Source organism: Kitasatospora sp. NPDC091335, from assembly GCF_044757205.1.
Lineage (GTDB): Bacteria > Actinomycetota > Actinomycetes > Streptomycetales > Streptomycetaceae > Kitasatospora.
On sequence record NZ_JBIVUM010000008.1, the window covers coordinates 172,425 to 227,343 of the forward strand.

At 74.4% G+C, this 54,919-nt stretch carries 53 protein-coding genes and 3 pseudogenes (2 of these 56 only partly in view); 29 read left to right on the plus strand and 27 right to left on the minus strand.

Annotation, left to right across the window (positions count from 1 at the left end; genetic code table 11):
• Positions 1-856: the 5' portion of an alpha/beta hydrolase family protein gene (locus ACIQOW_RS19085; protein ID WP_401086283.1), read on the minus strand. The gene continues 410 nt to the left of window position 1, outside the view; 856 of the gene's 1,266 nt are visible here — the first part of the coding sequence; the start codon lies at positions 854-856; the stop codon falls past the left edge of the window.
• 262 nt (positions 857-1,118) lie between these two features.
• On the opposite strand from ACIQOW_RS19085, the gene ACIQOW_RS19090 reads away from it, so the two are divergent.
• From ACIQOW_RS19090 to ACIQOW_RS19100, 3 genes and pseudogenes are all read left to right on the plus strand, one after another.
• Complete coding sequence (locus tag ACIQOW_RS19090) at positions 1,119-2,297, plus strand: sensor histidine kinase (protein WP_401086286.1); 1,179 nt, start codon at positions 1,119-1,121, stop codon at positions 2,295-2,297.
• Positions 2,294-2,965 carry a response regulator gene (locus ACIQOW_RS19095; protein WP_401086289.1) on the plus strand — a complete coding sequence of 224 codons (672 nt, stop codon included), beginning with the start codon at positions 2,294-2,296 and terminating at the stop codon, positions 2,963-2,965. Before ACIQOW_RS19090 ends, ACIQOW_RS19095 begins: the two co-directional genes overlap by 4 nt.
• A gap of 350 nt (positions 2,966-3,315) precedes the next feature.
• Positions 3,316-3,492, plus strand: a pseudogene (locus tag ACIQOW_RS19100) (NUDIX domain-containing protein); the annotation flags it as partial.
• Between the two features lie 56 nt (positions 3,493-3,548).
• Here ACIQOW_RS19100 and ACIQOW_RS19105 read toward each other — a convergent pair.
• Together ACIQOW_RS19105 and ACIQOW_RS19110 are read right to left on the minus strand one after the other, a co-directional pair.
• Positions 3,549-3,644, minus strand: a pseudogene (locus ACIQOW_RS19105) (DUF202 domain-containing protein); the annotation flags it as partial.
• 185 nt (positions 3,645-3,829) lie between these two features.
• A pseudogene (locus tag ACIQOW_RS19110) lies at positions 3,830-4,428 on the minus strand (IS5 family transposase); the annotation flags it as partial.
• 84 nt (positions 4,429-4,512) lie between these two features.
• Here ACIQOW_RS19110 and ACIQOW_RS19115 point away from each other — a divergent pair.
• A complete protein-coding gene (locus ACIQOW_RS19115) occupies positions 4,513-5,157 on the plus strand; it encodes a TetR/AcrR family transcriptional regulator (RefSeq protein ID WP_401086292.1) in 645 nt (214 codons plus the stop codon).
• A gap of 254 nt (positions 5,158-5,411) precedes the next feature.
• On the opposite strand, the gene ACIQOW_RS19120 is transcribed toward ACIQOW_RS19115, so the two are convergent.
• The 4 genes from ACIQOW_RS19120 to ACIQOW_RS19135 all read right to left on the minus strand — a co-directional run bounded on the left by ACIQOW_RS19120 (position 5,412) and on the right by ACIQOW_RS19135 (position 13,710).
• Entirely contained in the window at positions 5,412-7,571 is a 2,160-nt protein-coding gene (locus ACIQOW_RS19120) for a glycoside hydrolase domain-containing protein (protein ID WP_401086295.1), read from the minus strand.
• A gap of 490 nt (positions 7,572-8,061) precedes the next feature.
• On the minus strand, positions 8,062-9,090 hold the full coding sequence (locus tag ACIQOW_RS19125; protein ID WP_401086298.1) for a hypothetical protein: 1,029 nt from the start codon (positions 9,088-9,090) through the stop codon (positions 8,062-8,064).
• Positions 9,091-9,285: 195 nt separating this feature from the next.
• Positions 9,286-10,191 (minus strand): hypothetical protein, encoded by a 906-nt coding sequence (locus tag ACIQOW_RS19130; protein ID WP_401086301.1) that lies wholly within the window; start codon positions 10,189-10,191, stop codon positions 9,286-9,288.
• Positions 10,192-10,470: 279 nt separating this feature from the next.
• Entirely contained in the window at positions 10,471-13,710 is a 3,240-nt protein-coding gene (locus tag ACIQOW_RS19135; RefSeq protein ID WP_401086304.1) for a SpaA isopeptide-forming pilin-related protein, read from the minus strand.
• 281 nt (positions 13,711-13,991) lie between these two features.
• Here ACIQOW_RS19135 and ACIQOW_RS19140 point away from each other — a divergent pair, with 281 nt between their 5' ends.
• Positions 13,992-14,261 (plus strand): hypothetical protein, encoded by a 270-nt coding sequence (locus ACIQOW_RS19140; RefSeq protein ID WP_401086307.1) that lies wholly within the window; start codon positions 13,992-13,994, stop codon positions 14,259-14,261.
• Positions 14,262-14,287: 26 nt separating this feature from the next.
• On the opposite strand, the gene ACIQOW_RS19145 is transcribed toward ACIQOW_RS19140, so the two are convergent.
• Positions 14,288-15,853: a PTS transporter subunit EIIC gene (locus ACIQOW_RS19145; RefSeq protein WP_401086310.1), complete on the minus strand. Its 1,566-nt coding sequence runs from the start codon at positions 15,851-15,853 to the stop codon at positions 14,288-14,290.
• A gap of 31 nt (positions 15,854-15,884) precedes the next feature.
• On the minus strand, positions 15,885-16,484 hold the full coding sequence (locus ACIQOW_RS19150) for a MarR family winged helix-turn-helix transcriptional regulator (protein WP_401086313.1): 600 nt from the start codon (positions 16,482-16,484) through the stop codon (positions 15,885-15,887).
• A 186-nt stretch (positions 16,485-16,670) separates the two neighbouring features.
• Here ACIQOW_RS19150 and ACIQOW_RS19155 point away from each other — a divergent pair, with 186 nt between their 5' ends.
• From ACIQOW_RS19155 to ACIQOW_RS19175, 5 genes are all read left to right on the plus strand, one after another.
• Positions 16,671-17,870: a cytochrome P450 gene (locus ACIQOW_RS19155; RefSeq protein ID WP_401086317.1), complete on the plus strand. Its 1,200-nt coding sequence runs from the start codon at positions 16,671-16,673 to the stop codon at positions 17,868-17,870.
• An 89-nt stretch (positions 17,871-17,959) separates the two neighbouring features.
• A complete protein-coding gene (locus ACIQOW_RS19160; RefSeq protein WP_401086320.1) occupies positions 17,960-18,157 on the plus strand; it encodes a ferredoxin in 198 nt (65 codons plus the stop codon).
• Positions 18,154-19,353 carry an NAD(P)/FAD-dependent oxidoreductase gene (locus ACIQOW_RS19165; protein ID WP_401086323.1) on the plus strand — a complete coding sequence of 400 codons (1,200 nt, stop codon included), beginning with the start codon at positions 18,154-18,156 and terminating at the stop codon, positions 19,351-19,353. The genes ACIQOW_RS19160 and ACIQOW_RS19165 overlap by 4 nt, the downstream gene beginning before the upstream one ends.
• Before the next feature lie 246 nt (positions 19,354-19,599).
• Entirely contained in the window at positions 19,600-21,498 is a 1,899-nt protein-coding gene (locus tag ACIQOW_RS19170) for an MFS transporter (protein WP_401086326.1), read from the plus strand.
• The gene (locus tag ACIQOW_RS19175; RefSeq protein WP_401086329.1) at positions 21,495-21,944 is read left to right on the plus strand and encodes a MarR family winged helix-turn-helix transcriptional regulator; all 450 of its coding nucleotides are present in this window, start codon (positions 21,495-21,497) and stop codon (positions 21,942-21,944) included. Before ACIQOW_RS19170 ends, ACIQOW_RS19175 begins: the two co-directional genes overlap by 4 nt.
• 31 nt (positions 21,945-21,975) lie before the next feature.
• On the opposite strand, the gene ACIQOW_RS19180 is transcribed toward ACIQOW_RS19175, so the two are convergent.
• Entirely contained in the window at positions 21,976-23,178 is a 1,203-nt protein-coding gene (locus ACIQOW_RS19180; protein ID WP_401086332.1) for an enoyl-[acyl-carrier-protein] reductase FabV, read from the minus strand.
• Between the two features lie 329 nt (positions 23,179-23,507).
• Between ACIQOW_RS19180 and ACIQOW_RS19185 the strand changes: the two genes are divergently transcribed.
• Complete coding sequence (locus ACIQOW_RS19185) at positions 23,508-25,217, plus strand: cytochrome bc complex cytochrome b subunit (RefSeq protein ID WP_401086335.1); 1,710 nt, start codon at positions 23,508-23,510, stop codon at positions 25,215-25,217.
• On the opposite strand, the gene ACIQOW_RS19190 is transcribed toward ACIQOW_RS19185, so the two are convergent.
• The 3 genes from ACIQOW_RS19190 to ACIQOW_RS19200 form a co-directional block, all read right to left on the minus strand.
• Positions 25,183-25,578, minus strand: coding sequence for a cytochrome c oxidase subunit 4 (locus ACIQOW_RS19190; protein ID WP_188298057.1), 396 nt, complete (start codon positions 25,576-25,578; stop codon positions 25,183-25,185). The genes ACIQOW_RS19185 and ACIQOW_RS19190 overlap by 35 nt on opposite strands.
• Positions 25,575-27,290 carry a cytochrome c oxidase subunit I gene (gene ctaD / locus ACIQOW_RS19195; protein ID WP_401086340.1) on the minus strand — a complete coding sequence of 572 codons (1,716 nt, stop codon included), beginning with the start codon at positions 27,288-27,290 and terminating at the stop codon, positions 25,575-25,577. The genes ACIQOW_RS19190 and ctaD overlap by 4 nt, the downstream gene beginning before the upstream one ends.
• A 197-nt stretch (positions 27,291-27,487) precedes the next feature.
• Positions 27,488-28,129, minus strand: a complete 642-nt coding sequence (locus tag ACIQOW_RS19200; protein ID WP_401086343.1) for an L-threonylcarbamoyladenylate synthase — start codon at positions 28,127-28,129, stop codon at positions 27,488-27,490.
• 255 nt (positions 28,130-28,384) lie between these two features.
• Between ACIQOW_RS19200 and ACIQOW_RS19205 the strand changes: the two genes are divergently transcribed.
• A complete protein-coding gene (locus ACIQOW_RS19205; protein WP_401086345.1) occupies positions 28,385-28,726 on the plus strand; it encodes a hypothetical protein in 342 nt (113 codons plus the stop codon).
• Between the two features lie 85 nt (positions 28,727-28,811).
• Here ACIQOW_RS19205 and ACIQOW_RS19210 read toward each other — a convergent pair whose 3' ends face one another.
• Together ACIQOW_RS19210 and ACIQOW_RS19215 are read right to left on the minus strand one after the other, a co-directional pair.
• Positions 28,812-28,967 carry a DUF6131 family protein gene (locus ACIQOW_RS19210; protein WP_401086348.1) on the minus strand — a complete coding sequence of 52 codons (156 nt, stop codon included), beginning with the start codon at positions 28,965-28,967 and terminating at the stop codon, positions 28,812-28,814.
• A 170-nt stretch (positions 28,968-29,137) separates the two neighbouring features.
• Complete coding sequence (locus ACIQOW_RS19215) at positions 29,138-30,661, minus strand: threonine/serine exporter ThrE family protein (RefSeq protein WP_401086351.1); 1,524 nt, start codon at positions 30,659-30,661, stop codon at positions 29,138-29,140.
• 298 nt (positions 30,662-30,959) lie between these two features.
• Between ACIQOW_RS19215 and ACIQOW_RS19220 the strand changes: the two genes are divergently transcribed.
• Positions 30,960-31,283: a plasmid stabilization protein gene (locus tag ACIQOW_RS19220; RefSeq protein ID WP_401086354.1), complete on the plus strand. Its 324-nt coding sequence runs from the start codon at positions 30,960-30,962 to the stop codon at positions 31,281-31,283.
• Positions 31,284-31,524: 241 nt separating this feature from the next.
• Here ACIQOW_RS19220 and ACIQOW_RS19225 read toward each other — a convergent pair whose 3' ends face one another.
• Entirely contained in the window at positions 31,525-32,187 is a 663-nt protein-coding gene (locus ACIQOW_RS19225; protein WP_401086356.1) for a TetR/AcrR family transcriptional regulator, read from the minus strand.
• A 173-nt stretch (positions 32,188-32,360) separates the two neighbouring features.
• On the opposite strand from ACIQOW_RS19225, the gene ACIQOW_RS19230 reads away from it, so the two are divergent.
• From ACIQOW_RS19230 to ACIQOW_RS19240, 3 genes are all read left to right on the plus strand, one after another.
• Positions 32,361-33,005 carry an SRPBCC family protein gene (locus tag ACIQOW_RS19230; protein WP_401086359.1) on the plus strand — a complete coding sequence of 215 codons (645 nt, stop codon included), beginning with the start codon at positions 32,361-32,363 and terminating at the stop codon, positions 33,003-33,005.
• Positions 33,006-33,157: 152 nt separating this feature from the next.
• Positions 33,158-33,331 carry a CsbD family protein gene (locus ACIQOW_RS19235; RefSeq protein ID WP_188301116.1) on the plus strand — a complete coding sequence of 58 codons (174 nt, stop codon included), beginning with the start codon at positions 33,158-33,160 and terminating at the stop codon, positions 33,329-33,331.
• Between the two features lie 76 nt (positions 33,332-33,407).
• Positions 33,408-33,599 carry a hypothetical protein gene (locus ACIQOW_RS19240; RefSeq protein ID WP_401086363.1) on the plus strand — a complete coding sequence of 64 codons (192 nt, stop codon included), beginning with the start codon at positions 33,408-33,410 and terminating at the stop codon, positions 33,597-33,599.
• 90 nt (positions 33,600-33,689) lie between these two features.
• Here ACIQOW_RS19240 and ACIQOW_RS19245 read toward each other — a convergent pair whose 3' ends face one another.
• Positions 33,690-35,108: an FAD-dependent monooxygenase gene (locus ACIQOW_RS19245; RefSeq protein WP_401086366.1), complete on the minus strand. Its 1,419-nt coding sequence runs from the start codon at positions 35,106-35,108 to the stop codon at positions 33,690-33,692.
• A gap of 70 nt (positions 35,109-35,178) precedes the next feature.
• On the opposite strand from ACIQOW_RS19245, the gene ACIQOW_RS19250 reads away from it, so the two are divergent.
• Positions 35,179-35,829, plus strand: a complete 651-nt coding sequence (locus ACIQOW_RS19250) for a TetR/AcrR family transcriptional regulator C-terminal domain-containing protein (protein WP_401086369.1) — start codon at positions 35,179-35,181, stop codon at positions 35,827-35,829.
• Between the two features lie 202 nt (positions 35,830-36,031).
• On the opposite strand, the gene ACIQOW_RS19255 is transcribed toward ACIQOW_RS19250, so the two are convergent.
• The 4 genes from ACIQOW_RS19255 to ACIQOW_RS19270 all read right to left on the minus strand — a co-directional run bounded on the left by ACIQOW_RS19255 (position 36,032) and on the right by ACIQOW_RS19270 (position 38,890).
• On the minus strand, positions 36,032-37,240 hold the full coding sequence (locus ACIQOW_RS19255) for a cytochrome P450 (RefSeq protein ID WP_401086372.1): 1,209 nt from the start codon (positions 37,238-37,240) through the stop codon (positions 36,032-36,034).
• Positions 37,241-37,330: 90 nt separating this feature from the next.
• Entirely contained in the window at positions 37,331-37,549 is a 219-nt protein-coding gene (locus tag ACIQOW_RS19260; RefSeq protein WP_401086374.1) for a ferredoxin, read from the minus strand.
• 218 nt (positions 37,550-37,767) lie between these two features.
• Positions 37,768-37,950 carry a hypothetical protein gene (locus ACIQOW_RS19265; RefSeq protein ID WP_401086376.1) on the minus strand — a complete coding sequence of 61 codons (183 nt, stop codon included), beginning with the start codon at positions 37,948-37,950 and terminating at the stop codon, positions 37,768-37,770.
• A 103-nt stretch (positions 37,951-38,053) separates the two neighbouring features.
• Positions 38,054-38,890, minus strand: coding sequence for a helix-turn-helix transcriptional regulator (locus tag ACIQOW_RS19270; protein ID WP_401086379.1), 837 nt, complete (start codon positions 38,888-38,890; stop codon positions 38,054-38,056).
• 127 nt (positions 38,891-39,017) lie between these two features.
• Between ACIQOW_RS19270 and ACIQOW_RS19275 the strand changes: the two genes are divergently transcribed.
• On the plus strand, positions 39,018-40,082 hold the full coding sequence (locus ACIQOW_RS19275; RefSeq protein ID WP_401086382.1) for an aldo/keto reductase: 1,065 nt from the start codon (positions 39,018-39,020) through the stop codon (positions 40,080-40,082).
• A 91-nt stretch (positions 40,083-40,173) separates the two neighbouring features.
• Here the strand turns inward: ACIQOW_RS19275 and ACIQOW_RS19280 are convergent, their stop codons facing one another.
• On the minus strand, positions 40,174-42,165 hold the full coding sequence (locus ACIQOW_RS19280) for a LamG-like jellyroll fold domain-containing protein (RefSeq protein WP_401086385.1): 1,992 nt from the start codon (positions 42,163-42,165) through the stop codon (positions 40,174-40,176).
• A 249-nt stretch (positions 42,166-42,414) separates the two neighbouring features.
• Here ACIQOW_RS19280 and ACIQOW_RS19285 point away from each other — a divergent pair, with 249 nt between their 5' ends.
• The 3 genes from ACIQOW_RS19285 to ACIQOW_RS19295 all read left to right on the plus strand — a co-directional run bounded on the left by ACIQOW_RS19285 (position 42,415) and on the right by ACIQOW_RS19295 (position 43,861).
• Complete coding sequence (locus ACIQOW_RS19285) at positions 42,415-42,867, plus strand: hypothetical protein (protein ID WP_401086388.1); 453 nt, start codon at positions 42,415-42,417, stop codon at positions 42,865-42,867.
• A 215-nt stretch (positions 42,868-43,082) separates the two neighbouring features.
• Complete coding sequence (locus ACIQOW_RS19290) at positions 43,083-43,406, plus strand: DUF6343 family protein (protein ID WP_401086390.1); 324 nt, start codon at positions 43,083-43,085, stop codon at positions 43,404-43,406.
• Between the two features lie 230 nt (positions 43,407-43,636).
• Positions 43,637-43,861, plus strand: coding sequence for a hypothetical protein (locus ACIQOW_RS19295; protein WP_401050492.1), 225 nt, complete (start codon positions 43,637-43,639; stop codon positions 43,859-43,861).
• Positions 43,862-43,942: 81 nt separating this feature from the next.
• On the opposite strand, the gene ACIQOW_RS19300 is transcribed toward ACIQOW_RS19295, so the two are convergent.
• A complete protein-coding gene (locus ACIQOW_RS19300; protein ID WP_401086393.1) occupies positions 43,943-44,179 on the minus strand; it encodes a DUF6296 family protein in 237 nt (78 codons plus the stop codon).
• A 337-nt stretch (positions 44,180-44,516) separates the two neighbouring features.
• Here ACIQOW_RS19300 and ACIQOW_RS19305 point away from each other — a divergent pair, with 337 nt between their 5' ends.
• From ACIQOW_RS19305 to ACIQOW_RS19315, 3 genes are all read left to right on the plus strand, one after another.
• Positions 44,517-45,659, plus strand: a complete 1,143-nt coding sequence (locus tag ACIQOW_RS19305; RefSeq protein WP_401086396.1) for an AI-2E family transporter — start codon at positions 44,517-44,519, stop codon at positions 45,657-45,659.
• Between the two features lie 167 nt (positions 45,660-45,826).
• Entirely contained in the window at positions 45,827-46,162 is a 336-nt protein-coding gene (locus tag ACIQOW_RS19310) for a GNAT family N-acetyltransferase (RefSeq protein ID WP_401086399.1), read from the plus strand.
• A 159-nt stretch (positions 46,163-46,321) separates the two neighbouring features.
• On the plus strand, positions 46,322-47,107 hold the full coding sequence (locus ACIQOW_RS19315; protein WP_401086402.1) for a sigma 54 modulation/S30EA ribosomal C-terminal domain-containing protein: 786 nt from the start codon (positions 46,322-46,324) through the stop codon (positions 47,105-47,107).
• A 93-nt stretch (positions 47,108-47,200) separates the two neighbouring features.
• Here ACIQOW_RS19315 and lpdA read toward each other — a convergent pair whose 3' ends face one another.
• Together lpdA and ACIQOW_RS19325 are read right to left on the minus strand one after the other, a co-directional pair.
• Positions 47,201-48,607 carry a dihydrolipoyl dehydrogenase gene (lpdA, locus tag ACIQOW_RS19320; protein ID WP_401086405.1) on the minus strand — a complete coding sequence of 469 codons (1,407 nt, stop codon included), beginning with the start codon at positions 48,605-48,607 and terminating at the stop codon, positions 47,201-47,203.
• A 265-nt stretch (positions 48,608-48,872) separates the two neighbouring features.
• Positions 48,873-50,501: a M20/M25/M40 family metallo-hydrolase gene (locus ACIQOW_RS19325; RefSeq protein WP_401086407.1), complete on the minus strand. Its 1,629-nt coding sequence runs from the start codon at positions 50,499-50,501 to the stop codon at positions 48,873-48,875.
• Between the two features lie 152 nt (positions 50,502-50,653).
• Here ACIQOW_RS19325 and ACIQOW_RS19330 point away from each other — a divergent pair, with 152 nt between their 5' ends.
• A complete protein-coding gene (locus ACIQOW_RS19330) occupies positions 50,654-50,836 on the plus strand; it encodes an antitoxin (RefSeq protein WP_188301905.1) in 183 nt (60 codons plus the stop codon).
• Between the two features lie 101 nt (positions 50,837-50,937).
• On the opposite strand, the gene ACIQOW_RS19335 is transcribed toward ACIQOW_RS19330, so the two are convergent.
• Positions 50,938-51,147 (minus strand): hypothetical protein, encoded by a 210-nt coding sequence (locus ACIQOW_RS19335; RefSeq protein WP_401086411.1) that lies wholly within the window; start codon positions 51,145-51,147, stop codon positions 50,938-50,940.
• 73 nt (positions 51,148-51,220) lie between these two features.
• Here ACIQOW_RS19335 and ACIQOW_RS19340 point away from each other — a divergent pair, with 73 nt between their 5' ends.
• The gene (locus ACIQOW_RS19340) at positions 51,221-51,811 is read left to right on the plus strand and encodes a TetR/AcrR family transcriptional regulator (RefSeq protein WP_401086414.1); all 591 of its coding nucleotides are present in this window, start codon (positions 51,221-51,223) and stop codon (positions 51,809-51,811) included.
• Entirely contained in the window at positions 51,808-53,211 is a 1,404-nt protein-coding gene (locus ACIQOW_RS19345; RefSeq protein ID WP_401086417.1) for an MFS transporter, read from the plus strand. The genes ACIQOW_RS19340 and ACIQOW_RS19345 overlap by 4 nt, the downstream gene beginning before the upstream one ends.
• A gap of 91 nt (positions 53,212-53,302) precedes the next feature.
• Here ACIQOW_RS19345 and ACIQOW_RS19350 read toward each other — a convergent pair whose 3' ends face one another.
• Positions 53,303-53,830: a DinB family protein gene (locus ACIQOW_RS19350; protein WP_401086420.1), complete on the minus strand. Its 528-nt coding sequence runs from the start codon at positions 53,828-53,830 to the stop codon at positions 53,303-53,305.
• 212 nt (positions 53,831-54,042) lie between these two features.
• Here ACIQOW_RS19350 and ACIQOW_RS19355 point away from each other — a divergent pair, with 212 nt between their 5' ends.
• Together ACIQOW_RS19355 and ACIQOW_RS19360 are read left to right on the plus strand one after the other, a co-directional pair.
• Positions 54,043-54,645 carry a PadR family transcriptional regulator gene (locus tag ACIQOW_RS19355; RefSeq protein ID WP_401086423.1) on the plus strand — a complete coding sequence of 201 codons (603 nt, stop codon included), beginning with the start codon at positions 54,043-54,045 and terminating at the stop codon, positions 54,643-54,645.
• A gap of 181 nt (positions 54,646-54,826) precedes the next feature.
• On the plus strand, positions 54,827-54,919 hold the start of the coding sequence (locus ACIQOW_RS19360) for a class I SAM-dependent methyltransferase (RefSeq protein ID WP_401086426.1). It continues 786 nt past the right edge of the window; 93 of the gene's 879 nt are visible here — the first part of the coding sequence; its start codon is at positions 54,827-54,829; the stop codon falls past the right edge of the window.

Here is a 54,919-nt window from a genome sequence, read left to right on the forward strand (position 1 = left end):
CGTCGTGGGCGAGCTCGGCGGCGACGGAGCCGCCGAGGGACTGCCCCAGCACGCCGGTCCTGGCCGGGTCGGCGGCTTCGGCGAGCCCGTCCGGGAGTGGGCCGGTGCCGCTGTCGGGGCGGTCCCCGCGGGCGAGCCGGTCGAGTGCGCCGAGGACGAAGCGGGCGTCGGCGAGGCGGGCCCGTGAGTGCCCGGCGAGGAGGGCGGCGATGACCTCCGGGGTGAGGTCGTCGGGAAGCGGGAGGGCGCGTTCGACCCGGCCGCCGGGGAACTCGACCTGTTCGGCCTCGTACGTGGAGTCGAGGGCGACGACGAGGTGGCCGCGGCTCGCCAGTTCCTCGGCCAGGGTGGTGCCGAGGGCGCGCGAGCCGCCGTCGCCGGAGGAGAACAGCACCACGGGCAGCCGGCCGGCGCGGCGGGCGACGGGCGCGCCGGTGCGGGCGTGGGTCCTGATCCCCCGCCAGTCGGCGGCACCGGCGGGGACACCGAGGGCCGGTGCGGAGTGCGCGTCCCAGTCGGCCGCCGCGGCCGGGGACAGCCAGGGGGCCGTCGGATGCCCGGCGCCGGGTTCCGCCGGGTACCAGAGGCCGGCCATGAGCTCCCGGTAGGGCTTGGCGGGCAGGAGGGGGTCGGGGCGGCTGTCGTCGACCAGGTGCAGCGCGACGGTGCCCACGGGCCAGGGCCCGGTGGGCGCGGGCAGGCGCAGTGGGACGGGGGCGCCGGGGGCGTGCGCGGGGCCGTGTCCCCCGGCCGGGGTGGCGGGGCGGCTTTCCGCGGCGAAGGCGGGGGCGGCGGCCACGGTGGCGAGCGCGGCGGCGCCGAGCGTGCCGAGCAGGGCGCGGCGGGTCGGGGGCATGGGCGGGCTCCTCGGGCAGTGCGGATACGGGGTCGCCACCAGGATTCCGCCGCCGGGGGTGCGGGGCGCCCTGCCGGGGGACGATCCCGCAGGTGGGCGCGGGTCGCCCCGGGGCGCGTCCGCTCCTCCGCGCGGAGGAGCCCCCGGTGTTCCGGGGTCTCCCCCGGTCTCCGCCGCTGGGCGGACGCCTCAGCGGGCGCGGGGGCCCTACCGTGGGGCTCCGGCGAGGACGCCGGACGACGCGGACGCGAGGACGGACACGATGGCCGAGACCGGCGCGGTACGGACGGGCCCGCCGGGCGCCCTCGCCTGGCTGCCGGGGCGGGTGCCGCCCCTGGTGGCGGACGCCGCGCTCGCGGCGGCCCTGTTCCTGGTGACGCTCGGGCCGGGGCGGGTGGCGGACGGTACGGGCTTCGCGTTGCAGACCGCTCTGGTGCTGCCGTTGGTGTGGCGGCGGCGGGCGCCCCGGGCCGCGTTCGTGGTGATCGCCGCCGCGGCGCTCGCGCAGTGGCTGCTGGGTGTTCAGCTGCCGGCCGACGCGGCGTTGCTGGTCGCCCTCGGGACGGTGACCGCGCGGGCGCCGTACCGGTCGGCGTGGGCGGCGGCTCTGGTGGCGGTGGCCGGGACGGTGCCGGCGGCGGCGCGCTGGGCGCCCGAGGGCCGGTTCCTCGCCTCGGCCGCCGCGATGACGGCGGCGGTTGCCGCGAGCGCGCTGCTCGGGGCCAACGCCCGGATCCGGCGGGCCGCGCGGGCGGAGCGGCTGGTGCGGCTGGAACGGGACCGCGACGAGCGGGAGCGTCGGGCGGTGGAGGAGGAACGCGCCCGGATCGCGCGGGAGTTGCACGACAGCGTGACGCACGGCCTGTCGGTGGTGGTGGCGCTGGCGGACGCGCTCGGGCACGCGCGGCCGGCCGACGCCTCCGCTGTGACGGCCCGGATCGCGGAGACCGGGCGGCAGGCGCTGACCGACATGCGGCGGGCGCTGGGCCTGCTCCAGGACGCCGGTCCCGACGCGGGGCCCGGGGACGACCGGCGCTCGCCACCGGGGATCGGGCAGCTCGGGGCGCTGTGCGAACGGACGGAGGCGGCAGGCCTCGTGACCCGGCTGCGGGTGGACGGCGAGGCCGCCGGGGTGCCGGCCGCGGCGCAGCTGACGGTGCACCGGCTCGTCCAGGAGTCGCTGGCCAACGCGCTGCGCCACGCGCCGGAGGGGGCGCGCGCCGAGGTGCGGGTGTCCTGCGCGCCGGGGGCGGTCACGGTCGAGGTGACCGACGACGGGCGGGCCGCAGGGACCGGGCGACCGGGATCCGCCGGGTCCGGGCGGGGTCTCGCGGGGATGCGGGAGCGCGCCGCGGCCTTCGGCGGGGTGTTGGAGGCGGGCCCGCGGCCGGGCGGCGGCTGGCGGGTCTTCGTACGGCTGGATCCCGGGGGCGCGCCGTGAGCGTCCGGGTGCTGCTGGTGGACGACGAGGAGCTGCTGCGGCTGGCGTTCGGCATGATCCTGCGCGCCGAGCCGGACATGGAGCCGGTCGGGGAGGCGGCCGACGGGGCGGCGGCGGTGGAGCTGGCGCGGCGGCTGCGGCCGGACGTGGTGCTGATGGACGTGCGGATGCCCGGCACCGACGGCATCGAGGCGACCCGGCGGCTGCTGCGCGAGGTGCCCGGGACGCGGGTGCTGGTGCTCACCACCTTCGACCTGGACGCGTACGCCTTCGACGCGCTGCGGGCCGGGGCATCCGGCTTCCTGCTGAAGAACAGCCGGCCGGAGGAGCTGCTGGGGGCGATCCGCGACGTGGCCCGGGGGGGCGCCGTGGTCTCCCCCCGGGTGACCCGGCGGCTGCTGGACCGCTTCGCGCACCGGCTCCCCGCCGCCGGGGGCGACGGTGGCGGGGGCGACGCGGAGCGGCTGCGCGCGCTGACCGCGCGCGAGCGGGAGGTCCTGCTGGGCACCGCCCGCGGCCTGACCAACACGGAACTCGCCGCCGCCCTCGGTCTCGCGGAGCCCACGGTGAAGAAGCATCTCGGCCGGGTCATGGCCAAGCTGGATCTGCGGGACCGGGTACAGGCGGTGATCTTCGCGTACGAGTGCGGGCTGGTCGGACCGGGGTAGGCGCGGGCGGCCGCCGGGCGGGGGCCGGCGGCTCGGGCGAGGTCGACGGCGGTCCAGGAGATGGCGACGGCGTCGTTCTCGTCGAAGCGGCTGGAGAGCGGGCAGTCGAAGGGGCCGCCCGCGAACCCGATGGCTCGTGCCGGGAATCCCCTCCGACCTGGAAGGCGGTTCGACGCGGTGTCCGGGATCGCCGGGCAGGGAGGTCCCCCGACCGGGGGAACTCCTCGGGCAGCGTCCGCGAGGAGTCGGCCGGCCGGGTGACCGCCCACCGGCGACGATCACCACGGGGCTGGTGGAACTCTTCAACGGACCGTTCTCCCCCCGCTGTTGGGAGGCGGTACGGTGCGCGGATGCATACACGTGTGACGGGCATCGCCGTGCGGCGCGGCCGGATGCTGCTGGACCAGGACACCGAGGGGCCTCGGAGGTGGTCCCTGCCCGGCGGGAAGGTCGAGGGCGGCGAGACCCTGGCCGGGGCGCTGCGCCGGGAGATGCTGGAGGAGACCGGACTCGACATCGAGGTCAGCCCCCTGCTGTACGTCTGCGACGTCACGGCCGGGGCCCGGTGGGCGAGAGCGCCGCGCAGCGCCAGGACGGCCGTGACCAGCGCCGAGAGTGCGGTGCGGCGGCCTGCGAGGGTGGTGCGTTCGGGCTGGAGCCCGGGATCGCCCGGGGTCATGCCGCCCGCACGATCAGCAGAAGCAGGCCGAGGCCGGTCAGCGCGGCACCCGTGGCCAGCACCGGCAGCAGCCGGCTCGGCGGCAACGGCCGCCGGTGGCGCATCGCCCGCTGGACCGAACGCCACCGGAAGTAGGCCGTCGTGCACAGCAGAGCCCCCACCACCGCCAGCCCGGCACCGAGCACCTTGTCCGCCACGACCCGGTCGGGCCTGGTCCTCGGACGCCCGGGTCCCACGCGCGGGACACTGATGGCATCGAGGACGGCGGGCAACATCGTGCAGTCGGCCGTGTTGCCGGAACTCAGCACGATCGACAGCGGCAGGCCCCGACCGTCGACCGCCAGATGGATCTTGGTTGTCAGCCCGCCCCGGGACCTGCCGAGCGCCTCGCGGCGCGCAACTGCTGCCGGATCATCCGATTCGTCCTCGGGCTGATCCCCTTTTTGCGGGCACCGGCCGCGTGCTGGTGGGCCCTCGCGGCGGTGGAGTCGATCGAGACCGTCCACTCCACGGTCCCCACCGAGTCGTTGCGGACCTGAACCTCCTGCAGAAGCGCGGCCCACGTGCCGTCCTTCTCCCATTGGGCGAAGCGCCGGTAGACGGTCTGCCACGGCCCGTACCGTTCGGGCAGGTCACGCCACGGGGCACCCGTGCGCAACCGCCACAGAACCCCGTTCACCACCTGGCGGTGATCCCGCCAAGGACGCCCAGCACCGTCCCGCTGCGGCAGCAACGGCTCAATCCGAGCCCACGCAGCATCCATTATCTCTCCTCGACCCACCACAAGATCAATTATGAAACACGGCCAGGCCCCGCACGGGGGCAAGACCCCGGGAGCAGATCGCGGTGAACGGAGACAGCCCGACCCATGGACCAGAAGCCGGACGTGAACGACACCGGCCGACCGCGGCGACGGCGCCGCAGCCGGCAGGAGACCGAGGCCGACCTGCTCGACGCGGCGCGCCGGCTGTTGCGGCGCGACGGCGTGCTCACGGGCGTGAACCTGCGGGAGATCGCGACCGAGGCGGGGGTCAACCACGGGCAGATCTACCAGTACTACGGCAGCCGCCAGGCCCTGCTGCGCGCCTCGGTGGCCGACCTGGTGGACCGTCAGGTGGCCGAACGGGAGGCCGGGTTCTGGGACCTGCCGTTCGCCGAGCGCCGGGCCGAGATGTTCCGGCACCGGATCGCCGAGCCCGAGGTCGTCCGGCTGGAGGCCCTGCTCGCCCTCGACGGCGACGAGGGCGTCAACCCGCTGCCCCGGTTCGCCCAGACCCGCCGCAGCCTGGAGCGCGACCGCCGCGAGGGCGCGCTGCCGCCCGACAGCGACCCGGTGGCGGCCCACGTCATGGCCGCCGCCACCCTGGTCGGCTACGTGATCTTCCGCGAGGCGTACGCCCGTGGCACCGGCATCCCGCTCGACGAACTCGACGAGCGCGCTGAACGCGCCTACGCCCGGATGGTCGCCGGCCTCACCGGCGACTCCCCCTCGGAGGCGCGGAACGGCGGATGACGGGACGGCGGATGACGGGACGGCGGATGACGGGGCGCGGATGACGGGGCGCGGATGACGGGGCGCGGATGACGGGGCGCGGATGACGGGCGGATGCCGGGGCGGGAGCTCACCGCCGCGGGTCGGTCGCACGAGGGCCCCGGGCGGTAGCCGGCGCCCCCTGCCTCCCGCCGGAACGACGGCAAACGCCCCCGCCCCCCGCAAGTACCGGGGACGGGGGCGCCTGGTGCCGGGGCGTGCCGGGGCGTGCCCGGTCAGCTCCGGGTGGCCACGAGCTGGCTGGAACCGTCCGGCAGGCCCGCGATGGCGGCGCGCTGGGCCGGGAAGGTGCTCACGCCCGCCGGGCCCTGGACGGCGGTGAAGCCGGACCAGTTGCCGGTGCCGAAGCGGGTCTCGTGGTAGAGGTTGCCGTCGTTGCCGATCACCGCCACCTGGGACGAACCGTCCGGCAGGCCGGCGATGCCGACCGTCCGCGCGGCCATGGTCGGCGTACCGACGCCGGGGAGCGCGGCGAAGCCGCTCCAACTGCCGTTGGCGAAACGGGTCTTGTGGTAGACGTTGCCGTCGTTGCCGATCGCCAGCAGCTGGGTGGAGCCGTCCGGCAGGCCCGCGATGGCCACCCGGCCGGCCGCCATGGTCGGCGTGCCGACGCCGGGGAGCGCGGCGAAACCGCTCCAACTGCCGTTGGCGAAACGGGTCTTGTGGTAGACGTTGCCGTCGTTGCCGATCGCCAGCAGCTGGGTGGACCCGTCCGGCAGGCCCGCGATGGCGACGTCCCCGGCCGCCATGGTCGGGGTGCCGACCCCGGGAAGCGGAGCGAAACCGCTCCAACTGCCGTCGGCGAAACGGGTCTCGTGGTAGATGTTGCCGTCGCTGCCGATCGCCACCACCTGCGAGGAGCCGTCCGGCAGGCCCGCGATGCCGGCCCGGCGGGCCTGCGTGGTCGGCATGCCGTCAGTGGGGAGCGCGGCGAAACCGCTCCAGCCGCCGTTCGCGGCCCGGACCCCGTGGTAGAGCCGGCCGTCCAGGCCGATGCCCAGTTCCTGCGAGGAGCCTCCCGCCAGTCCGGCGATCGCGGCCTCCGAGCCGCGGAACAGGCCCGCCCCGCCCGTCAGCGGGCCGAAACCGGGCCAGGCGCCCGTGCTCTGGCGCACGCCCAGGAAGAACGCGGAGGACTGGGGCCGCGGGATCCCGGTGAGCTGGATGTCGAGGTAGTCCTGGTCTATGCCTATCGAGAAGCCGCCCCAGGTCTCCGGGTTCTGCGGCGAGGCGTACTGGTGGGCGCGCTGGTGGGCTGACCAGTAGCCGGCCGGTATCGCCGGGTCCGCGGTGTCCTCGCGGCCGTTCCAGTTGGCGCTGAAGACGGCGTCGGGCATGGTGTAGGCGCCGTTGCCGACGTTGGCGGCCAGGTCCTTCATGCCGGACGAGGAACTGCTGTAGACGCCGGAGTTGTAACCCCAGGCGTGCAGTTCGTTGGTCCACGCGGTCAGGAAGGCGAGCACCGCGCCCGAGTACTGCGGGGCGTAGTCCTCCATGTCGTAGTAGAGGACCGCGCCGGGACCGAAGCCGAGGGCCCTGGCCTGGCTCACCGCGTCGTCGGCGGCGCCGGCGCCCTCGGTGGCGGGCGAGACGATCGACGAGGCCTGCACGCCGACGTACAGCGGCATGAAGGCCCAGCCCGCGGCCTGCTGCTGCTGGACCCAGGAGGCCGTCAGGTTCGGTTGGGCACAGGCCCGCTTGGCGCCGCCGATGTAGACGCCGACCGCCCGGTACGGGGAGGAGGTCATCCACGCGTTCATCGCCGCGCCGGAGGGCGCCGTGCAGGCGTCGAACCCCTTGCCGGTGTGGTTCGTCGCCGACACGGGTATCGACGCCGCAGCGGCCCGGCCGGACGGCGCTGCCGCGGCGGCGGTGGACCGCGGCGCGACGGCCGTCCCGGCACCGGCGGGCGCCGGCTCCGGCAGGTGCGCCGGCGCGGGGGTGAGCCCGGCGCCGGTGACGATCCGCCGCACCAGCGGCTGGTCCGTGTCGTACGTCCCGGTCACCGCGACGACGCCGTCGTTCGCCCGGATCACGTGCGCGACGGGGCTGGAACCCTCCTGGTCCGGTGCGGCGCCGGCGGCGGGCTCGACCAGCAGGGCCTCGGTGCGGCCGACCAGCCGCGGCGGACAGACCTGCTGCTCGCCCGGGTGACCGAGGTACACCGCGTGCCGGTCGAAACGGACACAGGTCTTCGGGTCCGCGGTCAGATCCACCACCGGCCAGGCCGCGGGCACGTGGAAGACGCGGCCCTGGTACGTCACCGCCTTGGTGTCCGGACTTCCGGCGGGAGCGGCCGCGGCGGAGCCGGTGGCGGCGGCAACCGCCGTGAGCACGGCCGTCGCGACGGCCGCGGCGCTCCGGAGCGCTGTCATACGGGTCTTCACCCAGATCTCTCCTGACATGACGGAAGGCCGCGCGCCGAGGAGTCGGCCGCGCGGCGTCGGCGGCCACCCTATCCACGCCCGCCGCGCGGCGGGCCGGCCGGCAGCGGGCGTCGTGCCGCAGGGGCCGGCGAACGAGGCGGACCGCTGCCCGTGACCCGTCGTCAGGTCCGGCCCCCGGGCCCGGGGCCGCGTTCCTCAGCGGCGGAACAGGCCCCGCCGCTTCGCCGGCGCGACGGGCCGCACCGTCGTCACCGGGTGCGGCGTGTCGAGCAGGGCCACGACGACGTGGAGGAAGGGGCGGGCCTCGGCGGTCGTCCCGGTCCGGTGCAGGCGGTGGCGGTCCGGGCAGGTCCGGTTGCCATGAACCGGACACTGTCCGGTTCCCCCTGTCCCCACGGCGCCCCGGCGAAACCCTGACCGCTTCCCCTGCCGCCTGGGGCGGGGGCCGGCCACCGGGGCGGGCCGCCCGCCCGCCGGATCAGCCGTCGATCGGCGTCAGTCCGGGGTAGACGTCCTGCCAGCGATAGCGACGGCAGTGGAAGTGCCAGTAGACGAAGGCCGTCATGTAGCGTTCGAGGTGCGGGCGTTGCTCGTCGGTGGCGAGGCCGAGCACACGGCGGTAGGCGGCGAGACCGCTGTCGAGGCTCCGGCGGTAGGCGGCGAGGTAGGGGATGTTCTCGCTCACCGCGCGGCGGTGGATCCGGCTGGCGGTGAAGTCCTCACCGTGCACGGCCTCCTTGTAGAAGGACAGGACGTCGTTGACGTCGTTGAGGAAGGCGACGCAGGAGCTCAGCGCCGCCGTCCAGAAGGCCCGGTGGCGGGTGGCGCTCAGACAGGGGTCTGTGAACTGGAGCGAGGTGAACCAGAACTGGGAGAACCCGTTGAAGACGCGGACGAAGTCGCTGTCGACCTCGTCGGACGCCTCCGGTGTGAACTCCGACTCCATCAGGACGCCGGTGATCGCGTTGTAGAAGAAGGTCCTGAAGACGGCGAGGAAGGTCGGATCGCAGTGCCGCGCGACCTCACCGAACATGTGCCGGATGTACCGCGCGTTCGGCGAGGACGCGCCCGGCTCGGGCAGCATGCCGGCCCGCAGGATGACCTCGGCCTCCGCCCGGTCGTGGCAGCACACGTCGTCGGTGTTGGTGGTGAACACCCAGATGCGGTCGAGGGCGAGCGCGAGGGCGTCGTCGGCGACGGGCACCATGAGGGCGCGCATCAGCGTGATGTGGTCCGTGGTGGCCGGGGGGACCGTGACACCGAACGCCGCGAACTCGGCGGTGAGCAACCGGGCGTCGGCGCGGGCCTGGGCGAGGTCGACGGGCGGATCGAAGGGTTCGGTGAAGGCGATCATCCCGTCGACCAGGCCCGAGTCCAGGACGCCGGCGACCATGCCGCGGTGCCGGGGATCGGGAACGGCGTCGAGGCCGCTGCGCGCGGTGTAGTGGAGGGTGTCCAGGCCAGGCGGTCGAGGGTGTCTGATCGTCAGGCGGTCCGTCGGGTCCATGCCGCATCCCTCCGTACGTCGTCTCCGGCCGGCGGCGGTACGCACCTGCACGGCCGCGCCGATCCTCACACGGCCGCCGCGCCCGCCGCCCGCTGACACGGCGTTCCGAACTCGACCGGGTGTACGCCGCCCACGGGAGTTGACGAAAGTGGGACGCGTGGGGCGCGTGGACCCCCGTCGCGCGCGGCGGCGGGCTCACCCGTCTCGCAGCAGGGCGTGCAGCGGGCGGTCGACCGCCTGGGCGGCGGGCCGGGTGAGGTGCAGGGCCGTGTGGAAGAGACCCTCGGTCTCCTTGCCGCGGGGATCGTCGCCGGCCGCCGACACGGCCGCGACGGCGTACGCCTGCTCGTCGGGGCCGGTGAAGCGGCGCTGCGGATAGGTGCGGGCGGTGTCCCTCTCCGTGGTCAGGCCCAGCGCGGCCAGTCCGTCGGAGACGTTCCGGTAGGAGCCCGTCCGCAGGACGAAGGCCGCCACCCATGGCGGCTGCTGCCTGCCCTCCAGCAGCGGACGGAAGGTCCGGGCGGACAGGAAGCTCGCCCCGCCGGTCAGGGTGATCAGCCGGGTGCCGCGGGTGGCCCGGTGCAACTCCCGGCTGGGCGGGGCGGTTTCCAGGTTCTCGACGAACCCGGCATCGAGCAGACCGGCGGCGCGACCGTAGCCGACCGCCAGCGCGGAGATGTCGAGGCCGATGACGGGTACGGCGTCCGGACGACGGCGCGCCGCGTAGAACTCCCGGTCCGAGGCGATCAGTTCGGCGGTCGTCAGGCGGGCCACCCCCGGTGAGGTGTAGCGGTCGTGCAACTCCTCCATCGTCACGTTGTGGTTGAGCAGCGCCGCGTTGATGCCGTACGAGCAGCAGACGTCCAGGACCGTGGCCGGCGGCTCGTCGCCCCGGCCGTCGGCCGGGCGCGGGGGAGCCTCGGGAAGGCCGACGGGAGCCAGGAGCCCGCGGAAGACGCGCTGGGCGTGATGGGGTGTCTGGTACTCCAGCGCCCCCAGGACCTCGAAGTACGACCGAGGGTCCGGCCGGCCGTAGATGTCGTCGAAGCCGGTCATCCGCGTGGCCGTACCCGGTGTGTGCTCGTTCCCAGCCGCGGTCATCGGGGCGCCTCCTCGTTCGGGTGAGACAGGCTTAGCGCACCGGGCGGCCTGCCGGAAAGGGCGCCGATCCGGACACGGGCGGGCCCCCTCGGTTCGGCAGGGGGCTGACCGGGCGGGCTCCCACCGTGCTTGTCATCCCGTTGCCCTGAATCCGCCGCAGGCCCGTCCCGGACCGGACCGGGACGCCCTCCCGGCCGCACAGACGGCTGACCCCCACCGACGGCGTCCACCGTCGGTGAGGGTCGTGCCCTCACGGGCTCACGGGCCGGAGCTGGTCGGTCAGGCGCGCTCCTCGTCCGAGTCCGTCGCGGGTGTGCCGTGTCCGTGCGGATGCGGCTCGTGGTGCCCAGGCTCGTGGTGCCCAGGCTCGTGGTGCCCAGGCTCGTGTCCCGGCTCGTGCCCGGGCTCGTGTCCCGGTTCCCACGGGTGCTCGTCCGGCGGGCAGGGGGTGGGCGGGCAGGGCGGCGGTGGGCACTTGCTGTCCTTGACCGTGATCGCCACGCACCGGCAGTCGTCGGTCAACTCGACCGTGCTCACCGCGGGTTGCGGCAGGCTGTAGCCCTCGGGTGCGGAGACCTCCTGCCAGTAGTAGGTGCCCAGCGGCAGGTCGCTCGCCGAACAGACACCCGACGCCGGGGTCACACACGGAGCGCCCACCGCGGTGTCCGGGTTCGTCCCGGAGGTCTGAAGCCCGGGCACGCCGTTGGTCTCGTGCCACAGCTGGAACGTCGCCCCCGCCAGGGGGCGTCCGGTCTCGGCGTCGACCTTGGTGACCGAGGTGGACCCGGTCCCGGTAGCGGTCTTGGTGTCCCTGACCGTCACCTGGACGTCCGGCGCGTTGGTGTCGAGGACGACCGTGGTCACCGTCTGCCCCGGCAGGTCGTAGCCGGGCGGGGCCGCGACCTCCTGCCAGTAGTAGGTACCCAACGGCAGGTCCGCCGCCGAACACACACCCGACGCCGGGGTCACACACGGGGCCCCCACGGTGGTGTCCGGGTTGATCCCGATGGTCTGAAGCCCGGGAACGCCGTTGCTCTCGTGCCACAACTGGAACGTCGCCCCCGCCAACGGCAGCGACGTCGCGGAGTCCACCTTCGTCACACTGGTCGACCCGGTCACGACAGCGGTCTTGGTGTCCCTGACCGTCACCTGGACGTTCTGCCCGTTGGTGTCGAGGACGACCGTGGTCACCGTCTGCCCCGGCAGGTCGTAGCCGGGCGGGGCCGCGACCTCCTGCCAGTAGTAGGTACCCAACGGCAGGTCCGCCGCCGAACACACACCCGACGCCGGGGTCACACACGGGGCCCCCACGGTGGTGTCCGGGTTGATCCCGATGGTCTGAAGGCCCGTGACCCCGTTGGTCTCGTGCCACAGCTGGAAGGTCCCGCCCGCCAGCGCCAGCCCCGTCGCGGAGTCGACCTTGTGGACGGTGGTGGACGCGGTCGGCGCGACGGTCCTGGTGTCGGCGACGGTGACCGCGACGTTCTGCCCGTCCAGGGCGAGCACGACCTGGGTCACGGTGTTCGCCGGCAGGTCGTACCCGGGCGGAGCCGCCGTCTCCTGCCAGTAGTACGTGCCCAACGGCAGCTCATTCGCCGAACAGACACCCGACACCGGCGTCACACACGGAGACCCGACGGCAGTGTCCGGGTTCGCACCCGAGGTCTGAAGCCCAGCGACCCCGTTGGTCTCGTGCCACAGCTGGAACGTCGCCCCCGCCAACGGCAGCGACGTGACGGAGTCCACCTTCGTCACACTGGTCGAGGCGGTCGGCGCGACGGTCGCGGTGTCGCCGACCGTCACCGGGACGGTCTGCCCGTCCGTGGCCAGCACGACCTGGGTCACGTTGTTCGCGGGCAGGTCGTACCCGGGCGGCGCCACGGTCTCCTGCCAGTAGTAGGTGCCCAGCGGCAGGTCGCTCGCCGAGCAGACACCCGACGCCGGGGTCACACACGGCGCGCCCACCGCGGTGTCCGGGGTCGCACCCGTGGCCTGCAACCCGGGAACGCCGTTGGTCTCCTCCCACAGCTGGAACGTCGCCCCCGCCAGCGGCAGCGAGGTCGCGGAGTCCACCTTCGTCACGGAGGTGGACCCGGTCGGAAGGGCCGTCAGCGTGTCCCGGACCGTGACCGGGACGGTCTGCCCCGCGGTGTCGAGGACCACCGTCGTCACCGCGGGCTGCGGCAGGTCGTACCCGGGCGGAGCCGCTGTCTCCTCCCAGTAGTACGTCCCCAGCGGCAGGTCGCTCGCCGAGCAGACACCCGACGCCGGGGTCACACACGGCGCGCCCACGGCGGTGTCCGGGGTCGCACCCGAGGTCTGCAAGCCCGCGACCCCGTTGGTCTCGTGCCACAGCTGGAACGTCGCCCCCGGCAACGGCAGCGAGCTCACGAAGTCGACCTTCGTCACACTGGTCGAGGCGGTGGGGGCCGGAGCGCCGCACTCCGGGAGGTCGCCGTTGAAGGGGTAGGCGTGGAACTCGGTGCCGGTCATGCCGCCGCCGGAGTTCTGGAGCAGCGAGCCGGTGGTGAAGAACCGTCCGTTCAGGCCGGGCAGGCTCATCGTCGCGTTGCTGGCCGGGTTGCCGACCAGCACGCTGCCCTGGAACTGCCCGGATCCCTTCAGGGTGACGGTCGTCGCGGTCGGGAAGTTCCACAGCAGGCGCTCGCGCAGCTGGTTCAGGGGGTCGGTGTCCACCAGGCTGCCGCTGAAGGTGTTGATGGTGCGGGCGCCGCCCGTGAGGTTGACGAGCACCGTCGCGTTCGCGGGGATGCCCGCGAACGTGATGCCCTGGGCGCCGCCGCCGTTCCCCACCAGGTCGAAGTCGACGTCGAAGACCTGGAGGGTGGAGGTGCCGTCGCCGGTGAACAGGGTCTCGAACCCCAGGTTGACGGCGGTTCCGGTGGGAGGACGGGGTGTGCCGACCCCGGCGTAGCACTCGCTCGCCGTCTGCAGCTGCCCGCGCAGCGGCGTGTAGGCGGCCACGGCCTGCGGGTCCTGGACGGTCGTGCCGGTGATGGTGCCGGTGGCCGTGCCCGCGTAGCGGACGACGCCGCCCTCGGCCAGGAGCGTCTGCCCCGGGGCCACGGTGACGTTGCCGCCGGCGGTGAGGAAGTCGGCCCCGTCCGGCGGGGGGACCCGTGAGCCGACCCCGACGATGCCGATGTTGTACACGGAGCTGCCGCCGGCGGCCTTGTTCACGTCGAAGTTGCCGAGGGTCACCACGTGCCCCTCGGCCTCGGCGGCCGACTCCCTGGCGAGGAAGTCGCCGCCGACGAAGATGTTCACGCCCTCGTCGCGGCCGGCGAAGGGGCCGTTGTTGATCGGCGGGAAGGTCGCCGGGCAGTCCGCGCCCAGGCAGGGCCCGAGGCCTCCCGGGAGGCCGGCCGCGGAGGCGGCCGTCGGTGCGATGAGCGACATGCCGAAGGGGACGAGCGCCAGGGCCAGGGCGGAACCCACCGCCCTGCCGAGTCGGCGTCTCCAGGTGACGGCGGTCGCCGGATTCTGACTGGGCTTCACCTCAGTCCTTTCATCATATGAATGCGGCACAGCCCTCGGAGTGTGCGCAGCCTGAGCGCCGGGCAGCGGTGACACGCGGGCGGTTTCGCCTGAACGCCGCGCCAGGTGCACCCGATCGGACGCACCGGCCGACGGCGGACGCGGCCGCCGGCTGGGTCTGCCGGCCCCGGATTGGGGCCCTCCGGCCCTGATGTCCCGTCAGTGGCGTTCCCATCCTGGACTCGTCGGGGCCCGTACCGCCGCCTCGTCCGAACGACACCACGAGTCCCCGGAGGACCCGCATGTTCTGCTTCCAGTGCGAACAGACCGACCGCACCGGCGCCACCCCCGGCTGCGCCGGTCCGATCGGCAACTGCGGCAAGGATTCCCCCACTTCGGACCTCCAGGACCTCCCGGACCTGCTGGCCGCCGCCCTGCCCGGCCTCGGCGGCGGCACACCGGACCTGTATGTCTGCGGACCGCCGCCGCTGGTCGACGCCGTCCTGCGCGCCGCCGCACGGGGCGGGGTGCCGCCGGAGCAGGTGCACCGGGAGCGCTTCCTGGCGACCTGACCCGCCCCGCCCCCGACCGGCCCCGATCAGCCCGGGCCGTCGCCGATCCCCTCGGCGGCGGCCCGCCGCCGTTCCGGGCTCCCCTCCGCGGCCGCGTCGGCGGCGGCTGCCGCGTACTCGGCGAGGGTCTCGCGGGTGAAGCCGAAGAACCAGGTGGCCAGGAAGCCCGCGAGGTAGCCCGTCAGCAGTCCGCCGCCGTAGACCGCGGCGCTCGCGAGGAGTCCGTGCGATCCCGCCAGCAGCGGGAAGAGCGCCCAGCCCGAGGGGCCGATGGCGGTGGAGCCGACGGCGCCGCCGAGCTGCCCGGCCGCCCCGACGAAGGCGCCGCCGGCCGCGCCGCCGACGCAGGCCGTGACGAAGGGGCGCCCCAGCGGCAGGGTGACGCCGTAGACGAGCGGCTCGCCGACGCCGAGCAGTCCCGCCGGGAGGGCGGACCTGATGGTGGCCCGGATGGAGGCGTTGTGGCGCAGCCTCAGGTAGACGGCCACGGCGCAGCCGACCTGCCCGGCGCCGGCCATGGCGAGGATCGGCAGCAGCACGGTGGAACCCTGCTGCTGGATCAGGGTGGTGTGGATCGGGATCAGGGCCTGGTGCAGGCCGAGCATGACCAGTGTCAGGAAGAGGCCCCCGAGCACGAGTCCGGCGAGCAGGCCGCCGTGGTCGAGCAGCCAGGTGGCGGCGTGGCCGATGCCGGTGGAGATCTCTCCGGCGACGAACATCAGGCCGAACAGTGCGGCGAGCCCGCCGAGCAGCACGGTGACCGTGGGGGTGACCAGCACGTCCAGGGCGGCGGGCACCAGCCGGCGGGTCCAGCGCTCCAGCCGGACGGCCAGCAGCGCGGCGCCGAGCGCGCCGACCACGCCGCCCTGCCCGGGCGTGAGGTGGTGGCCGAAGGCCTCCACCTTGGCGACCCCCGCGTAGACGATCACACTGGCCACGGCCCCGCCCAGGACGGGTGTGCCGCCGAACTCCTTCGCGGTGTTGTAGCCGACGAACACGGCGATCAGGGACATGAATCCGGAGGAGACCGGCCCCAGCGCGGTGACCAGCGCCGGGGCCCAGCCGAGGTTGGCGAGGGCGCCGGAGAGGCCGGCGACGATCCCGCAGCCGATCAGCGCGGGGATCAGCGGGACGAAGATGTCGGCGATCCGGCGCAGCGCCAGTTTCACCGGGGTCGCGTTGCGCGCCCGGGCCCGCGCCCGGATCCGTTCGCCGCGCCCGGCGAGGTCCCCGGCGGTGGGGGCGGCCCCCGGTTCGGCCCGTGCGCCGGCCCCGGGCTCTCCCCCGACCCCGGCCCCTGCCCCTGCCCCTGCCCCTGCCCCTGCCCCTGCCCCTGCAGTGTCCAGGAGCCGGCGCAGCTGCCCGGTGACCCCGGCGACGGCGGCGGGGCCGAGGACGATCTGGTAGGTGTCGTCCTCGACCGTGCCCAGGACGGCCGGCAGCGCGCGGAGCGCCTCGGTGTCGGCCAGGGCGCGGTCCGCCAGGCCCAGCCGCAGCCGGGTCATGCAGTGGGCGACCGAGCGGATGTTGGCGGCGCCACCGACCAGCGGGAGGATCGCCTCGGCCACGGCGCGGTTCTTCTCGTCCGACATGCCGGGTGACGTACCCGGGTGCTCCCCGGGCTCAACCGCCCTCGTGCGCGCCGGCGCCGAGCCCGGCCACCGCCTTCGGGGGGCGGGCGGGCCCGTCCGCCGCGTCCGGCAGCGGGGCGTCCTCGGCGCGCATGGTGGTGCGCACCCGGTGCACGTAACGGTCGATCAGGTGGCGCAGCACGCTGACGGTGGCGGCGACGTCGTGCTCGGGGACGCCGTCCAGCGCACTGGAGAGCCCGGCGATGTTGGCCTGTTTCAGGCGGTCGAGCAGGTCCCGTCCGTCGGGGGTGATGGCCACCCGGCGGGCCCGCCGGTCCAGCGCGTCCTGGGTGCGTTCCACCAGTTGCTGGCCCTGGAGGCGGTCGATCTGCCGGGTGACGTGGGAGGGCTTGACCATCAGCCGGTCGGCCAGGTCGCTCACCCGGCTGGCGCCAGCGCCCTCGGCGAGCGCGCGCAGCAGGTAGACGTCCGAGCGTGCGGCCGTGATGCCGGCTCTGGCGGTGCGGCGCTCGTGCTCCTGCGAACGTGTCAGCAGGTAGGCCAGCGCTGCCAGGACGGCCTCCAGGCCGTCCAGTTCGGAGGCGGCGGTGCGGTCGTCATCGGGTTCTTCGGCTTCTTCGGCGTCCGACATGGAGGAACTGTAGCGATCCGGTTCGGACGGCGGCCCCGACGGGGAGCCGCGACCGGATTTCGGACAGATTCGGCCGACGCCCGGAACGCCCTTCCGTCACCACGGAACGCGAGCTAGCGTGACGGTCAGTTAGTTGCTTTGGGCACGTAAATACGCCCGGTTCAACTCCGAGAAGGGGATTCACCGATGGCCACCGCCGAGAAGACCCCACGCTTCACCCACCCCGCCGCCCGCGACACCTGCCCGTTCGACCCGCCGGCCGCCTACCAGGAGGCCCGGCAGGAGGAGCCGGTCAGCCGCGTCAGCCTGTGGGACGGCTCCACCAGCTGGCTGGTCACCCGCCACGAGGACGTCAAGGCGGTCCTCTCCGACGCCCGGTTCAGCTCCGACTCCACCCGGCCCGGCTTCCCCTTCCCCAGCGCGGGCGCCCGGCAGCTGAACACCGGCCGGCCCACCATCATCCGGATGGACGACCCCGACCACGCCCACTTCCGCCGGATGCTGACCGGCGAGTTCATGATCAAGAAGGTCGAGGCGCTGCGCCCCGAGATCCAGCGGATCGCCGACGACCTGCTGGACAAGATGACCGACGGACGCTCCGGCGCCGACCTGGTCCGCGAGTTCGCCCTGCCGCTGCCGTCCCTGGTGATCTGCCTGCTGCTCGGCGTCCCCTACGAGGACCACGACTTCTTCCAGGACTGCAGCCGCGTCCTGCTGCGCCGCTCCTCCGCCGTCGAGGACGTCGCCGCGGCCCAGACCAAGCTGGTCGACTACCTGGTCGAGCTCACCGAGTCCAAGCGCACCCGGCCCGACGACGGCATCCTCAGCCGCCTGGTCGAGCGCGGCGAGCTGAGCACCGAGGAGATCGGCGGCATGGGCCGGCTGCTGCTGGTCGCCGGGCACGAGACCACCGCGAACATGACCGCGCTCTCCGTGCTCGCCCTGCTGCGCAACCCCGAGCAGCTCGACCACCTGCGCGCCCACCCCGAGTCCGTTCCCGGAGCGGTCGAGGAGCTGCTGCGCTACCTGAGCATCGTGCACTCCGGCCTGACCAGGGTCGCCACCGAGGACGTCGACCTGGGCGGCGTGCGCGTCTCGGCGGGCGACGGCGTGATCTGCATGGTCAGCGCCGCCAACCGGGACGAGCAGGAGTTCCCCGCGGGCGACGAGCTCGACCTGACCCGCGACGCCCGCCGCCACCTGGCCTTCGGCTTCGGCGTCCACCAGTGCCTCGGACAGCCGCTGGCCCGGCTGGAGTTGCAGATCGCGCTGACCACCATCCTGCGCCGGCTGCCCGGACTGCGCCTGACCGTGCCGTTCGAGGAGGTCCGCTTCCGCGGCGAGATGCTCGTCTACGGCGTCCACGAGCTGCCCGTCGCCTGGTGACCGTGCTCCCCGGAGCCGCGCCGGCCACACCAAACCACCATCCCCGCAACGGAGTTCGATCCGACCGGGGCCGTCCCGAAGGGAAGACCATGCTCGTCCGGATCGACCAGGAGAAGTGCTGCGGCGCCGGGAGCTGCGTGCTCGCCGCCCCCGACGTCTTCGACCAGCGCGACGAGGACGGCATCGTCGTCCTGCTCGACGCCGAACCGCCCGCTGGCCTCCACCAGGCCGTCCGGGACGCCGCCGCGGTCTGCCCGGCCGCCGCCATCCTGCTGGAGCAGGTGTGACCGCTGTGCGGGACGTGGCCGTGGTCGGCGCGGGCGCGGCCGGGCTGCACGCCGCCGAGGCGCTGCGCCGGTCCGGCTACGACGGCCGGCTCACCCTGATCGGGGCCGAGCAGGAGCCGCCGTACGACCGGCCGCCGCTGTCCAAGCACCTGCTCGGCGGGGAGTGGCAGCCCGACCGCCTCGCGCTGCGCGCCCCCCGGGCACTGGACGAACTCCGGCTCGACCTGCGCCTGGGAGTCACGGCCGAGCACCTGGACCGCGGGGAGCGGACCGTGCGGCTGTCCGACGGCCACCGGGTGCGCTGCGACGCCGTCATCGTGGCCACCGGGGTCCGCCCGCGCCGGCTCCCCGGCGCCGACGCACCGCTGGCCGGGGCCCACGTGCTGCGCACCCTCGCCGACGCCCTCGCCCTGCGCGAGGAACTGCGGGCGGGCGTACGGCTGTTGGTGGTCGGCGGCGGACTGCTCGGCGCCGAGGCGGCGGCCACCGCCGTCGGACTCGGCGCCGAGGTGACCTGGCTGGCCTCCACCGCCACACCGCTGGCCGCCGTGCTGGGCACCGAGACCGCCGCGCTGCTGGCCGGCCTGCACCGCGAGCACGGGGTGCGGATCCACCGGGGCGTGGCCGCGGCGCTGCTCGAACGGCGCGGCCGGGCCGCTGGCGTCCGGCTGGCCGACGGCGGCGAACTGACGGCCGACGCCGTGCTGATGGCTGTCGGGTCCGAGCCCGCCACCGAGTGGCTGGCCGGCAGCGGCGTCCCGCTGGACGACGGCGTGGTCTGCGACGCCTACTGCGCCGCCGGCCCCGGCGTCTGGGCGGCCGGCGACGCCGCCTCCTGGCCCGACCCGCGCACCGGCCGCCGGCGCCGCCTCGAACAGCGCACCAACGCCACCGAGCAGGCGACGCACGCCGCCCGGAACCTGCTGGCAGGACCGGACGGCGCCCGGCAGGCCTACCAGCCGGTCCCGTACCTGTGGACCGACCAGTACGGGCTGCGGGTCCAGGTGTTCGGCCGGCCCGGCGGCGCCGAGCGGTTCGAGGTCGTCGACGGCAGCCTCGACGAGCACCGCTTCGCCGCCGTCTGCGTCCGGGACGGCCTGGTCACCGGCGCGGTGGGGATCGCCGCCGCCCGGGCCCTGCGCGGGCTGCGCGCCCATGTGGCCGCGCACGGCCCGTGGCCGCCCGAGGCGGCCTGAGGACCGGGCCGGTCCCGCCCACCGCTCACCGACCGCCCGCCGCTCCCGCCCGCCAACCGGGCGAGGCGGCGGGCGGACCGGCCCCCCGGCACTGACCGGCCGCGCCCCCGCACTCCCCCGTACCTCCCCCACCCCTTCGGCGCCCTACCGGCCGACCGGCTCCCGCCCTATCGTTAGGTGACGGAAGCTATCGAAATCCCACTCCGACCCGCCGGCCCAGGCCCGGCCGGCCCGCAGGAGGCAGCGGTGGCGACACGACTCTCCGGCGGCGGCAGGACCGGGCGGCCGCGCCCGGCCCGTACCGCTGTGGACGCGGACCACCCCCGGTACAAGTGGGTGGCGCTGTCCAACACCACGCTCGGCACCCTGATCGCCACCATCAACGCCTCGATCGTCCTGATCTCGCTGCCCGCGATCTTCAACGGCATCGGCCTGGACCCGCTCCGGCCCGGCAACGTCAGCTACCTGCTGTGGATGCTGATGGGCTACATGCTGGTCACCGCCGTGCTGGTGGTCACGCTCGGCAGGCTGGGCGACATCCACGGCCGGGTCCGGATCTACAACGCCGGCTTCCTGATCTTCACCCTCACCTCGGTGGCCCTCTCCCTCGACCCGCTGCACGGCGGTCCTGGAGCGCTGTGGCTGATCGGCTGGCGGGTGGTGCAGGCGGTCGGCGGCTCGATGCTGATGGCCAACTCGGCGGCGATCATCACCGACGCCTTCCCGGCCAGCCGGCGCGGCACGGCCCTGGGCGTCAACGTCGTCGCGGGCATCGCCGGATCGTTCATCGGGCTGGTCCTGGGCGGGCTGCTCGCCGAGTGGAACTGGCGGTCGATCTTCTGGGTCAACGTGCCGATCGGGCTGCTCGGCACGGTCTGGGCCTACCGGTCGCTGCGCGACACCGGGGTGCGCAAGCCCGCCCGGATCGACTGGTGGGGCAACCTCACCTTCGGCGTCGGCCTGACCGCCCTGCTGGCCGCGATCACCTACGGCATCCAGCCGTACGGCGGCCACACCATGGGCTGGACCAGCCCGTGGGTGCTGGCCGGGCTGTTCGGCGGAGTGGCGCTGCTGGCCGTCTTCTGCCTGGTCGAGTCCCGCACCGCCGAGCCGATGTTCCCGCTCTCGCTCTTCCGCGACCCGGTCTTCGCGGGGGGCAACGCGGCCACCCTGCTGGGCTCGATCGCCCGCGGCGGACTCCAGTTCATGCTGATCATCTGGCTCCAGGGCATCTGGCTGCCGCTGCACGGCTACGACTACGCCGACACCCCGCTGTGGGCCGGCATCTACCTCGTCCCGCTGACCGTCGGGTTCCTGGCCGCCGGACCGGTCGCCGGCTACCTCTCGGACCGCGCCGGGGCCCGGCTCTTCGCCGCCGGCGGGCTGGTGGTGATGGCGTTCTCCTTCGCCGGGCTGCTCCTGCTGCCCACCGACTTCGGCTACCCGTGGTTCGCCGTCCTGGTCTTCCTCAACGGCCTGGGCGGCGGCCTGTTCGCCGCCCCCAACACCTCGCTGATCATGTCGAGCGTGCCGGCCGCCGCGCGCGGCGCCGCCTCCGGCATGCGGGCGACCTTCCAGAACGCCGGCATGGTGCTGTCGATCGGCGTCTTCTTCTCCCTGATGGTGGCCGGGCTGGCCGGCTCGCTGCCGCACACCCTCACCGCCGGGCTCACCGCCCAGGGCGTGCCCGCCGCCGACGCCCACGCCATCGCCTCGCTGCCGCCGGTCGGCACCCTGTTCGCCGCCTTCCTCGGCTACAACCCGATCCAGCAGCTGCTCGGCCCGCAGGTGCTCGACCGGCTGCCGGCGGACAACGTCCGGGTCCTGACCGGCCGGGAGTTCTTCCCGCAGCTGATCTCCGGGCCCTTCCACGACGGGCTGGTGGTGGTGTTCTGGCTGGCGATCGCGATGTCCCTGGTCGCGGCGGCCGCCTCGCTGGTCAGCGAGCGGCCGGGGCGCGCCGCCCCGCGCGCGGCCGCTGCACGCGCCGGCACCCCGGTGGCCGTACCGCCCGCCGACGAGCCGAGGGCCGGCGAGCGGGAGGCCGCCGGACAGCAACCCACCCGCCCGCCCGCCGAACGACCGGACAAGCGACCGGCCGAGCCCCCGACCATCCGGCCGCGCCCCGAGGAGCCCGGGCCGTGAGCGCCGACGGCGGCGGGCTCTCCGCCGAGGCCGTGGTCAGGCTCCGCCTGGCGATCGGCCGGCTCAACCGCCAGCTGGTCCGCGCCTCCGGGGACCAGGACCTCACCGCCGCCCAGCTCTCCGCCCTGGCCAGGGTGGAGCAGCACGGCCCGCTGCGGCTCGGTGAACTCGCCGCCCGCGAGGGCGTGGCGGTGCCGTCCCTGGTCCGCACGGTCGCCCCGCTGGTCACCGGAGGCCTGGTCGCCAAGACCCCCGACCCGCAGGACGGACGCTCCCAGCTGCTCGCGCCCACCCCGCTCGGTCTGGAGACCCTCGCCCGGATCCGCCGTGAGCGCACCGCCCTGCTGGCCCGCCGCAGCACCCGGCTCAGCCCCGAGCAGTGCCGCGCGCTGGAGAGCGCCCTTCCCCTCCTGGAACTGCTCCTCGACGAACCCGGCGCCCCGTGACCCGGCCCCGGGGGTGCCGCCGGAGCCCGGGCTACCGCTGCCCGCCGGGCCAGGCCACCGCGGTCTCGACCCCGGTGGTGTAGTCGACGCCGGGGACGTCCCAGCCGTACAGCTGCCGGAACTGGTTGTAGAACCAGGCGGCCCCTGCCGGGTCGGCGGCCAGTGCGGCCGCCGGGTCGGCCCACAGCTCCCGTACCCGGTCCTGGACGCCGGGGTCCAGCTCCCAGCCGTCCAGCCGGATGCGGCCCCGCTCGTCCAGGGTGAGCTCCTTCGCCCCGGTCAGCTGCTCCCACAGGTCGACGGCCTGGTCGTCGGTGGTGCGCCAGCCGTCCTCGCCGAGGACGTTGCGCAGCAGCGAGGTGTAGAGGGCGATGGAGGGGATCGCGGTGGACGCCTGGGTGACGGCCGCGCCGGCGACGACGGTGAACGCCCGGCCGCGGCCGGCCAGCAGCCCGGTCTGCAACTCGCCCGCGCTCGCCTCCAGGTGCTCCTTGGCGGAGCCGATGGTGCCCTGCCGGTAGACCGGCGCGGTGATCTCGGAGCCGACGTAGGACAGGGCCACGGTCGTGAAGCCGGGGCCGAGCAGGTCGCTGTCGGCCAGCGCCCGCACCCACAGCTGCCAGTCCTCGCCGCCCATGACCTTCACGGTCGCCGCCTGCTCGGCCTCGTCGGCCGGGGTGAGCTCGACGGTGCCGATCTGCGGGGCCCCGTCGTCGAAGAGCAGGGACGGCGAGGTGTACGGGGAGCCGAGCGGCTTGATCACCGAGTGGTGGACCTCGCCGGTGGCCGGGTCGGTGCGCCGGGGCGAGGCCAGGGAGTAGACGAGGTAGTCGACCGGGCCGTAGCGCTCGGTGAGGAGCCCGATGACCTCGGTGCGGGTGGCGTCCGCGTACGCGTCGGCGTTGACGAAGGTGAAGTCGCCCCCGTCCCGCTCGACCAGGTCGGCGACGGCCGCCGTGCGGTACCAGCCGGCGGTGGCGGTGCGCCGCTCGGTGGCGGGCGTCTCGTAGGCGACGCCGACGCCTCGGATGCCCTGGCGGCGCAGCCCGGCGAGCAGGAGCGCCAGGCCGTATCCGGCGCTGGCTCCGAGGACCAGGGCGACCGGGGCGCGGCCGGCCGGGGCCTCGGGCCCGACGCGCTGCCACAGGCGGTCGGCCGTGGCCCCGCTCCCGGCCGGGTGGGAGTTGACGATCAGGTAGCCCCGCTGCTTGGGGGTGATCTGCTGGATGCTCACTCGGTGGTGCCCTCTTCCGCTCCGGAGACCGTGATCAAGATGCCGGTCGTCCGGAGCCTATCCGCGCCGGTGGCCGCCGCTTTTGCCACCGCGTCACGGAAGATCCGGCGGGCACTTGTCGGAGGTCGCCATTGCGGTGGGTGTCCCGCTTCGGCTACCGGGCAACCCGGCGGGCGCCGGGCCGCACCGGAGAGTCCGGCACCGGACCGGCCGGTACGGGGCCGGACGGCCGCGCCCGTTCCCCCGTTGGAGTGCTCTGCCGCCGCCCGCCGACGCCACCGCAGCGCTCGACCGCCCCGCGCGCGACGAGGGCCACTAGGTTGCCCGCCATGGACGAAACCAGGGCTTCGAACGGGCGCCGGCCGTCCGCCGGCGAGCGCGTCGCGACCCGCCTGGACGGGCGGCTGCCGGTCATGGAGTCCGGCCGGGAACTGCTGCGCAAGGTGTTCCCCGACCACTGGTCGTTCCTGCTCGGCGAACTCGCGCTGTACTCCTTCGTCGTCCTGCTGGTGACCGGTGTCTACCTGACGCTCTTCTTCCGGCCGAGCATGGGCGAGGTCGTCTACCAGGGCTCCTACCTGCCGCTGCGCGGGGTGCCGCTGTCCGAGGCCTACGAGTCCACGCTGCGGATCAGCTTCGACGTACGCGGTGGACTGATGGTTCGTCAGATTCACCACTGGTCGGCGCTGTTGTTCACATCGGCGATCTGCGTGCACCTGCTGCGGGTGTTCTTCACCGGGGCGTTCCGCCGCCCGCGCGAGCTCAACTGGGTGATCGGGGTGACGCTGTTCAACCTCGCGCTGCTGGAGGGCTTCTCCGGCTACTCGCTGCCCGACGACACCCTCTCCGGCACCGGCCTGCGGATCGCCGAGGGCGTGCTGCTCTCGGTGCCGCTGGTCGGCTCGTACCTCACGCTGTTCGCCTTCGGCGGCGAGTTCCCGGGGAACGAGATCGTGCCCCGGCTGTTCACCGTGCACGTCCTGCTGGTCCCCGGCCTGCTGCTCGCCCTGATCGGGGCCCATCTGACCCTGGTGGTGGTGCTGAAGCACACCCACTGGGCCGCTCCCGGGCGCACCAACCGCAACGTGGTGGGGATGCCGTTCTTCCCCCAGTTCCTCACCCGCACGACCGGTCTGCTGTTCACGGTGGGCGGCGTCATGGCGCTGTCGGCCTTCCTCGCCGAGATCAACCCGATCTGGCGGTACGGGTCCTACCGCCCCGACGTCGTCGCGACGGGCGCGCAGCCGGACTGGTACATCGGCTTCATCGAGGGGGCGCTGCGGCTGATGCCCGCCGCGGAGACCAGGGTGTTCGGGCACACCGTGTCGTGGAACGTGCTGCTGCCCGCCCTGGTGGTGCCCGGCCTGCTGTTCGCGGCGCTGTACGCCTACCCCTTCGTCGAACGGTGGCTCGACCCCGGCACCGGCGAGCACCACCTGTGCGACCGGCCGCGCAACAAGCCCACCCGCACCGCGCTCGGCACCGCCGGGATCACGTGCTACGCCGTGCTGCTGATCGCCGGCGGCAACGACGTGATCGCCTACGCCTTCGGGCTCTCCGTCAACGCGCTCACCGTGGCGCTGCGGGTGGCGCTGATCCTGCTGCCGCCGGTGGTCTTCGTGCTCACCCGGCGGCTCTGCCTGGCCCTCCAGGCCCGCGACCGGGACCGGCTGCTGAACGGCGACGAGACCGGCCGGATCGACCAGTCCATCGACGGCGGCTTCACCGGCCACCACCGCCCGGTGCCCGCGGCCGAGCGGTACGTGCTGCTGGCCCGCGCCGTGCCGGAGCCGCTCGCCGCCCCGCGGGGGGCTCCGCGACACGAGCGGGTACGCGCCGCGGCGAGCAGCTGGTTCCACCGCGACCGGGTCGAACTCCCGGCCGGAGAAGGGGAGTCGGAGCTGATCGCGAAGGTCCTCAGCGCCCCGGCCCACCCCGCTCCCCCGGCCTTCCGCCCGCCCGCCCCCGCCACGGGCGGGCCGCTGCGGCGGCTGCTGCGCCGCCTCAGCCCTCGCCGTGGTCGCGGTACTGGAAGATGAAGCCGCCGACGGCGAGCGCGAGCACCAGCGCGCCGAGGACGATCAGCCACCGGGCGAAGACCAGGCCCAGGGCGAAGACCGTCAGGCCGGCCGCCGTCAGCACCGGGTAGCCGCTGCGGGCCGGGAAGAACCCCCTCGGCCCCGCGGTCTCGGCGATCTCGGCCTCCTTGCGGTCCTGCGCCCGGCCGCCGCCGCCGCGCTGGTGCTGGACGAACCAGAACAGCGCGATCAGGCCGGACATCAGGAACGCCACCGTCAGGATCGCCTTGCCGGCCGGCTCCCGGGCCCAGAACCCGTAGACCAGCCCGGTCACCGCGAAGAACGCCGTCATGACGGCGAACAGCCACCCCTCCGCCTTCACCGCCCGCTCCCCCGCTCGCCGCCGCGGCCGCGCGGCACTGCGGCGGTGACGCCCGTCGGCTCCTCCGCGGACACCTCCGGGTGGTGCAGGTCGAAGGCCGGGGACTCGGAGCGGATCCTCGGCAGCGTACGGAAGTTGTGCGGCGGCGGGGGGCTGGAGGTGGCCCACTCCAGCGACCGGCCCCAGCCCCACGGGTCGTCCTCGGTGACCCGGGCGCCGTGCCGGGTGGTGGTCCAGACGTTGTAGAAGAACGGCAGGTTGGAGACCCCGAGCAGGAACGAACCGACCGAGGCGCACACGTTCAGTGCCGTGAAGCCGTCCACGTCCAGGTAGCTCGCGTAGCGGCGCGGCATGCCCTGGGCGCCCAGCCAGTGCATCACCAGGAAGGTGGTCTGGAAGCCGACGAACAGGATCCAGAAGTGCACCTTCCCCAGCTTCTCGTCGAGCAGCTTGCCGGTCAGCTTCGGCCACCAGAAGTAGAAGCCCCCGAAGGTGGCGAACACCACCGTGCCGAACAGCACGTAGTGCAGGTGGGCCACCACGAAGTAGCTGTCCGTGACGTGGAAGTCGATCGGCGGCGCCGCCAGCAGCACCCCGCTCAGCCCGCCGAACAGGAAGGTCACCAGGAAGCCGATCGACCACAGCATCGGGGTCTCGAAGGACAGCGAGCCGTTCCACATCGTCCCGATCCAGTTGAAGAACTTCACCCCGGTGGGCACCGCGATCAGGAAGGACATCATCGAGAAGAACGGCAGCAGCACCTGGCCGGTGGCGAACATGTGGTGCGCCCACACCGACATGGACAGCGCGGTGATGGAGACGGTCGCACCGATCATCCCGAAGTAGCCGAACAGCGGCTTGCGGCTGAACACCGGGATGATCTCGCTGATGATGCCGAAGAACGGCACCGCGACGATGTACACCTCCGGGTGGCCGAAGAACCAGAACAGGTGCTGCCAGAGCAGCGCCCCGCCGTTCGCCGCGTCGAAGGCGTGCGCGCCGAACTTGCGGTCCGCCTCCAGGCAGAGCAGCGCCGCCGTCAGCACCGGGAAGGCCAGCAGCACCATGACCGAGGTGAACAGCACGTTCCAGGTGAAGATCGGCATCCGGAAGAGCGTCATCCCTGGCGCCCGCAGGCAGGTGATGGTGGTGACGAAGTTGACCGAGCCCAGGATGGTGCCGAGGCCGGCCACCACCAGGCCGAGCGCCCACAGGTCCCCGCCGGCCCCGGGCGAGAACAGCGGCCCGTTCAGCGGCGCGTAGGCGAACCAGCCGAACGAGGGCGCGCCCTGGGTGGTGAGGAAACCGCTCAGCACCATCAGCCCGCCCAGCAGGAAGGCCCAGTAGGTGAAGGCGTTCAGCCGGGGGAACGCCACGTCGGGCGCGCCGATCTGCAAGGGCATGATCGCGTTGGCGAAGCCGGCGAAGGTCGGGGTGGCGAACAGCAGCAGCATGATCGTGCCGTGCATGGTGAACAGCTGGTTGTAGCGCTCGTTGGACATCAGCCCGGTGTCCGGCCCGAGCAGCTGGGCCCGCATCAGCAGCGCGAGCACGCCCCCGACCAGGAAGAAGCCGAAGGCCGTCGCCAGGTACAGGTTCCCGATGACCTTGTGGTCCGTGGTGAACAGCCAGCGCAGCAGTGTGCTGCCCTGCCGGACCCTGGCCCGGGCGCGGTCCCGCTCCCGGGGCGGCGCGGTGGACGAAGCGCTCATGGAACCTCCGCAACGGAGCCGGTGACGCCCCCGGTCGCGGCGCCGACTCCCTCCCGACCAGCGGAGGGCCCGCCCTCGCACGCCATCGCCGACCCTAGCGGCGGCCGCCCCGGCCGCCGGGGCGCCACGCGGTACGGCCCTCCGGCCCGGGGTGGCGCCGTCCCGGACGGCGGGCCGAAGGGCGCTCCTCGGCCGGCTCAGCGCTCCCGCAGGTCCGGGACCACCTCGCGCAGCCGGTCGGCGCCGATCGCGCCGGCCCGCAGCAGGACGGGCACCTCGCCGGTGATGTCCACGATCGAGGACGGCACGGCGGCGGCGGTCGGGCCCCCGTCGAGGTAGACGGCCACCGAGTCGCCGAGCATGCCCTGGGCGGCGTCGCAGTCCTGCGGCGAGTCGTGCCCGGTCAGGTTCGCGCTGGAGACGGCCAACGGCCCGGTGGCGCCGAGCAGTTCGATGGCGACCGGGTGCGCGGGCATCCGCACCGCGACCGTCCCGCCGGTCTCGCCGAGGTCCAGCTCCACCGACTCCAGGTGGCGGGCGACCACGGTCAGGCCGCCCGGCCAGAACGCCTTGACCAGCTCCCTGGCGCGCTCCGTCACCTCGACCAGCCCGTCCAGCGCCTCCGGGGAGCCGACCAGCACCGGCGAGGGCATGTTCCGTCCCCGGCCCTTGGCCTTCAGCAGGCGGTCGACCGCCCGCGGCGCGAAGGCGTCCGCGCCCACGCCGTACACGGTGTCCGTGGGCAGGACGACGAGTTCGCCGCGGCGCACCGCCGCCACGGCCTCGCGCAGCCCGGCTGCGCGCTCGGACGGGTCCGAGCAGTCAAAACGACGAGTCATCAGGGGTCTCCACCGGCGGGCCGCCGGCCCGCCCCGTTCCTCCGGCCCGGCCACCTCTACGACCAGGCACGACCCGGTCAGCCTACCCGTCCGGCTTCCGGCCGCCCGCCGCGCCCCGGTCGGGCTCTCGCCCCTGCTTCGCCCGGTCGGATGCCGTGGCGCCCTCGGCCGCCCGGGTGGCGCGGGGTCGCGGCGGGCCGGAGACGGCCGCCGCCTGCGGGGGCGGGCGGCGGCGGGCGGACGTAGGTTGCGCACATGACCAGTGACGAGACGATCCCGGCCGTGGGGGTGCGCCCGCTGGACGAGGTGTTCGCCGCGATCGACGGGGTCAACCGGCGGCCCCGGCCCTGGACCGGCTTCGAGCACGGCGTGCTCGGCGCCTACCGGTGGGCCGCCGGCGCCCAGGTCGCGGCCCCCGTCACCGCCGCCGCCACGGTCGGCGCCACCGGTCCCCGCCACGCCCAGCTGCTGGCCGAGTGCCAGGCCGCAGCCGTCGATCTCCACCTGGCCAGGAGCCGGGGTTCGGACCACAGCTACCTCCTCGGCGTCCACCGGGCACTGGCCTGGCTCTGCGGACTGCACGAGGACCGCCCCTGAGGCGTCCGGGCGGGCTGACCGGGCTCGGCGTGCTCCTGAAGAGAGGTCAGGCCGCACCGGTTCCCCTTCATCGGAGGGCGGCGTTTCAGTAGTAGTGGCGGCGTCCGCCGACGGCGTGCCCGAGGGCTCCGGCGACCCAGAGGACCAGTCCGATGACGGTCAGCACGAGGCCGATGGTCCAGAGGATCGAGAAGCCGGTGACGAAGCCGATGATGAGCAGGATGACTCCGAGGACGATCACGAGGGTCTCCCTGGTTCGCGGGTGGCTGTCGGCGGGGTGGCACCGGTGGTTCCGACCGGCCGGAGCCTTCCCCGGGGAGCGGGACCGGTCTCGCCCGTCCCGTCTCCACACCCCACGCGTGTACCGCCCCGCCGCCCGGGCAAACCGGCCCGCCGCCTCCGGCTCCGCCTTCACCGACGGTGGCGGCCGCCCCGGTGACGGGGCGGCGGAGCCACCCGGGGCACCGGCAGGAAGAGGCGGGCCAGCTCGCGGCCCAGGTTGACGCCGATGGCGAGGGCCATCGCCATCGCGCAGGCCCGCCCGATGCCGCTCAGCCCGACCTCGGGCTCGCCCCGGACGAAGGCGAGCATCCCGAAGTACAGCACCGAGCCGGGCAGCAGCGGCCCCAGCGCGGCGGTGATGTGCGGCAGCGCCGAGCTGCCCCGGCAGCGCGCCATCAGCTGCCCGGACAGGCCCACCAGCCCGGCGGCCAGCCCGGTCGCCACGATCGGCTCGCCGCCCGCGTTCACCAGCACCCCGTACGTGGTCCAGCCGGCCGCGCTGTTCAGCAGGACGGCCGGCAGCGTGGCCGGCTCGGTGTTCAGCAGCACCGCGAAGGCCAGGGTGAGCAGCACCGCGGCGGCGAGTTGCAGCGGCGGGTTCACCGCCCCTGGCGGGGCCGCCTGGGCGGCGAGGTCGGCGCCGTTGTTGACACCGACGTAGAGCACCGCCATCACCCCGATCACCACACCGGCCATCAGGTACAGCGCTTCGAGCAGCCGGGCGGCGGCGGTCAGGTAGAAGCCCGTCAGGCCGTCCTGGGCGGCCGCCACCATCGGCCAGCCGGGAAGCACCGCGAACAGCCCTCCGGTGATCACCACCGATCCGCGCAGGTGCAGCCCGTTGAACGAGAGCAGGATGCCGATCACGGCGGCCGGCACCGCCGCCACCACGAACTGGTAGAACGCCGGGAGGTCGTGCCGCGCCACCAGGGCCGCCAGCCGCTCGCCCGCGAGCGCGGCGACGACGGCGCTGGCGAAGACCAGCCAGGCCCGGGCGTCGGCCCGGCCGCCGATCAGCAGGGTCGCGGCCCCGGCCATCCCACCGGAGGAGAGCACGAGCAGCCGGCCCGAGTAGCGGCGGCTGTGCCGGCGCGTGGCCACCAGGCGGGCGTGGGCCTCGGAGACGGCCAGCCCGCCCACGGTGATCGCGGTGACCAGCCGGAACACGGCGGCCAGCCGCGCGTAGTCGACGGCCGGGCGGCGGACGGAGCACTCGGCGACCAGCGAGGGTTCCGAAGGGCCGGGCTGGTAGGAGATCGCCACCCGGGTGAAGGTGACCTGCGGGTCGCAGGGGTGGACCCGGTAGGCGCGTGCGACGGCGAGCATGGCGGCCTCGACGTCCTCCGCCGCCTCCCCGCTGGCCAGCATCAGCTCGCCGACCAGCAGCGCGAGGTCCAGCACCCGGGCCGGTTCGACGCCCGGCAGCGGCTCCGTACCGGTGCCTTCCGGCGCCGGCCGCCGGTCGGCCGTCGGGGTGCGCAGCAGCGGCAGCATCGCGTCGGGCCAGGGGGCCTCGGCTCCGTCGGCTCCGTCGCCCCGGCGGAGCCCCGCCGCCGGAGTGCCGGGCGCCGGGGGCTGGGGTGGCACCCGCTCGGGCCGCGTCGGGCGTCCTTCCCGGCCGGCAGGAGTGCCGAGCTGCTCGTGTTCCGTCATCGCGGCTCCTTGACCCCACCCCCCTCGTCCACTCCGTGCAGCCGGTCAACTACCCGGAGTGCCGCTGCGGCGAACGCGCCACACCCGGCACACCCGTCCGAACCGGAGCACGACCGGCCGTACACGCCCCATCGGCCCGCGCGTGCCGACCCCGGGGGCGGGCCCGGCCGCCGGCGGAGGGGCCCGCGCGGCGTCCCGGACGCCGGGTCCGCGGCGGACGGCGCCGCCGGATTCCCGGCGGCCGTTCCGGGTAGACGCGTCCGCGCAACGACCGTGACCAGGAAGGGAGGCACCGGCCATGCCGCGAGGATCCAGCCCCAAGCGGGAGCGCCAGTACGAGCACATCAAGGAGAGCGCGCTCGACCGGGGCGAGAGCAAGAAACGGGCCGAGGAGATCGCCGCCAGGACGGTGAACAAGGAACGCGCCCGGCACGGCGAGTCGAAGACCGCGAGCCGCACCTCGACCCACGACATCTCCTCCGGCCGCCGCGGCGGACAGCGCTCGCACCGGGGCGCCCAGGGCCCGACCTACGACCAGCTGTACAACGAGGCCAGGCAGCGGGGCGTCAAGGGCCGCTCGAAGATGAACAAGCGTCAGCTGGCCCACGCACTCGGCCACTGAAACCGGCCGCACCACCCAGGAGGTGTCCCGATGACCGTCCCGTCCCCGCCGGACCCGGACACCCGGCCGGTCCCCCGCCCGGACCCCGCGCCGTGGCCGGGCGAGCCCGAGCCGGCACCGCCGCCGGTCCCGCCGTTCCCGGACCCGGTGCCGTATCCGGACCCGGCGCCGCAGCCGCACCCCGGGCAGGCCTGAGGCCGCCCGGGGCGGGTGAGCGGGCCGGCCGGAGCCGTGGCTCCGGTCAGAAGCGCGGTGCCAGCAGGCTGTCCAGCTCGGCGTCGAAGAGCAGCGCGGGCCGGAAGCCCATGCCGGTGAAGTGCCCGGCGAGCTCCAGCGACAGCACGCCGTGCAGGCGGGTCCAGAACGCCAGGAACCGGTGGAGCACCTCGGGCGGGGCCGGCTGCTCGCCCGCCCAGTCCCGGTGGCCCACCAGGTGGGTGGCGAACGGCGCCTGCCCGGCCTCGGGGGTGGCCGGGGAGAGCGTCGCACAGGCGTCGACCAGCGTCCGCATGACCTCGTCGGCGATGGCGGTGGTGTCCTCGGGTGCCTGGTAGCCGGGGACGGGGGTGCCGAAGATCAGGAAGTACCGCTGGGGGTCGGCCAGGGCCCAGCCGCGCAGGGCGTGCGCGAGCCCGGCCAGGTCGGCGCCTTCGGCGGCGGCCGCGCCGAGGGTGTCGGCGAGGCTGCGGTAGGCGTCCCGGACGAGTTCGGTGATCAGCTCGTCGCGGCCGGCGAAGTAGCGGTAGAGCGCGGGGCCGCTCATGCCCATCCGCTTGGCGATCGCGTTGAGGGAGAGCGCCGAGGCGCCGGCCGTGGCGATCTGCTCCCGGGCGTGCTCCTTGACCTCCTCGCGCACCTGGGCGCGGTAGCGCTCGCGCGGGGTGTCCGCGCCCGTCCTCGCCATGGCCTGCCCGCCCTCCGAGTCGTGCGACTACATATCGATGCTTCCGTTAGAAGCTATCACGGAACCTGTTGACCCTCGCCCCTTCGCTGAGTTACAACTTCTAACGAACACGTGGGCCTCTAGCTCACGGACTCCACGGCCGTCCCGACGGCCCACCAGCGAAGGGGAGTTCCATGTCCGCCACCCGCCGCACCGCCACCCGCCGCACCGGCATCCGCACCGCCCTGCTGACCGTCCCGCTCGCCCTCGGCCTGCTCGGCGCCGCCGTCGCGCCCGCCGGAGCCGCCGGCTCCCCCGGCCCCGGCTCCTCGCTCACCTGCCACGGGGCGGGCGTCGACCCCGCCGCACAGGTCCGCTACCGGACCGGGACCGTGATCCACGCACCACTGCGGACCGTCTGGCAGCTCCAGACCGACGTGGAGCGCTGGCCGGACTGGCAGTCGCCGGTGCGCAGCGCCGAGCGCCTCGACAGCGGCCCGCTGCACCGGGGCTCGGCGTTCCGCTGGACCACCCCGCTGCCCCCGAACCCCGCCTCGACGGACCCGGTCCTGGAGATCACCTCCACCGTGCGGCAACTGCGGCCCGGCGCCTGCATCCGCTGGACCGGCCCGGCCGTGGCGACGGGGCTGCGGATCGACGGCGTCCACGTGTGGACCTTCACCGAGGTCCCCGGCGGCGTCCTGGTGCGCACCGAGGAGACCCACACCGGCCCGCAGGTCGACGCGAACGTCCCCGCCGCCACCGCGATCCTGCGTCAGGGCCTCGAAGGCTGGCTGCACGACCTGAAGACCACCGCCGAGGCCCGCGCCGCCCGGTAGCCGCCGCTCCGAGCCGTGCGGCGACCGGCGCCACGGGTCGAACCGGGCGCGCGGACCCGGCCGGATCGGCGAGCCGGCGCATGTTTGCGCAAGCCCCGGGCAGACGCGGCCCAGGGCGGACTTCGCCCCGACGACGAGAGGAGCCGAACGTCATGGGTACCGAGGACAAGCTGCACAACCTGGCGGAGAAGGCCGGCGGCAAGGCCAAGGAGGCGGTCGGCAAGGCGACCGACGACCGCTCGACCGAGCTCAAGGGCAAGGCCGAGCAGGCGAAGGCCGATCTGAAGCAGGCCGCGGAGAAGGTCAAGGACGCGGGGAAGCACTGACCGGACACCCGGCGGTCGTCCCCGGACGGCCACCGGGTGTCGTCTCGCCACCGCACCCGAGGGAGGAGTGGAGCCCATGACCGACCCGCACGAGCCCGTGCCCAGGGACCCTGAGGTCCCGGTCGAGACCCCCGAGTCCCGGATGACCGGCGAGGGCTCGCCGCCACCCGGTCAGGAGGAGGAGGAGGAGAGGGGGCCGCAGGACGGCTCCGAGGAGGAGAGCACCGAACCGGCCCACGAGCCGGAACCGCACGAGCCGCCGGACTGACCGGGCTGACCGGGCTGGGCCACCGCGCTGACCGACCGCCGGACGCGGCCGGCCCGACGGCCGGGGGTTGTGCCCCGGCCGGACGCCCGGTCAGGGAGCGAGCAGCCCCTGACCGGCCGCGTAGCCCGCCAGCCCTTCGGCCGTCGCACCCGCCCAGCCGAGGTAGCCGTCCGGCCGCACCAGGAACACGCCGGTCCCGTACGCCTCGTAGGCCGGGATGCGGACCACCGGGGCGGCGAGGGCGGGCAGCGGGGCGTCGGTGCCGACGGTGAGCAGCGTCCAGTGCGGGCCGCGGAAGGCGTCGAACAGCCGGGTGCCGCCCCGGCGCCCGTCCGGGGCGCGGTCGCCGGCCCGCAACGCGTCCGCGGGGAGGCCCTGTCGGGTCTCCACCGAGAGTGCGGACTCCCGGTAGCCGAGGCCGAGTTGCCGGGTCGCCCGGCCGCGCCGCTGCTCGCCGCGGTGGACCCGGGTGGACAGCTCCAGCATCGCCGCCGCGTTGGCCCGGCGCTCCTCCTCGTAGCTGTCGAGGAGCCGCGCGCCGGCCCGCCCGGTCAGCGCGGCGGCGAGCTTCCAGCCCAGGTTGTAGGCGTCCTGGACGCTGGTGTTCAGCCCCTGTCCGCCGGCCGGCGAGTGGACGTGCGCGGCGTCGCCCGCGAGGAACACCCGGCCGGCCCGGAAACGGTCCGCGAGGGCCGCGCGCGGGCGGAACTCGGAGATCCAGCGCAGCTCGGTCAGCTGGTCGGCGCCCAGGTGGGAGCGGGCGGCGACCACCGTGCGGAGGCCTTCGAGGGTGAGGTCCACGGCCGTGCCCTCCGGGAACCCAGCGACCAGCTGGAAGTCCTCGGTGCCGCCGAGCGGGCAGATCGCCAGCACCCCCTCCTCGGCCGGGAAGACGTGCCAGTGCTCGCGGTCCAGCCCGTCGACCCGGACGTCCGCGACCAGCATCGGGGCCGGGTCGACGGTCTCCCCGGTCATCCCGATGCCGAGCAGCCGCCGCACCGTCGAGCGCCCGCCGTCCGCCGCGACGGCGTAGCGCGCCCGGACCGGGCCGCCGGCCGCGAACTCGGCGGTCACGCCCTCCCCGTCCTGCGTCAGGCCGACCAGCTCCCGCCCGAACGCGACCTCGCCGCCCAGTTCGCCCAGCCGCCCGTACAGCACCCGTTGGGTGTGCCACTGGGGCAGCATCAGCACCTCGGTGTACGGCTCGGCCTCGGAGGGCTCGATCGGGTCGTACATCCGGCGCTCGCCCTGCCGTGCGCCGTCCTTCCAGAACAGGTTGGGCGGGTAGTGGCCCGCCACGGCGCGGATCCGGTCGAGCACGCCGAAGTCGTCGAGCACCTCCAGCGTGCGCGGCTGGAGTCCCTTGCCGCGCGAGCCGGGGAAGAGTTCCGCGCCCCGCTCGACCACCAGCGCGGCGACGCCGTGCCGGGCGAGGTCCAGCGCCAGGGCGAGTCCGGTGGGCCCGGCACCGACGATCAGGACGTCCGTGTGCGTGCCGCGAGAAGCCACGACAATCTCCTTAACGTTGTTAAGTAGCCGTTGCCGACAGGATGAACTTAACGGCGTTAAACTGTCAACCGTGACCCCGCAGAGAACCCCCAAGCTCGACCGCGGCCAGGTCGTCGACGCCGCGCTGAACCTGCTGGACGAGGCCGGCCTCGACGGCCTGACGCTGCGCGCCATCGCCGCCCGGCTCGACGTCAAGGCGCCCGCGCTGTACTGGCACTTCAAGGACAAGCAGGCGCTGCTGGACGAGATGGCGACCGAGATGATGCGCCGGATGACCGGCCGGGCGGCGCAGGACGGGCCCGCGGAGGACTGGCGGGAGACCTACCTGCGGACCATGCGCACCCTGCGCGCCGAACTGCTGCGCCACCGCGACGGCGCGAAGGTCTACAGCGGCTCCCGGTTCACCGACACCGGCTACGCGGCCGGCCTGGACGCCTCGCTGCGCCTGCTGACCGAGGCCGGCTTCACCCCGGCCGCCGCGGCCCGGGCCTGGCAGACCGCCTACAGCTACACGATCGGCTACGTGATCGAGGAGCAGGCGATGGGCCCCAACCCCTTCGACGGCGCCGAGGGCTACGACGTCGACGCCCGCGCCGAACGCCTGGCCGCCCACCCGCTGGCGGCCGAGTCGGGCCGGGTGATGTTCCAGGACTTCGACGAGGGCTTCGAGCAGGGCCTGGCGGCGGTGCTCGCCGGCGTCGAGGCCACGCTGCTCGGCTGACGGCTCTCCGGCGCGGACGGCCGGTGCCGCCCGCTGTCCCTGGTCGTCATGCCGGGGCAGCGGGCGGACCGCACGCGGTTCGAGCCGGTACTGGAGAAGATCCGTGTCCCGCGGACCGGGCCGGGCAGGTCCTGGGGGACGCCCGCCGGCGTGGCCGCCGACAAGGCCTACGCCAACGGCCCGTACCGCGCTCGGGCCCCGCTCACCAGGTCACGGGCAGTGACCGCATCCCGTAGATGAACGACTCGGTACGGAACTCGCGCTCGCCGGTCAGCCGCAGCCCCGGCAGCCGGCGGAACAGCGTCTCCAGGGCGATCCGGAGTTCGGCGCGGGCCAGCGGCTGGCCCAGGCACTGGTGCACGCCGAAGCCGAACGCCAGGTGCCGCCGGGCGTCCCGGTCCAGGTCCAGCTCGTCCGTCGCCCGCTGGCCCGCGCCGCCGAACACCGCCTCGTCCCGGTTGGCGGTGGAGAGCATCGCCATCACGCCCTCCCCGGCCCGGACGGTGACGCCGCCCAGCTCCACGTCCTCCAGCGCCACCCGGGGCAAGCCGGTGTGCACGATGGTCAGCAGCCGCAACAGCTCGTCCACCGCGCCCGGCAGGGTGGCCGGGTCGGCCAGGCCGGGGATCTGCTCGGGGTGCTCCAGCAGCAGCGCGGTCGACAGCGCGATCATGTTCGCGGTCGTCTCGTGACCGGCGATCAGCAGCAGCACGCCCATGCCGGCCACGTCGTCCGGGGTCAGGTCGTCCCGCGCCGCGAGCCGGCTGAGGGCGTCGTCCTCCGGCTGGGCGCGCTTGCGGGCCGTCAGGTCGCGCAGGTAGCCCCGAACCTCCTCCTGGGCCCCCCGGAGCTGCTCCACGGTGCTCTCCCGGCTGAGCATCGTGCGGCTCAGGCTCTGGAAGCGGTCGTGGTCCTCGTACGGCACGCCGAGCAGCAGGCAGATCGCCAGCGAGGGCACCGGCAGCGCGAAGTCGGTGACCAGGTCGGCCGTGGTCCGGCCCGCGGTCATCCGGTCCAGTACCTCGTCCACGATCCGCTGGATCTCCGGGCGCAGCGCCTCCACCCGCTTGACCAGGAACTCCCCGGTGATCATGCGGCGCTGGCGGGCGTGCTCGGGGTCGTCGAGCCGCAGGAAGTCCGGATTGTCGGTGATCAGCTCGCGAGCGCCGGCGATCAGCAGCGGGAAGGACGGGTGGCGGATGTCGGCACTGAACCGGCGGTCGGACAGCACGGTGCGGACCTCGGCGAAGCCGGTGACCAGCCAGCAGAGGTCGCCGTCGGGCAGCTCGGCCCTGGTCACCGGCCCGGTGGCGGCGGCCTCGGAGTACGCGGGCGGCGGGCCGAACGGGCAGCCGCCGGAGTGCCGGGCCGGCAGCAGCGGGACGGCGGGGGCGGTGGGTGTGGCGGTCACGGCGGGGGTCTCCTCATGTCGCGGGGTCCTCGTGGGGCTGTCGGGGTGCAGGGAGTCCCCGGCGGCCTGTGGGGCCGGCGGCGGGGCCGGTCAGGCCCCGGTCTGCGCGGGCTGGTCCCCGGTGACGCTGATCGCCCGGCCCGGGCAGAGGTCGGCGGCGAGTCTGACGTCTTCGAACTGCTCGGGCAGCAACACGATCTGACGGAGTCTCACAAGACTGTCCCGGTCGTCCTGGTCGAAGACCGCGGGGGCGTTCGTCACGCACATGCCGGAGCTACAGCAACGGTCCCGGTCGACGCTCACCTGCATGTCGGGCACCTTTCGCCAGGGCGGCGCCGGCTGGCCGGCGGCCACCTCTCGTTGTCACGGTCAACCTAGCCGTCGCCGGTCCGTTCACGGAGGGGTACGGTGGCCGGATCGAGAATGGCTGATTCGGCCCCTGTGCGTGAACCCCCCTTGCGGCGTAATGCGTTTCAACCCGCGGTACTTCGCCGGACGGGTCTGCGGACCCGGCCGCGCGGACGGCCTCACAGGCCTTCGACGGAGGCCAACTCCCGTACGGAGGCCACCGCGTCGGCCTCGGCGGCGCTCTTGTCCGGCCGGTGGCGCACCACCCGGGCGAACCGCGGGGCCGGCCCGGTGGGGTAGCGGGGGCTGCGCTGGAGGCCGTCGAAGGCGACCTCGGCGACCGGTTCCGGCCGGACCGGCACCGTCGGGGCGTCCCGCCCGGTCTCCCGGGCGAGCGATTCGGCGGTCTGCCAGGCGAGCTTCCGGTCGGTCAGCCCCTTGAAGGTCTTCGTGAGTCGGGGCCGGTCATCGCGCGCACAGCCGGTCCAGGGACGCGCGGCTCTCCTCGTCCGCGGCGCGGTAGACGAGAAGGCGCAGTCCCGGGTCCTGGAGCGGTAGCAGGACTTCGAAGTCAACGGTGATCACACCCTCGACCGGATGCCGCAGCACCTTCCGGCCGCGTCCGTTGACGCTGACCTCCCGCTCCGACCACAAGCGGGCGAAGTCCTCGTCCTGTGTGACGAACTCGTCGATGAGGCCGGACAGTTCCCGGTCCTCCGGGTGAGCGGCCCAGGCCGCGCGCAGGTGGGCGATCCCGTCCCGCAGCGCCTGCTCCCGGTCGGCGTAGAAGCCGCGCATCGCCGGGTGCAGCAGGCACAGCCGCATCGCGTTGCGCCGTGACGGCGGAACGGCCTCGAAACCCGGTAGCAGCCGAGCCATTTCGGGGGTCCAGGCGAGGATGTCGTAACGGTGGTCCAGCAGCATGGCCGGCAGCGGCGAGAGGTCACCGACCAGGCGGGCCAGCGACGGCGCCGCACTGGCGGCCGGCCCGCCGGTGGTGCCGGGACGGCGGCGTCCGGCCAGGTCGAACAGGTAGTCCCGTTCGCTCGCATCCAGGCGCAGTGCCCGGGCCAGCGCCGCCAGCACCCCCGCGGAGGGCCGCAGCCCCCGGCCCTGCTCCAGCCGGACCACGTAGTCGGTGCTCACCCCGGCCAGCTCGGCGACCTCCTCGCGGCGCAGCCCCGGCGTCCGCCGGGTCCGCCGATGCGACGGCAGGCCCAGCCGGCCGGGGTCGAGGCCTTCGCGCCTGCTCCGCAGGAACGCGGCCAACTCCTGGGCGGGGTCCATGGTTCGGGTCGTCATGACCGGTCCAACCGCCAGGGTGGGACCGCTCTTCCCAGGAAGTGCCCTCCCTTATCCGGGGCCGGCCGCCGCCACAGACTCGGTCCCGGCAACGGAACACGAGCACACGCGAGCACAGGAGAACCTGATGGCACTGGCCCTGGACGACTACCGGCTGCTGGGCCGCTCGGGACTGCGGGTCTCACCGCTGGCCCTGGGCACCGCGACCTTCGGCACCGAATGGGGGTGGGGCGCCGAACGGGCCGAGGCCCGAAAGCTGTTCGACCGCTACGTCGGGCTCGGCGGCAACCTCCTCGACACCGCCGACACCTACACCGAGGGCAGCTCCGAGCGCCTGCTCGGCGAGTTCGCCCACGAGGAGCGCGAACGCCTGGTGCTGGCGACCAAGTACTCGACACTGCGTCGCCCCGGCGACCCGAACTCCGGGGGCGGGCACCGCAAGGCGCTGTTCGGCTCGGTGGAGGGCAGCCTGCGGCGGCTGGGCACCGACTACCTCGACCTGCTGTACCTGCACGTCTGGGACTTCCGAACGCCGGTGGAGGAGGTGTTGCGCGGCCTGGACGACCTGGTCAGGCAGGGCAAGGTGCTGTACGTGGCGATCTCCAACACCCCGGCCTGGCAGGTGTCCCGGATGCAGGCGATCGCCGACCTGCGCGGCTGGTCACCGCTGGTCGCGTTGCAGGTCGAGTACAGCCTGATCGAACGCACCGCGGAGCGCGACCTGATCCCGATGGCCCGGGAGCTGGGCCTGGGCGTGGTCCCGTACTCGCCGCTCGGCGGCGGGGTGCTCAGCGGCAAGTACGGCCGGCAGGACGTGGGCGCGACGGGCGCCGGTCCCGACGGGAGCACCCGTCGGAGCCACAACCTCGCCCTGGGCACCCTCACCGAACGCAGCCTCGGCGTGGCCGGGGTGGTCCGGGAGCTGGCCGGCGAGCTGGGGCACACCCCGGCCCAGGTGGCGCTGGCCTGGACGCTGCGGAAGCCGGGCGTGACGAGCACGCTGCTCGGCGCCCGCACCCCCGCCCAGTTGGAGGACAACCTGGGCGCCCTGGCGGTCGAGCTTTCGGACGCCGAACTGGCCCGGCTCGACGCGGCGGGCGCGATCGCCCTCGGCCAGCCGCACGACCTGCTGGCGAGCGAGCCCATCCGCCAGGTGACCACGGGCGGCCTGCGAATCGAGACCCGCCGCTGACGGCCGGTGCCGTTCCGCTGTGCGTCCCGGAAAGCGGCACCGCCGGGCCCCCACCAGGGCCCGGCGGTGTCCGCGCTTCGAGGGGGTGCGATCAGGCGTTCATGAACTCGCCCACCCGCAGGGCCCGCTTCACGATCCGGACGTCCCCGACGTATCCGTGGAACACCTTGTCCAGCACCCCCGCGTACGAGTAACCGCCCAGCATCCACGGCCGCCCCAGCGTGGTCAGCCCGACGGCGGGCGTCGCCGGGTTGCGCGCCACCTCGCAGCCCTCGACGTACATCCGGCTGAGCTTCCCGTCGTTGACCACCGCGACGTGCCACCACCGGTCCAGCGGCAGCTGGTGGCCCCAACAGGTGGACGCCCCCGTCTGGTTGAGCGGGTAGACGCACCACTGGAGGGCCGGCGCCTCGGAGACGCTGAGCGTGACAAGCGGCTCCTCGGCGTCCGTCCCCGGCCCGTTCTTGCCCGCCTCGCCGCTCATCCCCCACCGGCTGAGCAGGGCGGACCAGCGGCTGCGCGCCGAGTCCCAGTCGGCGGGCAGCTTGAAGAAGGCCTCGACGGTGAAGCCGCGCTCGAAGGTCTCCCGGTTCAGCGGCGCGCCGGGCGCGGTCTGGAGGTAGCCGCCGCGGACCGGCGACCGGGTGCCCCGGAACAGCAGACTGCCGTGGCCCGGCTGGTCCGGGTGGTGCTCGGCGGACCAGCTGAGCGCGCCGTCGGGCGTACCGGGGGCGCACTGCCAGAGCAGGTCGTTGCCCTGCCCGGCCAGGTCCTTGACGACCTGCTGCGGGGAGACGGCCGTCCCGTCGCCGCCGCCGTTGTCGAACCGCCAGTAGGCCACCGTGTCCCGGACCAGCAGCTCGCCGGCCCGGCGCGCCGGGCGCTGCGGGACGGGCGCGAAGCCGGCGAAGCGGCGGTCGAAGTCGATCGCCAACGAGAAGCGGTCCACGTCGGAGGTCAGCTCGGCGTGCTGGGCGGCCAGCGCGTTGCGCTCCTCGGCGGCGATCTGCTGGATCCACGGCGAGAAGGTCGACACGTCGACGGTGTCGCGGTCGAGGTCGAAGCGGTACGCCCGGATCATCGCCGCGCCGCCGTAGTAGCGGTCCTGGTAGTTGGCGATGTGGACGTGCACGTCGTGGCCGGCCCTGTTCTTCAGCACGGTGCGCCCGGGCGGCCAGTAGTGCCCGTTGACGGTCAGGAAGATCTGGTCGTTGCCGCTGATCAGCCGCTCCCAGAGCCGCTTCCCGTAGTCGGACAGCTCGGCGCGGCCGCTGTCGTCGGCGTGCGCCAGGTCGTGGGTGGTGAGGATCACCGGGAGCCCGGGGGCGGCCGCGATCGCCGCGTTCGCCCAGGCGAAGCCCGCGTCGGAGAGCCTCCAGTCGAGCGAGAGCACCATCCAGTCGCGCCCGGCCGCCCGGAACACGTGGCAGGTGTTGTAGCCGTCCGGGCTGGAGCCGCGGTACCCGGCGGTGCGGGCGGCCCTGGCCTTGCCGAAGGTCTCCAGGTACGGGGTGCTGCCGCGCTGGTCGTCGGTCGAGGAGCGGACGTCGTGGTTGCCGGCCAGCACGCCGTAGGCCGCGCCCGCGTCGTCCAGCAGGCCGAACACCTTGGTGACGGCGGCGTACTCGACGGCCAGCCCGTTCTCGGTGACGTCGCCGAGGTGGGCCAGGAAGACGATGTTGTCGTCCGTCCCGTCCTCCCGGTTGACCCCGCCGTCCAGCACGTGGCGGACCGAGGCCTCCAGCGGCGCGGGGTGGATCCGGTCCTGGTCGAACAGGTACTGGGTGTCCGGCATGACGACCACGGTGAACTGCCGGGCGTCCGGGTCGGGCTGCCAACGCCCGTGCCCCTTGCCCTTCTTCGGCTTCTTCTCGGCCGCGCCGGGCCCGCCGGCCGCGTCGGGCCCGGCCGCCTGCGCGGGCACCGCGCCGAGCAGCCCGAGCCCGGCGGTGCCGACCCCCGCGCCCACCAGGCCGGCCCCGCGCAGGAACCGGCGCCTGCCGGCCGCGGCGGGCCCCTCCCCGTCGAGGTCGGCGGTCCGCGGGCAGCCGCACTCGTGCTCGGTCCCCTGGTCGTCGTGCATGTTCGCTCCCGGAAGTGGTTTGGGCCCTGACGGTAGGTACCGGGATTGGTCGGAGACCGTCGGCCGGGCCACGCTCCGCTGAACAGCGGCCGAACCCGACGGGTGCTCATGTCCGTCCGGCCGACCTGCCCGGCCGGTGCGCCCGGGGTGCGCAGCCGCACGGACCGGCCGTAGAACGGAGGGGAAGGCCACGGACGGAGTCGTCACCGGGACGAAGCCGTCCGCCGAGAGACGGAGGAGGTGGCTGCCGTGGGACTGCCCCTGGCCGCCGGGCACGTGCTGGTACGGCTCGGCGACGGCCCCCAGGAGTCGGCGGAGGCGGTGCTCGACGCGCTGGAGGCCGCGTTCCCCACCCACACCGGGCGCGGCCGGACCCGGATCGGCAACGTCTGGGAGGACCCGGCCACCGTGACCTCGGAGGGCACCCGGGTGGTGGCCCGGCCCCGGATCACCCGCACCCCCACCGGCCCCGCGCCGATTCCCTCGACGAGCCTCTCCCAGTCCTTCGACGCCCACCGGGCGGGCTCGTCCGGGCCGCCGGTCACGCTGGCCGGCGAAGTGGCCGCGGACCTGCTCGGCCGCCCCGAGGACGTCGAGCGGGTACTGCGCGTCCTCTCCGGACTCTGCCGGACGCGGGAGCGCGGCCGCGCGGAACAGGGACCGCAGCTGGCGGTCCGGCTGCGGCTCGGGGCTCCCGGGTGAGTGCCCGGCGGGGGTGTGCCGACGCCGGGCCCGGGTAGGCGCGTCGGCGGAAGACCACCGGCCGACTCCGTTCGGGGGCCGTCATGGCCGTACACCGCAGACCAGACACGCGACACGGGGGCAGGGCCCAGCGCAGGACCGGCGAGCGCCACGACTTCCCGCACGCCCCGCAGGGCCCCGGCCGGACCACACCGCAGCTCAGACCCCAGGAGACGGTGCGCCGGGGCACCGAACCGGTGACCGCCCGTTCGGACCTGGAGCTGCGGCGGCTGCTGTCCCGGGTCTTCCTGGTCCTGTTCGTCGGCGGGACGGTCGCCTTCGCCGTGCTGGCCGCGCTGGCGAACCCCGGCCCGGCCCCGAACCAGGGGAGCTACGCCTTCTTCGCCGCCCTGTGCGCCGGGTTCGCCGGCATCGCCGCGCTCGACCTCCTGGTGATCCGGCGCCGCCTGGCAGCGGGCCAGGGCCGCGACCGGGCCGGCCCCGCGGGCACGCCGCGGACCGGGACCCCGGGGCGGCCCGGCGCCTACCGGCGGCGCTGAACGGGCATCCGCGCCGGGCGGTCGCGCCCGGTGATCCCACGAGCGGGCCGGACACCGTCTCTCGGACGGACCGAACGGGCCGGGCGGAATCGGGCCGGGCGGACCGGACGGCACCCGGCCACGGCCACCGGCGGGCCACAACCATCCCACCGGGTCTGGCCCGGTGGCCGTTCGGCAGGGCCCGGGTTTGCATGGACTGACCCAGCCCCCAGCGATCCGGAGGTAGCGCCGTGTACGAGATGTGGGCCGAGCACGACCCGGCGGTGTCCCCGCCCGCCGTGGTGTGGCACGTGGTGGCGAAGGACGACGCGTCCTCCTCGCTGTGCGGGCGGTTCCTCGAACCCTCCCAGCGCGTCGTCCCGGCGGCGGACGGTGCCGGTGCGGCCGGGCCTGACCGGTACTGCGACCCCTGCCTGGTCACCGTGCGCGAGGCGTTGGCCGCCACCGCGCGGTGACCGTCCGACGCCCTTCCGGCACGCGGCACGGCGGCGTGCTCACGGCTCACGGCTCACGGCTCACGGCTCACGGCTCACGGCTCACGGCAGCGGAACCGCCAGCAGGCACGGGTGTCGACTGCCGGCTCCGGGAGCGGCCAGGACGGTGGCCACCTCACCGGTGATCTCCACCCGGAGGCAGCCGTCGGAACTCTCCCAGACGAAGCTCCCGTCGGGTCCCAGCGTCTGCGTCTCGTGCACGACGACGACGGACGGCGGCGCGTGCCCGCCGACCGGGCCGGGGAGCGTCACCGCGTAACGGCGGATGAGGCTTCTCATCACTGCCTCCTGCTCTCCCCACCCGGTGTCCGCGACCTCCGCCGGCCATCCGCCGGTGCACGGGGGACCCGTGTCGATCCGCGTCTGCCCCGCCCCGGCGCGATGACACACCGCTGAGCGGAAAACCTCGCCGCATCCGGTCGACCGGATGCGGCGGCCCGCAGAGCGGACCGCCCTGACATGGGCCATCGTGGCGTGAGACGACACCCGGCCGAGCCCGAGGAGACCGCCCGTGGGAGTGAACGGCGCCGGACCCGGCCGACGGCCCGTGCCGCTGGGCAGCCGCCGTCCCCGGGTGTCGGCACGCCGGGCCCCGGCCGGAGCCCCGGGCCCGGCTGTGGAGCGCGTCCCGGCCGGGCTGCGGACGGCCGCCGGGTACACCTGGCGGCTGGTGCTGCTGGGGCTGGCCGTCTACCTGCTCGTCGACGTCCTCACCCGGCTCGAACTGCCGGTGGTCGCGCTGTTCATCGCGCTGGTCATCACCTCCGTGCTGCGCCCGCCGGTCGACCTGCTGGCCCGGGTGACGCCCCGCTCGCTCGCCGTCCTGCTCGTCCTGCTCTGCACCATCGCGCTCGTCGGCGGGATCCTGGCGCTGGTCGGCACGACCGTCGCCGGCGAGTGGGGCCGGCTGGGCAACGAACTGCGCGGCGGGCTGGCCCGGATCGACCACTGGCTCACCGGCGCCCCCTTCCACCTGCGGCCCGGCACGGTCACCGATCTGCGGGCCAAGATCGGCGAGTTCATCTCCGCCCACCGCTCCACGCTGCTCAGCACCGCTCTCAGCGGCGCCGGCCGGATCGTCGAGCTGGTGACCGGGCTGGCACTCGCGGTGTTCTGCTCGGTGTTCTTCCTGCACTCCGGCCACCGGATGTGGTCCTGGGCGCAGCAGCAGCTGCCCGTGCGGAGCGGCTCGGTCTGGGACCGGGCCGGTCGCGTCGCCTGGCGCACCTTCGCGGGCTACACCCGGGGCGTGCTGATCGTGGCGGCCTCCAACGCCGTGCTGGTCGGCATCGCGCTGGCGATCCTGCGCGTGCCCCTGGTCATGCCGCTGATGGTGCTGGAGTTCGCGGCGACCCTGGTCCCGCTGATCGGCTCCCCGATCGCTCTGGCGATCGCCGCCGTGGTCGCCCTCGCCGCCCGCGGCCCGGTGATCGCGCTCCTGGTTCTCGCGCTGATCGTGGTCATCGGCCAGATCGAGGGCCACCTGCTGCATCCGCTGGTGCTCAGCTGGTCCGTACGGATCCACCCGGTGGCCATCGCCGTGTCGGTGGCCGGCGGGGCGGTGCTGGCGGGGGTGCTGGGTGCGGTGGTGGCGGTGCCGGTGGTGTCGGTCGGCTGGGCGGTGCTCGGCGAGCTTCGCGACGGCGGCTCGGCAGGCCGGTCGAGGGCGCGGGCCCCCGCGTCGGGCGGGCCGCCGGGCGGCGGAGCGGACGAGGGCCGGCGCCCGGGCCGGCGCGAGGAGGGCCGGCCCGGCGGATGAGCGGGCGTCGGCGCCGCCCGGCCCGGCGGGTCCGTGACGCGGGCAGGGCGGCCGGGTCCGGGATGGCCGGGGACCGGTTGACCTGGCAGGATTCCCGCTGACCGGTGTCGCGGGGGGCCGCTCGGCGGCTCTCCGATCGGCACTCCCCGCAACCGAAGGACCACCCCGTGACCACTCCCACCACCGTCGTCGTCGAGCGGGCGGACGACCGGAACCGGTACGAGATCCTCGTCGACGGCAAGCTCGCCGGCTTCACCGAGTACCGGGACCACGACGCCCAGCGCGTCTTCTTCCACACCGAGATCGACGAGGCCTTCGCCGGCCAGGGCCTCGCCTCGCGCCTGGTGCGGGAGGCCCTCACCGACGTGCGCGCGACCGGGAAGCGGATCGTGCCGATCTGCCCGTACGTCGCCAAGTTCCTGCTGAAGCACGAGGAGTTCGGCGACATCACCGACCCGGTGACCCCGGAGGTCAAGGGCTGGCTGCGCACCCGGCTGTACTGACACTCGCCGCGGTACTGACGCACCCGGCTGTACGGACACTCCCGGCTGGGACGGGCCCGGGGCACCGCCCGGCCCTGGCCCGTCCGGCCCGTCCGACTGGCCCGTGCGACTGGTTCACCCGGCCCCGAGGTGGGGTCGTTGGGCCCTTGGCCGGAGGCCGTGGGGCCGAGATCCTGGTCGCCGGATTGCGCCGACTGGGAGTGGAAGGGCCTGGTGATGGGCGAGTTGGTCATGGTGAGGGCGTTCGACGGACTGCCGGGCGAGGTGCTGGCCGAGGCACGGGCCCGGGTGGCCGCCGCGGCGGCCGCTCCGGGGGTCGGGACACTGGTGGAGGCCCTGCGGATCAGGCTCGCGGCCGTGGCCGGGGGTGTGCTGGCGCAGGTGAACGCCGAGGTGGACGGCCGGCGGGTGCGCGTCCAGGCCGCCGCGGCCGGGCCCGGCGACTCCCTCGACCGGGTCAGCGAGGCGCTGCGCGGCAGGATCAGGGCCGTCACCGGGGCCTGGGCCCCGCGCCCCTGGCCCGGCCACCGTGCGGCGGCGCCCGCCGGGCCGGCCGGGGAGACCGAGCTCACCGTGGTCCGGCGCAAGGAGCCCTCGCTGGTGTGGTGTTCGCCGGAGGCAGCCGCCCGGACCATGGACGCGATGGACTACGACATCCACCTGTTCACCGATCCGGCGACCGAGACCGACGCCGTGGTCTACCGGGTCGGGCCGACCGGCTACCGTCTCGCCCGTACCGTCGCCGCCGGTCCGGCCGGCCGCCGGACCTCGCCGATCACCCTCAGCCCGTACGGCGCGCCCCGACTGACGGAGGCGCAGGCCGTGGGCCGGCTGGCGGCCGCGGAGCTGCCGTTCCTGTTCTTCGCGCACCCCGCGAGCGGGCGCGGCCGGGTGCTCTACCGCCGCTTCGACGGCGGGCTCGGCCTGATCTCGGGGCGCGTCTGAGGGCCGACGGGCGCCTCCTCCACTGGGACACCCCCGCGCCCCCGCCGAGCGACGGCTCGACGGGGGTGCGGCGGGCGCCCGGGGCAGCGAACGTCACATGTTGATCATGTGCCCGGCGAGGCCGTGGATGGCCTCCTTGACCGCCTCGCCCAGGGTCGGGTGGGCGTGCACGTTGCGGGCGACCTCGTGGACGGTCAGGTCCCACTGCTGGGCCAGCGTCAGCTCCGGCAGCAGCTCGGTGACCTCGGGCCCGATCAGGTGGGCGCCGAGCAGCTCGCCGTGCTTGCCGTCGCTGATGACCTTGACGAAGCCGATCGGGTGGCCGAGGCCGTGCGCCTTGCCGTTCGCGGTGAACGGGAACTTGGCGACCTTGACGTCGTGGCCCAGCTCGCGGGCCTGCGCCTCGGTGTAGCCGAAGGAGGCGATCTGCGGCTGGCAGTAGGTGGCGCGCGGGATCATCGCGAAGTCGACCTCCATGGTCTCCGCCCCGCCGATGGTCTCGGCGGCGATCACGGCCATCGCCTCGGCGGCGTGCGCGAGCATCAGCTTGGCGGTCACGTCGCCGATCGCGAAGATGTGCTCGACGCTGGTGCGGCCGCGGCCGTCCACCGCGATGGCGTTGCGGTCGGTGAGCTTGACCCCGGTGTTCTCCAGGCCGTAGCCGTTGACCCGCGGCGCGAAGCCGATCGCCTGGAGCACCTTGTCGGCCTCCAGCACCTTCTGCTCGCCGTCCTTGGTGACGGTGACCCTGACCTTGGCGTTCGGGTCGCTGTCGTCGATCGACTCGACCCGGGTGGAGGTCAGCACCTCGATGCCCAGCTTGCGGTACTGCTTGGCGAGTTCGGTGGAGACCTCGACGTCCTCCAGCGGCACCACGCGGTCCAGGAACTCGACGATGGTGACCTTCACGCCGTAGTTGTGCAGGACGTAGGCGAACTCGACGCCGATCGCGCCGGCACCCGCGATGACGATGCTCTCCGGCAGCTGCTCGGTGAGGATCTGCTCCTCGTAGGTCACCACGCGGTCGCTCAGGCTGGTGCCGGGCAGCAGGCGGGTGGTGGCACCGGCGGCGATGACGCAGTGGTCGAAGGTGACGACGTCGAAGCCGCCGCCGCTCAGCGCGACCTGGAGGGTGTGGTCGTCGACGAAGGTGCCCCAGCCGTCGTACTCGGTGATGCCGTTCTTCTTCATCAGGTAGTGGACGCCCTTGACCCGGCCGTCGGCCACCGAGCGGCTGCGCCGGAAGGCCTCGCCGAAGTCGAAGGTCACCTGGCCCTCGACCTTGATGCCGAAGGTCTTGGCCTCCTTGGTGAAGATGTGGGCGAGCTCGGCGTTGCGCAGCAGGGCCTTGGAGGGGATGCAGCCGACGTTGAGGCAGACGCCGCCCCAGTACTTGGCCTCGATGACCGCGACCTTCAGACCCAGCTGGGCCGAACGGACGGCGGCGGTGTAGCCGCCGGGGCCCGCGCCGAGGACGACGACGTCGTAGTGCGTGCTCATGTTGCTGACTCCTCCGAGGGTGTCACGGTGTCGTGATCTCGGTCCCATGGTGTCAGGACCGGGCTCGGCGCACCCATCGGGTCCCGGCGGATGCGCACCGGGCGGCACCGTACCGGCCCCGGGCCGGATTGTCAGTGGTCTCCGCTACGTTGGCCGCACCCGCACCCACCAGGGGCGATGCCGGAGGGAGGTCCCGGATGGAGTCGTCGCGTACGGCGGTCGGGTGGGCCCGCCGGCCGGAAGCGGCAGCGGGCCCACCCGGGCGTCAGGCCGTCACGTTGTGGGAGCTGCCTCCGCTCGGGCCGCTGATACCCGTCGCCTCGCCGGGCGCCGCCTTGGCCGCCGGGGGCTTGGCCGGGACGGGCTTGCGGAGCGAGGACAGGTCCCAGGCGTAGGTGCCGACGGCGTTCGCGATCACGTCGATGTTGACGTCGAAGACGCGCATGTCGATGTTGCCCAGGTTGTCGCAGGCCTTGTGGTAGCACGAGTCGTACGCGAGTCCGGCCGTGCCGCCGTAACGGGCCGCCTGCTCGGGGGACTTGAACTTCTCGGCGCCGGTGTCGGTGCCGCCGGCCGGGATGCCCGCGTCGATGAACGGACCGTAGTCGGAGCGGCCGTCGAAGGCGGTCGGGTCGTGCGGCAGGCGCCGGCCGTCCAGGTAGCCGTTGATGTCCCGCTCCAGCTGCGCCGAGCCCTCGGGCCCGGCGTCGCCACCGGCGCTGCCGGAGCCGTTGTAGACGAACTGCGCGTAGTTGGGGGATGCGATCATGTCGAAGTTGAGGTAGAGGCTGACTTTCTTCTTCTCCGCGTCGGAGAGGGAGTTGACGTACGCCTCGGCACCCTTGAGGCCGAACTCCTCGGCCGACCACCAGGCGAACCTGACCTTGTTCTTCACCGGGTGGGCACCGAGGTTCTTGGCGACCTCCAGGACGCCGGCCGTGCCGGAGCCGTTGTCGTTGATGCCCGGTCCCTCGGGGACGGAGTCGAGGTGCGCGCCGACCATCACGGTGTTGTCCGGGTCTCCGCCGCGGGTCTCGGCGAGGACGTTCCAGGTCCTGCGCTGCTCCATGAAGGTGCGGATGTCCAGGGTCACCCGGACGGGCCCGGCGGCTGCCTGCGCGGCCAGCGCCTCGCCCGCGGCCATGGTGATCCCGCCGGTCGGGATCTTCCCTGCCGTCGGCTCGCCGAGCGTCCCGTTGAGGCTGCCCTCGATGTTGTTGTAGACGATCGCCCCGGACGCGCCCGCGGCGGCCGCGGCGGCCTGCTTCTCGGCGAAGCTGCATCCGCCGCGGCGGATCAGGGCGATCTTCCCGGTGAACGCGCCCGCCGGGTAGTCGGCGGGGGTGCAGCCGGTGGCAGCGCCGACCGGAGCGACCGCCAGGTCCGCGGTCAGGCCCGCGTCCGGACCGCTCACCGAGTACGTCATCGCGACCACCGGCACCGACTCGGCCTTCGGGGACACCACGTCGAGGCGCTCCGAGCGGGCCTCGAAGAAGGTGTACACGAATTCCTGCTTGGACACCTTCAGTCCGGCCCGCCGGGCCTGCTCGTAGACGTAGTCCACGGACTGGTCGTGCCCCTTCGAACCGGCCACCCGGGTACCGCCGTTGCGGTCCGCGATCCGCTGGAGCGCGGCCAGGGTGGCGCGGGCGTCGCGGGCGCTGCTGGCCTCGACCAGCCGGGAGGCCAGCCTGGCACCCTTGCGCGCCGGGTCCGGGTCGGCCGAGGCACTGCCCGCACCGGCCAGCAGCAGCGGGGCGACCAGGGCGGCGACGGTCAACGCGGCGCCCGCGCCTCGCCGGGTGACGGCGGTTCGGGGGCGTCCGGTCGGCGTGACGCGGTCGTACGGGGTGGAACGGTCGAACGGGGAAATGGAGCGACGGGTGCGCAGCATCAAGGCAACTCCTTCCGACGGGCCGTGAGGTCATGATTTGACATGATCGGAATCGTGTTGCCAAGCCTTTACGCACACCTTGCGGGATGCGGACTCCCGCTCGCGCGGCGATATTGGAGGAGTGGGGGCGTCTCATCCAGGAGTGTGACCAGATGTCCATGATGGATAAGCTCAAGAACCTGCTGAAGGGCCACGAGGACCAGGCCGACAAGGCCGTCGACAAGGCGGGCGACGCCGTCGACCAACGCACTCAGGGCAAGTACAGCGGTCAGGTGGACTCCGCCCAGGAGCAGCTGAAGAACCAGTTCCGCGACCAGCCGCCGTCGCAGCAGTAACGGGCTCGACCGGCGCCGCTACCGGAGCGCCCGGCCGCTCCTCCGTCCGGGCGCTCCACCCCGGCCCTCCGTCCCGGCCCGGCCGCCCGGCCGGGCCGGGGTCAGGCTTCGTGGCTCCCGGGGTCCGGCTCCCCGGGGCGGCTCCCGACGCCGTTCCCGGCGGTGTTCCCGCCGTCGGCGCCGTCGCGACCGGAGTTCCCGTCGCCCGTCCCGCAGTTCTCGCAGGAGTCCGGGCCCGGCCGCTCGCGCAGCCGTCCGCACTCCGGGCACACCCGGTCCAGCCAGCAGGCCGGCTCGCCGCCTTCGTCCATGCCGTCGATTCTGCCGGGGCATCCTCACGAGCGCGAGTAGACACTGTCTACGGCAGCTGGTAAACAGTGTCTCATGGCCGAACAGGAGCAGGATCTGCGGGCCCGACTGGTGGCCGCCGGCGTGGAGCTGGTGGCCGAGGGCGGCGTCCAGGCGCTCGGCCTGCGCGAGATCGCCCGCCGCGCCGGGGTCTCGCACGGCGCGCCCCGCCGCTACTTCCCCACCCACCGCGAGCTGCTCGCCGCCATCGCCCAGCAGGGCTTCGGCAGGCTCACCGACACCCTCGCGGGCGCCGACGCGCTCGCCGCCGGCACCGGCGGCGACGCGCGCACCCGCCTCGACGGGCTCGCCCGCGCGTACCTCGGCTTCGCCGCCGCCAACGCCGGCATGTTCGAGCTGATGTTCCGTCACGACCTGCTGGAGGGCAGCGGCGCCGAGCTGCGCCGGACCACCCTGCCGCTGTTCCTGACCTTCGTCGGGCTGGTCGCCGAGGCGCACCCGCGGTCGGACGATCCGACCACCGCCACCGCGGCCCTCTGGTCCAACCTGCACGGCCTCGCCCAGTTGCGCACCTGGGGCAGCCTGCGGCTGATCACCGGCAGCGAGTCCGTCGAGCCGCTGCTGAGCGCCGTACTGGACGCGCATCTCGGCCCGGCCGCCCGGTGAGGCCGCGGCACCGCCGGGGGCTCGTCCTCACCGCGAGCATCACCGGCGCCGCCCTGGTCGCCGTCGACGGCACCGCGCTGACCGTCGCCCGGCCCGCCCTCCAGCACGACCTGCACGCCTCCGTCACGGCCGTCCAGTGGGCCGGCACCGGCTACCTGGTCGCCGTCGCCGCCCTGCTGGTCTTCGCCGGCCGGCTGGGCGACCGCTACGGACACCGGCGGGTGTTCATTCTCGGGGTGACGGGCTTCGCCGCCTGCTCGCTCGGGATCGCCCTCGCGCCCGGCATCGGCTGGGTCATCGCGCTGCGCGTGGTCCAGGGCATGACGGGCGCGCTGCTGCAACCCGCCACCCTGGGCATGCTGCGGGCCACCTGGCCCGCCGACCGGCTGTCCGGGCCGATCGCGGTCCGCACCGCCGCCATCGGGCTCGCGGCGGCGGCCGGGCCGCTGGTCGGCGGGGCGCTGACCGCGCACTTCGGCTGGCGGTCGGTCTTCGTGCTGGGCCTGCTGCCCGCCGCGGCCGCCCTGCTCGCCGGCATCGCGGTACCCGCCGGGGCCGGCACCTCCGAGGCCCGCCCCGCGAGGCGCGCGCCCGGCGCCGGGCTCGACCTGCCCGGCGCCGCCCTGCTCGGGCTCACCCTGGCCTGTCTGGTGCAGAGCCTGGTGGCGATGCCGGACGCCGGCCGGCCGGCGGGCCCGGTGCTCGGCCTCGCCGCGGCGGGCGCCCTCGCCCTGCTCCTGGCACGGCACGAGCGCCGCACCGCCCACCCGCTGCTGCCTCCAGAACTGCTCCGCTCGACGGCGGTCGCACCGCCGCTCGGTGTGCTGCTGGCGGCCTCGGCGGCGCTCCAGGGCACGCTCTTCCCCGCCACCTACTTCCTCCAGGACGTGCTCGGGCTCGACCCCTTGCAGAGCGCCGTGCGGGCGGCGCCGCTCGCGTTGACGATGATCCTCGCGGCCTCCTGCTCCGCCTGGTCGACGAGGCGTCACGGCGAGCGGGCGGTGGTCCTGTCGGGAATGACGCTGGTCACCGCGGGGGCACTGCTGACCGCGTGCCTCGGGCCCGGTTCGGGGACGGTCGCGATCGGTGGCTGCTTCGCGCTGCTCGGCGCCGGCTTCGGCGCCGTGATGGCCACCGCCACCGCTGTCGTGGTCCGTGGCGTGTCCGCCGCCCGGGCCGGGGTCGCGGGCGGGTTGCAGCAGACCGTGCTGAACATCGGACCGGCACTGGGCATCGCCCTGGCCACCACCGTCGCCGGCCACACCGCCCCGGGCGCGGCGCTCGCACCGGCCGCCCTCGCGATGGCGGTGCCGGCCGCCCTGGGGACGCTGCTCGCCGTACGGCTGCCCGGCCGGGCGGCAGTTCCGGCGGCCCGGCCGGAGCCCGTCGCGCATCCGTGACCCGGCGCCCCGCCCGTCACGCGGCCGGGCCGGCGACCGTCACGCGACCGGGCCGGTGCGCGTCACCCGGCCGCGCCCGGCGCCCATGCCGTCACACGCCGGTGACGCCGTCGATGCACTCCCTGAGCAGGTCGGCGTGGCCGTTGTGGCGGGCGTACTCCTCGATCAGGTGCACCAGGATCCAGCGCAGCGAGACGCTGTCCGCGCCGAGCACCGCCGCGGCCTGCGGGGAGAGCGGGCCGGCCGCCTCCAGCGGCTCCTCCGCGATCAGCTCCCGCCCCCGGTCGACCTCCGCGTTCCAGTCCGCCAGCGCCTCGGCCATTCCGCGCGCCGGGTCCAGTCCGTAGCCGTCCGCGTTGTCCTGGCCGTACACCGGCGGAACCTCCCGGCCGGCGAACACCCGCTGGTGCCAGTTGCGTTCGACCTCGGCGAGGTGCTGGACCAGACCCAGCAGGGTCATCGTCGACGGCGGGACGGCCGCCAGCCGCACCTGCCGGTCGTCGAGCCCGGCGACCTTGCCCGCCAGCGTCGCCCGTTGGAAGTCCAACCAGGTTTCCAGCATGGCGCGTTCGGCGGCGTGCGGGGGCGGGATCGGCCGCCCGTCCGGAGTGATTGCCATGGCCTTCACTCTGGCACACCTCCCACCGCCTCCGACCGGGCCGCACCTCAGAGATCCCGGCGGCCCGAACAGCCCCGCCGAGGCTGCGAGTTCACGGCCCTCCCGCCGGCCGGCCCGCCCGGCACCGGAGAGAGATGCATCGTTTCGATGCACATCGACAAGAGGTAGCATGAGCGCCCCGCAGTGCGCACTCCGACCGAAGGGCTCCAGCCGTGTTGACGCTCGCGATCCTCGGCTTCCTGTACGACCGGCCGATGCACGGCTACGAACTCAAGTCCCGGATCACCGCGCTGACCGGCCACGTCCGACCGGTGAGCGACGGCGCGCTCTACCCCGCCATCGCCCGGCTGGAGAAGGCCGGGATGCTGCACCGCCACACCGAACCGGGCAGCGGCGCCGCACCGCGGCAGACGTTGGAGCCCACGCCGGCGGGACGGGCCGAACTGCTGCGCCGGCTGGCCGACCCCGAGCAGTCGGAGATCACCGACCAGATCCGCTTCTTCACCGTCACCGCCTTCCTGCACCACCTCGCCGACCCGTCCCGGCAGGCTGCCGTCCTGCGCCGCCGGCTGGCCTTCCTCGACGCACCGAGCAGCTTCTTCCACGACGGAGCCGGCCTGCCGGTGACCGCCGAACGCGAGCCGAACCCCTTCCGGCGCGGAATGCTGCTCGTCGCCAGGGCCTCCACGGCGGCCGAGCGGGCCTGGCTGACCGGCACCGTCGCGGAGCTGGAGCGGCCGGGCGGGACGGAGCCCGCGGAATCCCCCGCACACGGAGGGAACCCGGGGCTTCGGAACGCCAGGCGGACCAGGTGAACCGGTAGCGAAAACGAAGGGACGCACCCCTGCCGAACAGCGGAGCGAAGAAGCGGATTCGGGCCGTTCCACATCTGGTTCCACCGGGCCCCCGCATCGCTATGATGATCGGCCTCACGTCCTCGGCGTCCCTCCGCGGCGTGATCCGCCACCGCGCTCCGCCATCCCCCTGGAGGCCGCCGTGCCCACTGCCGAGACCGCGGCCGAGGCCGCCGTCCACCCCGCGCCCCTGAAGCGGGACGACATTCCCGGCTGGTTCTTCAGCCTCGACCGG

Excerpts from the sequence above, each read along its gene's own strand:
- ACIQOW_RS19090 (WP_401086286.1), top strand. The coding sequence starts at position 1,119 with ATGGCCGAGACCGGCGCGGTACGGACGGGCCCGCCGGGCGCCCTCGCC.
- ACIQOW_RS19115 (WP_401086292.1), top strand. The coding sequence starts at position 4,513 with ATGGACCAGAAGCCGGACGTGAACGACACCGGCCGACCGCGGCGACGG.
- ACIQOW_RS19120 (WP_401086295.1), bottom strand. The coding sequence starts at position 7,571 with ATGACAGCGCTCCGGAGCGCCGCGGCCGTCGCGACGGCCGTGCTCACG.
- ACIQOW_RS19125 (WP_401086298.1), bottom strand. The coding sequence starts at position 9,090 with ATGGACCCGACGGACCGCCTGACGATCAGACACCCTCGACCGCCTGGC.
- ACIQOW_RS19130 (WP_401086301.1), bottom strand. The coding sequence starts at position 10,191 with ATGACCGCGGCTGGGAACGAGCACACACCGGGTACGGCCACGCGGATG.
- ACIQOW_RS19140 (WP_401086307.1), top strand. The coding sequence starts at position 13,992 with ATGTTCTGCTTCCAGTGCGAACAGACCGACCGCACCGGCGCCACCCCC.
- ACIQOW_RS19145 (WP_401086310.1), bottom strand. The coding sequence starts at position 15,853 with ATGTCGGACGAGAAGAACCGCGCCGTGGCCGAGGCGATCCTCCCGCTG.
- ACIQOW_RS19150 (WP_401086313.1), bottom strand. The coding sequence starts at position 16,484 with ATGTCGGACGCCGAAGAAGCCGAAGAACCCGATGACGACCGCACCGCC.
- ACIQOW_RS19155 (WP_401086317.1), top strand. The coding sequence starts at position 16,671 with ATGGCCACCGCCGAGAAGACCCCACGCTTCACCCACCCCGCCGCCCGC.
- ACIQOW_RS19160 (WP_401086320.1), top strand. The coding sequence starts at position 17,960 with ATGCTCGTCCGGATCGACCAGGAGAAGTGCTGCGGCGCCGGGAGCTGC.
- ACIQOW_RS19185 (WP_401086335.1), top strand. The coding sequence starts at position 23,508 with ATGGACGAAACCAGGGCTTCGAACGGGCGCCGGCCGTCCGCCGGCGAG.
- ctaD (WP_401086340.1), bottom strand. The coding sequence starts at position 27,290 with ATGAGCGCTTCGTCCACCGCGCCGCCCCGGGAGCGGGACCGCGCCCGG.
- ACIQOW_RS19200 (WP_401086343.1), bottom strand. The coding sequence starts at position 28,129 with ATGACTCGTCGTTTTGACTGCTCGGACCCGTCCGAGCGCGCAGCCGGG.
- ACIQOW_RS19205 (WP_401086345.1), top strand. The coding sequence starts at position 28,385 with ATGACCAGTGACGAGACGATCCCGGCCGTGGGGGTGCGCCCGCTGGAC.
- ACIQOW_RS19215 (WP_401086351.1), bottom strand. The coding sequence starts at position 30,661 with ATGACGGAACACGAGCAGCTCGGCACTCCTGCCGGCCGGGAAGGACGC.
- ACIQOW_RS19220 (WP_401086354.1), top strand. The coding sequence starts at position 30,960 with ATGCCGCGAGGATCCAGCCCCAAGCGGGAGCGCCAGTACGAGCACATC.
- ACIQOW_RS19225 (WP_401086356.1), bottom strand. The coding sequence starts at position 32,187 with ATGGCGAGGACGGGCGCGGACACCCCGCGCGAGCGCTACCGCGCCCAG.
- ACIQOW_RS19230 (WP_401086359.1), top strand. The coding sequence starts at position 32,361 with ATGTCCGCCACCCGCCGCACCGCCACCCGCCGCACCGGCATCCGCACC.
- ACIQOW_RS19235 (WP_188301116.1), top strand. The coding sequence starts at position 33,158 with ATGGGTACCGAGGACAAGCTGCACAACCTGGCGGAGAAGGCCGGCGGC.
- ACIQOW_RS19240 (WP_401086363.1), top strand. The coding sequence starts at position 33,408 with ATGACCGACCCGCACGAGCCCGTGCCCAGGGACCCTGAGGTCCCGGTC.
- ACIQOW_RS19260 (WP_401086374.1), bottom strand. The coding sequence starts at position 37,549 with ATGCAGGTGAGCGTCGACCGGGACCGTTGCTGTAGCTCCGGCATGTGC.
- ACIQOW_RS19270 (WP_401086379.1), bottom strand. The coding sequence starts at position 38,890 with ATGACGACCCGAACCATGGACCCCGCCCAGGAGTTGGCCGCGTTCCTG.
- ACIQOW_RS19275 (WP_401086382.1), top strand. The coding sequence starts at position 39,018 with ATGGCACTGGCCCTGGACGACTACCGGCTGCTGGGCCGCTCGGGACTG.
- ACIQOW_RS19280 (WP_401086385.1), bottom strand. The coding sequence starts at position 42,165 with ATGCACGACGACCAGGGGACCGAGCACGAGTGCGGCTGCCCGCGGACC.
- ACIQOW_RS19300 (WP_401086393.1), bottom strand. The coding sequence starts at position 44,179 with ATGAGAAGCCTCATCCGCCGTTACGCGGTGACGCTCCCCGGCCCGGTC.
- lpdA (WP_401086405.1), bottom strand. The coding sequence starts at position 48,607 with ATGAGCACGCACTACGACGTCGTCGTCCTCGGCGCGGGCCCCGGCGGC.
- ACIQOW_RS19325 (WP_401086407.1), bottom strand. The coding sequence starts at position 50,501 with ATGCTGCGCACCCGTCGCTCCATTTCCCCGTTCGACCGTTCCACCCCG.
- ACIQOW_RS19330 (WP_188301905.1), top strand. The coding sequence starts at position 50,654 with ATGTCCATGATGGATAAGCTCAAGAACCTGCTGAAGGGCCACGAGGAC.
- ACIQOW_RS19335 (WP_401086411.1), bottom strand. The coding sequence starts at position 51,147 with ATGGACGAAGGCGGCGAGCCGGCCTGCTGGCTGGACCGGGTGTGCCCG.
- ACIQOW_RS19340 (WP_401086414.1), top strand. The coding sequence starts at position 51,221 with ATGGCCGAACAGGAGCAGGATCTGCGGGCCCGACTGGTGGCCGCCGGC.
- ACIQOW_RS19350 (WP_401086420.1), bottom strand. The coding sequence starts at position 53,830 with ATGGCAATCACTCCGGACGGGCGGCCGATCCCGCCCCCGCACGCCGCC.